The organism is Sideroxydans sp. CL21 (assembly GCF_902459525.1).
Lineage (GTDB): Bacteria > Pseudomonadota > Gammaproteobacteria > Burkholderiales > Gallionellaceae > Sideroxyarcus.
The window spans coordinates 3,602,955-3,660,402 of sequence record NZ_LR699166.1 but is presented as its reverse complement, the minus strand read 5'-3'; the positions used below and the strand labels follow the sequence as shown (position 1 = coordinate 3,660,402).

Annotated in this window: 55 protein-coding genes and 1 pseudogene (2 of these 56 only partly in view); 37 read left to right on the top strand and 19 right to left on the bottom strand. The window is 52.7% G+C overall.

Annotated elements, in window-relative coordinates; translation table 11 throughout:
* From QOY30_RS17510 to kdpE, 10 genes are all read left to right on the top strand, one after another.
* Window positions 1-111 carry the 3' end of a hypothetical protein gene (locus QOY30_RS17510; protein ID WP_283745901.1) on the top strand. It extends 216 nt beyond the left edge of the window, so the window shows 111 of its 327 coding nt (coding positions 217-327); its start codon lies beyond the left edge, outside the window; the stop codon is at window positions 109-111.
* Window positions 112-1,055: 944 nt separating this feature from the next.
* Window positions 1,056-1,148, top strand: a complete 93-nt coding sequence (locus tag QOY30_RS17505) for a potassium-transporting ATPase subunit F (protein WP_283745900.1) — start codon at window positions 1,056-1,058, stop codon at window positions 1,146-1,148.
* Window positions 1,145-2,953, top strand: coding sequence for a potassium-transporting ATPase subunit KdpA (gene kdpA, locus QOY30_RS17500; RefSeq protein ID WP_283745899.1), 1,809 nt, complete (start codon window positions 1,145-1,147; stop codon window positions 2,951-2,953). Before QOY30_RS17505 ends, kdpA begins: the two co-directional genes overlap by 4 nt.
* Before the next feature lie 10 nt (window positions 2,954-2,963).
* On the top strand, window positions 2,964-5,036 hold the full coding sequence (gene kdpB, locus QOY30_RS17495; protein ID WP_283745898.1) for a potassium-transporting ATPase subunit KdpB: 2,073 nt from the start codon (window positions 2,964-2,966) through the stop codon (window positions 5,034-5,036).
* A gap of 13 nt (window positions 5,037-5,049) precedes the next feature.
* Window positions 5,050-5,622 carry a potassium-transporting ATPase subunit KdpC gene (kdpC, locus tag QOY30_RS17490; protein WP_283745897.1) on the top strand — a complete coding sequence of 191 codons (573 nt, stop codon included), beginning with the start codon at window positions 5,050-5,052 and terminating at the stop codon, window positions 5,620-5,622.
* A 47-nt stretch (window positions 5,623-5,669) separates the two neighbouring features.
* On the top strand, window positions 5,670-6,470 hold the full coding sequence (locus tag QOY30_RS17485) for a TorF family putative porin (protein ID WP_283745896.1): 801 nt from the start codon (window positions 5,670-5,672) through the stop codon (window positions 6,468-6,470).
* Window positions 6,471-6,690: 220 nt separating this feature from the next.
* Window positions 6,691-6,990, top strand: coding sequence for a hypothetical protein (locus QOY30_RS17480; protein ID WP_283745895.1), 300 nt, complete (start codon window positions 6,691-6,693; stop codon window positions 6,988-6,990).
* Window positions 6,991-7,568: 578 nt separating this feature from the next.
* A complete protein-coding gene (locus QOY30_RS17475) occupies window positions 7,569-7,700 on the top strand; it encodes a hypothetical protein (RefSeq protein ID WP_283745894.1) in 132 nt (43 codons plus the stop codon).
* A complete protein-coding gene (locus tag QOY30_RS17470) occupies window positions 7,697-10,444 on the top strand; it encodes a DUF4118 domain-containing protein (protein ID WP_283745893.1) in 2,748 nt (915 codons plus the stop codon). The genes QOY30_RS17475 and QOY30_RS17470 overlap by 4 nt, the downstream gene beginning before the upstream one ends.
* Complete coding sequence (kdpE, locus tag QOY30_RS17465) at window positions 10,437-11,132, top strand: two-component system response regulator KdpE (protein WP_283745892.1); 696 nt, start codon at window positions 10,437-10,439, stop codon at window positions 11,130-11,132. The genes QOY30_RS17470 and kdpE overlap by 8 nt, the downstream gene beginning before the upstream one ends.
* Window positions 11,133-11,355: 223 nt before the next feature.
* Here the strand turns inward: kdpE and QOY30_RS17460 are convergent, their stop codons facing one another.
* The 4 genes from QOY30_RS17460 to QOY30_RS17445 all read right to left on the bottom strand — a co-directional run bounded on the left by QOY30_RS17460 (window position 11,356) and on the right by QOY30_RS17445 (window position 15,979).
* Entirely contained in the window at window positions 11,356-11,811 is a 456-nt protein-coding gene (locus tag QOY30_RS17460; RefSeq protein WP_283745891.1) for a PTS sugar transporter subunit IIA, read from the bottom strand.
* 20 nt (window positions 11,812-11,831) lie between these two features.
* On the bottom strand, window positions 11,832-12,029 hold the full coding sequence (locus tag QOY30_RS17455; RefSeq protein WP_283745890.1) for a hypothetical protein: 198 nt from the start codon (window positions 12,027-12,029) through the stop codon (window positions 11,832-11,834).
* Window positions 12,030-12,329: 300 nt separating this feature from the next.
* Entirely contained in the window at window positions 12,330-14,417 is a 2,088-nt protein-coding gene (locus QOY30_RS17450; protein ID WP_283745889.1) for a TonB-dependent receptor, read from the bottom strand.
* Between the two features lie 728 nt (window positions 14,418-15,145).
* Window positions 15,146-15,979, bottom strand: a complete 834-nt coding sequence (locus tag QOY30_RS17445) for a hypothetical protein (RefSeq protein WP_283744755.1) — start codon at window positions 15,977-15,979, stop codon at window positions 15,146-15,148.
* Window positions 15,980-16,465: 486 nt separating this feature from the next.
* On the opposite strand from QOY30_RS17445, the gene QOY30_RS17440 reads away from it, so the two are divergent.
* The 6 genes from QOY30_RS17440 to QOY30_RS17415 all read left to right on the top strand — a co-directional run bounded on the left by QOY30_RS17440 (window position 16,466) and on the right by QOY30_RS17415 (window position 22,329).
* Window positions 16,466-16,786: a hypothetical protein gene (locus QOY30_RS17440; protein WP_283745888.1), complete on the top strand. Its 321-nt coding sequence runs from the start codon at window positions 16,466-16,468 to the stop codon at window positions 16,784-16,786.
* 63 nt (window positions 16,787-16,849) lie between these two features.
* The gene (locus tag QOY30_RS17435; RefSeq protein ID WP_283745887.1) at window positions 16,850-19,252 is read left to right on the top strand and encodes a TonB-dependent receptor; all 2,403 of its coding nucleotides are present in this window, start codon (window positions 16,850-16,852) and stop codon (window positions 19,250-19,252) included.
* A 54-nt stretch (window positions 19,253-19,306) separates the two neighbouring features.
* Window positions 19,307-19,951: a MotA/TolQ/ExbB proton channel family protein gene (locus tag QOY30_RS17430; protein WP_283744758.1), complete on the top strand. Its 645-nt coding sequence runs from the start codon at window positions 19,307-19,309 to the stop codon at window positions 19,949-19,951.
* A complete protein-coding gene (locus QOY30_RS17425) occupies window positions 19,948-20,352 on the top strand; it encodes an ExbD/TolR family protein (protein WP_283745886.1) in 405 nt (134 codons plus the stop codon). The genes QOY30_RS17430 and QOY30_RS17425 overlap by 4 nt, the downstream gene beginning before the upstream one ends.
* Window positions 20,342-20,998, top strand: a complete 657-nt coding sequence (locus tag QOY30_RS17420; RefSeq protein ID WP_283745885.1) for an energy transducer TonB — start codon at window positions 20,342-20,344, stop codon at window positions 20,996-20,998. Before QOY30_RS17425 ends, QOY30_RS17420 begins: the two co-directional genes overlap by 11 nt.
* Before the next feature lie 170 nt (window positions 20,999-21,168).
* A complete protein-coding gene (locus tag QOY30_RS17415; protein WP_283745884.1) occupies window positions 21,169-22,329 on the top strand; it encodes an IS30 family transposase in 1,161 nt (386 codons plus the stop codon).
* Between the two features lie 482 nt (window positions 22,330-22,811).
* Here the strand turns inward: QOY30_RS17415 and QOY30_RS17410 are convergent, their stop codons facing one another.
* The 3 genes from QOY30_RS17410 to QOY30_RS17400 form a co-directional block, all read right to left on the bottom strand.
* Window positions 22,812-23,066 carry an ArsR family transcriptional regulator gene (locus tag QOY30_RS17410; RefSeq protein ID WP_283745883.1) on the bottom strand — a complete coding sequence of 85 codons (255 nt, stop codon included), beginning with the start codon at window positions 23,064-23,066 and terminating at the stop codon, window positions 22,812-22,814.
* A gap of 46 nt (window positions 23,067-23,112) precedes the next feature.
* On the bottom strand, window positions 23,113-23,394 hold the full coding sequence (locus QOY30_RS17405; RefSeq protein ID WP_283745882.1) for an HU family DNA-binding protein: 282 nt from the start codon (window positions 23,392-23,394) through the stop codon (window positions 23,113-23,115).
* Window positions 23,395-23,802: 408 nt separating this feature from the next.
* A complete protein-coding gene (locus QOY30_RS17400) occupies window positions 23,803-24,918 on the bottom strand; it encodes an IS110 family RNA-guided transposase (protein ID WP_283745881.1) in 1,116 nt (371 codons plus the stop codon).
* 481 nt (window positions 24,919-25,399) lie between these two features.
* Between QOY30_RS17400 and QOY30_RS17395 the strand changes: the two genes are divergently transcribed.
* The 13 genes and pseudogenes from QOY30_RS17395 to QOY30_RS17335 form a co-directional block, all read left to right on the top strand.
* Window positions 25,400-26,728, top strand: a complete 1,329-nt coding sequence (locus tag QOY30_RS17395) for an AAA family ATPase (RefSeq protein ID WP_283745880.1) — start codon at window positions 25,400-25,402, stop codon at window positions 26,726-26,728.
* Window positions 26,729-26,742: 14 nt separating this feature from the next.
* A complete protein-coding gene (locus tag QOY30_RS17390; RefSeq protein WP_283745879.1) occupies window positions 26,743-27,495 on the top strand; it encodes a metallophosphoesterase in 753 nt (250 codons plus the stop codon).
* A gap of 12 nt (window positions 27,496-27,507) precedes the next feature.
* On the top strand, window positions 27,508-28,002 hold the full coding sequence (locus QOY30_RS17385) for an HAD domain-containing protein (protein ID WP_283745878.1): 495 nt from the start codon (window positions 27,508-27,510) through the stop codon (window positions 28,000-28,002).
* A 77-nt stretch (window positions 28,003-28,079) separates the two neighbouring features.
* On the top strand, window positions 28,080-28,628 hold the full coding sequence (locus QOY30_RS17380) for a 3'-5' exoribonuclease (RefSeq protein WP_283745877.1): 549 nt from the start codon (window positions 28,080-28,082) through the stop codon (window positions 28,626-28,628).
* Between the two features lie 75 nt (window positions 28,629-28,703).
* Window positions 28,704-29,114 (top strand): hypothetical protein, encoded by a 411-nt coding sequence (locus QOY30_RS17375; protein ID WP_283745876.1) that lies wholly within the window; start codon window positions 28,704-28,706, stop codon window positions 29,112-29,114.
* Window positions 29,111-29,743: a metallophosphoesterase family protein gene (locus QOY30_RS17370; RefSeq protein WP_283742987.1), complete on the top strand. Its 633-nt coding sequence runs from the start codon at window positions 29,111-29,113 to the stop codon at window positions 29,741-29,743. The genes QOY30_RS17375 and QOY30_RS17370 overlap by 4 nt, the downstream gene beginning before the upstream one ends.
* Window positions 29,744-29,746: 3 nt before the next feature.
* Window positions 29,747-30,181, top strand: coding sequence for a hypothetical protein (locus QOY30_RS17365; protein WP_283745875.1), 435 nt, complete (start codon window positions 29,747-29,749; stop codon window positions 30,179-30,181).
* A gap of 10 nt (window positions 30,182-30,191) precedes the next feature.
* Window positions 30,192-30,602, top strand: a complete 411-nt coding sequence (locus QOY30_RS17360) for a hypothetical protein (protein WP_283745874.1) — start codon at window positions 30,192-30,194, stop codon at window positions 30,600-30,602.
* Window positions 30,603-30,830: 228 nt separating this feature from the next.
* Entirely contained in the window at window positions 30,831-31,331 is a 501-nt protein-coding gene (locus tag QOY30_RS17355) for an HAD domain-containing protein (RefSeq protein ID WP_283745873.1), read from the top strand.
* A gap of 1 nt (window position 31,332) precedes the next feature.
* On the top strand, window positions 31,333-31,842 hold the full coding sequence (locus QOY30_RS17350) for a 3'-5' exonuclease family protein (RefSeq protein WP_283745872.1): 510 nt from the start codon (window positions 31,333-31,335) through the stop codon (window positions 31,840-31,842).
* Window positions 31,843-32,055: 213 nt separating this feature from the next.
* Window positions 32,056-33,576, top strand: a complete 1,521-nt coding sequence (gene istA, locus QOY30_RS17345) for an IS21 family transposase (RefSeq protein WP_283742935.1) — start codon at window positions 32,056-32,058, stop codon at window positions 33,574-33,576.
* A gap of 11 nt (window positions 33,577-33,587) precedes the next feature.
* Entirely contained in the window at window positions 33,588-34,376 is a 789-nt protein-coding gene (gene istB, locus QOY30_RS17340) for an IS21-like element helper ATPase IstB (RefSeq protein WP_283742936.1), read from the top strand.
* Window positions 34,377-34,608: 232 nt separating this feature from the next.
* Window positions 34,609-35,082, top strand: a pseudogene (locus QOY30_RS17335) (IS256 family transposase); the annotation flags it as partial.
* Window positions 35,083-35,129: 47 nt separating this feature from the next.
* Here QOY30_RS17335 and QOY30_RS17330 read toward each other — a convergent pair.
* Window positions 35,130-35,552, bottom strand: coding sequence for a hypothetical protein (locus QOY30_RS17330; RefSeq protein WP_283745871.1), 423 nt, complete (start codon window positions 35,550-35,552; stop codon window positions 35,130-35,132).
* Between the two features lie 81 nt (window positions 35,553-35,633).
* Between QOY30_RS17330 and QOY30_RS17325 the strand changes: the two genes are divergently transcribed.
* Complete coding sequence (locus QOY30_RS17325) at window positions 35,634-35,864, top strand: helix-turn-helix domain-containing protein (RefSeq protein WP_349496698.1); 231 nt, start codon at window positions 35,634-35,636, stop codon at window positions 35,862-35,864.
* Between the two features lie 73 nt (window positions 35,865-35,937).
* On the opposite strand, the gene QOY30_RS17320 is transcribed toward QOY30_RS17325, so the two are convergent.
* Genes QOY30_RS17320 through QOY30_RS17310 form a run of 3 tightly spaced genes read right to left on the bottom strand, consistent with a single transcriptional unit; the run spans window position 35,938 to window position 42,092 of the window.
* Complete coding sequence (locus tag QOY30_RS17320; RefSeq protein WP_283745869.1) at window positions 35,938-39,339, bottom strand: DEAD/DEAH box helicase family protein; 3,402 nt, start codon at window positions 39,337-39,339, stop codon at window positions 35,938-35,940.
* Window positions 39,340-40,557, bottom strand: a complete 1,218-nt coding sequence (locus QOY30_RS17315) for a restriction endonuclease subunit S (protein WP_283745868.1) — start codon at window positions 40,555-40,557, stop codon at window positions 39,340-39,342.
* Window positions 40,554-42,092 (bottom strand): class I SAM-dependent DNA methyltransferase, encoded by a 1,539-nt coding sequence (locus QOY30_RS17310; protein ID WP_283745867.1) that lies wholly within the window; start codon window positions 42,090-42,092, stop codon window positions 40,554-40,556. Before QOY30_RS17310 ends, QOY30_RS17315 begins: the two co-directional genes overlap by 4 nt.
* A 452-nt stretch (window positions 42,093-42,544) precedes the next feature.
* Here QOY30_RS17310 and QOY30_RS17305 point away from each other — a divergent pair, with 452 nt between their 5' ends.
* The 5 genes from QOY30_RS17305 to QOY30_RS17285 all read left to right on the top strand — a co-directional run bounded on the left by QOY30_RS17305 (window position 42,545) and on the right by QOY30_RS17285 (window position 46,239).
* Complete coding sequence (locus tag QOY30_RS17305) at window positions 42,545-43,285, top strand: TIGR04255 family protein (protein WP_283745866.1); 741 nt, start codon at window positions 42,545-42,547, stop codon at window positions 43,283-43,285.
* The gene (locus QOY30_RS17300) at window positions 43,285-43,782 is read left to right on the top strand and encodes a hypothetical protein (RefSeq protein ID WP_283745865.1); all 498 of its coding nucleotides are present in this window, start codon (window positions 43,285-43,287) and stop codon (window positions 43,780-43,782) included. Before QOY30_RS17305 ends, QOY30_RS17300 begins: the two co-directional genes overlap by 1 nt.
* A gap of 2 nt (window positions 43,783-43,784) precedes the next feature.
* Window positions 43,785-44,258 (top strand): hypothetical protein, encoded by a 474-nt coding sequence (locus QOY30_RS17295; protein ID WP_283745864.1) that lies wholly within the window; start codon window positions 43,785-43,787, stop codon window positions 44,256-44,258.
* 167 nt (window positions 44,259-44,425) lie between these two features.
* Entirely contained in the window at window positions 44,426-44,911 is a 486-nt protein-coding gene (locus tag QOY30_RS17290; protein ID WP_283745863.1) for a GNAT family N-acetyltransferase, read from the top strand.
* A gap of 98 nt (window positions 44,912-45,009) precedes the next feature.
* On the top strand, window positions 45,010-46,239 hold the full coding sequence (locus tag QOY30_RS17285) for an anion transporter (RefSeq protein ID WP_283745862.1): 1,230 nt from the start codon (window positions 45,010-45,012) through the stop codon (window positions 46,237-46,239).
* A 51-nt stretch (window positions 46,240-46,290) separates the two neighbouring features.
* On the opposite strand, the gene QOY30_RS17280 is transcribed toward QOY30_RS17285, so the two are convergent.
* Entirely contained in the window at window positions 46,291-47,202 is a 912-nt protein-coding gene (locus QOY30_RS17280; protein ID WP_283745861.1) for an abortive infection family protein, read from the bottom strand.
* Window positions 47,203-47,290: 88 nt separating this feature from the next.
* Window positions 47,291-48,106 (bottom strand): TIGR02391 family protein, encoded by an 816-nt coding sequence (locus tag QOY30_RS17275; protein WP_283745860.1) that lies wholly within the window; start codon window positions 48,104-48,106, stop codon window positions 47,291-47,293.
* A 332-nt stretch (window positions 48,107-48,438) separates the two neighbouring features.
* Here QOY30_RS17275 and QOY30_RS17270 point away from each other — a divergent pair, with 332 nt between their 5' ends.
* Window positions 48,439-50,199: a retron Ec67 family RNA-directed DNA polymerase/endonuclease gene (locus tag QOY30_RS17270; protein WP_283745859.1), complete on the top strand. Its 1,761-nt coding sequence runs from the start codon at window positions 48,439-48,441 to the stop codon at window positions 50,197-50,199.
* 297 nt (window positions 50,200-50,496) lie between these two features.
* Here the strand turns inward: QOY30_RS17270 and QOY30_RS17265 are convergent, their stop codons facing one another.
* From QOY30_RS17265 to metH, 6 genes are all read right to left on the bottom strand, one after another.
* A complete protein-coding gene (locus tag QOY30_RS17265) occupies window positions 50,497-50,730 on the bottom strand; it encodes a hypothetical protein (RefSeq protein ID WP_283745858.1) in 234 nt (77 codons plus the stop codon).
* 38 nt (window positions 50,731-50,768) lie between these two features.
* On the bottom strand, window positions 50,769-51,254 hold the full coding sequence (locus QOY30_RS17260) for a hypothetical protein (protein WP_283745857.1): 486 nt from the start codon (window positions 51,252-51,254) through the stop codon (window positions 50,769-50,771).
* Window positions 51,255-51,284: 30 nt separating this feature from the next.
* The gene (locus QOY30_RS17255) at window positions 51,285-51,737 is read right to left on the bottom strand and encodes an FKBP-type peptidyl-prolyl cis-trans isomerase (protein WP_283745856.1); all 453 of its coding nucleotides are present in this window, start codon (window positions 51,735-51,737) and stop codon (window positions 51,285-51,287) included.
* Window positions 51,738-51,794: 57 nt separating this feature from the next.
* Window positions 51,795-52,481, bottom strand: a complete 687-nt coding sequence (locus tag QOY30_RS17250) for an FKBP-type peptidyl-prolyl cis-trans isomerase (protein ID WP_283745855.1) — start codon at window positions 52,479-52,481, stop codon at window positions 51,795-51,797.
* 141 nt (window positions 52,482-52,622) lie between these two features.
* Entirely contained in the window at window positions 52,623-53,267 is a 645-nt protein-coding gene (locus QOY30_RS17245) for an FMN-binding negative transcriptional regulator (RefSeq protein ID WP_283745854.1), read from the bottom strand.
* A gap of 9 nt (window positions 53,268-53,276) precedes the next feature.
* On the bottom strand, window positions 53,277-56,996 hold the full coding sequence (metH, locus tag QOY30_RS17240; RefSeq protein WP_283745853.1) for a methionine synthase: 3,720 nt from the start codon (window positions 56,994-56,996) through the stop codon (window positions 53,277-53,279).
* Between the two features lie 159 nt (window positions 56,997-57,155).
* On the opposite strand from metH, the gene QOY30_RS17235 reads away from it, so the two are divergent.
* Window positions 57,156-57,448 carry the 5' portion of a bacteriohemerythrin gene (locus QOY30_RS17235; protein WP_283745852.1) on the top strand. 163 nt of this gene lie beyond the right edge of the window, so the window shows 293 of its 456 coding nt (coding positions 1-293); its start codon is at window positions 57,156-57,158; its stop codon lies beyond the right edge, outside the window.

Here is a 57,448-nt window from a genome sequence, read left to right as displayed (position 1 = left end):
ATTGTGGCACTGCCGCTTGAACAACGGGCGCAAATCGAAACGGCATTGAAAGAAGTATTGAATGATTATGCGCAACAATTAAGGATCGCTCCAATTCAGCAATTGAACTAGCAGTCAGTCTGAGCTTCATTCGTCATTTCGGACAGTATCCGGCTTCGCACAAGCGATGGATAGCGTACCTTGCAACTGGGAGAGCAGGTCAAATGGCGGCCACAGGCCAAACGATCCAGGATGGGATGAACTTCATGTCCTTTCCCGCAAACTGGACATGTGTGAGACACCATGACGGTTTTAGATGACACATTCAGCATAACGTACCTGCCGATTCACCAAATCGAACATGCTTAGAGTCATATACCAGCTTTTGATATATTCGTTTCATTTCCATTTCAAATCAATTCATCGACAGTGATAATGCCGACTCGGCATGCCCGTACAGTCAAGGTTCTGTTTAAAAAATTCTATTTTTGCCGAACGGTTTGGATTTTAAGAGATTCTCGAACATGACTTGTGCTAACCAGAGTAGGCATATAAAGCCCATCAGTGCTAACACCAGATTGATGAACATTTCTGCAAGATCATTCATTCCATTTTCCTTATCACAATGTCACTCGACACAACTGAGCGATTCGTTAGATTAAGGAAAACTGCGTAAAGATTTTCTAAAACATAGACGGCAAGACGTAAATAATCCGTAAAGCCAGGCAAAGAAGATTTGTTATCGGCTTCCAACAATATTTGTCGGGTATAACGCCTCACTATTCAGTCGTACTGGTTGAATGCCGGGTGGACTTAGGGAAATTTCCCTTCAGACTATCTTGACCTTAGTCAATTTCTCCACTAATCAGCTCGCGCAGCCGAGTGAATCTTTATAACTTCTTTACACACACGAGCCTCTTATTTACACCGTTTTTATTCGCCATTCCCTACCATGCTCCCCGTGTTTTTCCAACAGGAGTAAATGAAATGGACTGGTTCTATCTATTGTTGATTCTGGCCTTCTTTGGCCTGAGCGTGCTGCTGACCTACGGCATCGAAAAACTGGGGAGGCCGTCATGAGCTTCTTCTATATCGTGGCTGCCATCGCGGCATTGTTGTTGATGGTTTATCTCGTCATTGCCTTACTTAAACCGGAGTTGTTCTCATGAGTACCAATGGATTGCTGCAAATTGCCTTGTTCCTCGGTGTGCTTATCGCCCTGGCGAAGCCGCTCGGCTGGTACATGGCACAAGTTTACGAGGGAAAGCTGCCGGCGTTTGTGCGCTGGGTAGCTCCTGCCGAAAATCTTTTTTACCGCCTGTGCGGTGTGGACAGCAAGCAGGAAATGCGCTGGACCCGTTATGCGCTGGCGATGTTGTGGTTTGCGCTGCTCAGCATGCTGGCAGTGTATGCCATGCAGCGCCTGCAAGGTATGCTGCCGCTGAATCCCCAGGGTTTCGGCGCAGTGAGTCCCGATTCGTCTTTCAATACGGCAGTCAGTTTCCTGACCAACACCAACTGGCAAGGTTATAGCGGCGAATCCACCATGAGCTACCTCGTCCAGATGGCAGCCTTGGCGGTGCAGAACTTCCTTTCTGCCGCTGCCGGTATGGCCGTGCTGGTGGCATTGATACGCGGCTTTGCACGCCATACCACGGAAACCATCGGCAACTTTTGGGTGGATATGACGCGTAGCACGATCTATATACTGCTGCCGCTTTCCGTCGTGCTGGCGCTGGTGCTGGTCAGCCAGGGTGTGGTGCAGAACCTGTCTGCCTATCAAACTGTGCCCACAGTGGAAACAATCACCTACGACAATCCGAAAATGGATGCCGCCGGTAATCCGGTGAAAGACGCCGCAGGCAACCCGGTCACTGAAAAGGCAACCACTAAGGAGCAGGTCATTGCGCTGGGTCCGGTCGCATCGCAAGAGGCGATCAAGCAACTCGGCACCAACGGCGGCGGCTTCTTCAACGCCAACTCGGCTCACCCGTACGAGAATCCCACGCCATTCTCCAATTTCCTGGCGATGATTGCGATGTTCTTGATTCCTGCTGCCCTGTGCTACACCTTCGGCAGCATGGTGGGCGATACACGTCAGGGTTGGGCGATCCTCGTAGCCATGACAATTTTGTTCGTCGGTTTCCTTGCAGTGGCTGAATACGCCGAACTGAAGGGCAACCCTGCCTTTACTGCCTTGGGTGTGGATCAAAACGCTTCCATCACACAATCCGGTGGCAATATGGAAGGCAAAGAAACGCGCTTCGGCATCGTCAATTCAGCCTTGTTCGCCACGATTACCACAGGAGCTTCCTGTGGTGCAGTGAATTCCATGCATGACTCCTTCACGCCGCTGGGCGGGCTGGTTCCGCTGGCGCAGATCCAGTTGGGCGAAGTGATCTTCGGCGGTGTTGGTTCTGGCTTGTACGCGATGTTGGTATACGCCGTGATCGCTGTGTTTCTGGCCGGGCTGATGATCGGGCGCACCCCGGAATATCTGGGCAAGAAGATCGAGGCTTTCGACATCAAGATGGCTTCGCTGGTGATTTTGATTCCGCCCATGATTATTCTCGGCGGGGCCGCCTTGGCCGTCATGCTGGCCGCGGGTAAAGCCGGCGTCGCGAATCCCGGTGCACACGGCTTCAGCGAGATCCTGTATGCGTTCTCATCAGCTGTCGGCAACAACGGCAGTGCTTTCGCAGGTCTATCGGCCAATACGCCATTTTATAACACTGCGCTGGGCTTCGAGATGTTCTTCGGCCGCATCTGGCTGATGATTCCGGTGCTGGCGCTGGCCGGTTCGCTGGCGGCCAAAAAACGCATCCCCGCCAGCATAGGCAGTATGGCGACGCATACACAAATGTTCGTCTGGCTGCTGATCGGTACGGTACTACTGGTAGGTGCGCTGAACTTTGTACCAGCATTGGCGCTCGGCCCGGTGATCGAACACCTGAACATGATTAGTGTTCATTAAGGAGATTTGCATGACAACCAAGACTGTTCCGTTTTCCCTGTTTGAGCGCGATATCGTCAAACAGGCCGTGGTGGACTCGTTCAAAAAACTGAGTCCACACCAGCAAATGAAGAACCCCGTGATGTTCGTGGTGTGGGTGGGCAGCTTACTGACCACTGCACTGTTCTTTCAGGCTCTGGGCGGACACGGCGAAGCACCTGCCGGTTTCATTCTGGCCATCACACTATGGCTGTGGTTCACCGTGCTGTTCGCCAATTTCGCTGAAGCTGTGGCGGAAGGCCGCAGCCGCGCCCAGGCCAACGCCATGCGCAGTGCCAAGCGCGACATCGTGGCAAAGAAACTTGTTCGTCCGAACTATGGCGAAAAGTTTGCTGAGGTTCCGGGCTCCAGCTTACGCAAAGATGATGTCGTGCTGGTAGAAACAGGTGATTTCATTCCCGGCGACGGCGAGGTAATCGAGGGCGTTGCCTCGGTGGATGAAAGCGCCATCACCGGTGAAAGCGCACCGGTGATACGCGCTTCCGGCGGCGACTTCAACGCGGTGACCGGCGGTACGCGCGTGCTGTCCGACTGGCTGGTGGTGCGCATCACCACCAATCCGGGCGAGACATTCCTGGATCGTATGATCGCGATGGTGGAAAGCGCAAAGCGCCAAAAGACGCCGAACGAGATCGCGCTCACCATATTACTGGTGGCGATGACGCTGATTTTCCTGTTTGTCATTGTCACCCTGTTGCCGTTCTCCATCTACAGCGTCGAAGTGGCTGGTGCCGGGCAACCGATCAGCATTACTGTGCTGGTGGCGCTGCTGGTATGCCTGATCCCGACAACGATCGGCGGCCTGCTTTCCGCCATCGGTGTAGCCGGTATGGGGCGCATGTTGCAAAAGAACGTGATTGCAACGAGCGGTCGTGCAGTGGAAGCGGCAGGCGATGTGGATGTGTTGCTGCTGGACAAAACCGGCACTATCACGTTGGGCAATCGCCAGGCCAGCAGTTTCCTGCATGCCAGTGGTGTGACCGAGGCCGAACTGGCCGATGTGGCTCAACTCGCCTCGCTGGCCGACGAAACGCCGGAAGGCCGCAGCATTGTTGTGCTGGCCAAGGAGAAATTCGGCCTGCGCGAACGAAACATCCATGAGATGGGTGCGACCTTCGTGCCCTTCAGCGCACATACGCGCATGAGCGGGGTTAATCTGGAAAGTCGCCAGATTCGCAAGGGTGCGACCGATGCTATACGCGACCATGTCGTCGGTCTTGGCGGTATTTTTCCTGCCGATGTCAATACCATTGTGGAGACTGTCGCGCGCCGCGGCAGCACGCCGCTGGTGGTGGCGGACGGAATCAAAGTGCTGGGCGTGATCGAGCTCAAGGACGTCGTCAAGGGCGGCATCAAGGAACGTTTCGCCGAACTGCGTCGCATGGGCATCAAGACCATCATGATCACCGGCGACAACCGCCTCACCGCCGCCGCTATTGCCGCCGAAGCGGGCGTGGATGACTTCCTTGCTGAAGCCACGCCAGAAGCTAAACTGAAACTGATCCGCGAACATCAGGCGCAGGGCAGGCTGGTGGCGATGACCGGCGACGGCACCAACGACGCCCCTGCACTGGCGCAGGCCGATGTGGCGGTGGCTATGAACACCGGTACGCAGGCGGCGAAGGAAGCAGGCAACATGGTGGACCTGGATTCCAACCCAACCAAACTGATCGAGATCGTCGAGACCGGCAAGCAGATGCTGATGACCCGCGGTTCTCTGACTACGTTCAGTATTGCCAACGACGTGGCCAAGTACTTCGCCATCATTCCGGCAGCATTTGTGACCACTTATCCGGCACTCGGCGCGCTCAATGTGATGCATCTGGCGACGCCGTCCAGCGCCATCCTGTCCGCCGTGATATTCAACGCGCTGATCATCATCGCGCTGGTGCCGTTGGCGCTGAAAGGTGTGAAATACCGCGCCATCGGGGCGAATGTGCTGTTGCGTAACAACCTGCTGATCTACGGGCTGGGTGGCGTCATCGTCCCCTTCGTTGGCATCAAGCTGATCGACCTGTTGCTAGTCGCTCTGCATTTAGTTTGAGAAAGGAATAATCATGTTGAAAGAAATTCGTCCCGCTGTAGTCAGTTTCCTGTTGCTGACCCTGCTTACCGGCATCGCATACCCGTTGCTGGTGACAGGAATCTCGCAGGTGGCCATGCCCGCCAAGGCCAACGGCAGCATGATCATGAAAGACGGCAAGCCGGTTGGCTCCAGCCTCATCGGCCAGTCCTTCTCGGATCCGAAGTATTTCTGGAGCCGTCCTTCGGCGATCGGCCCGATGCCCAACAATCCAACTGCTTCTGGCGGCTCGAATCTGGGACCAACCAACCCGGCCTTGATGGATGCGATCAAAGGCAGAGTGCAAGCCCTGCGCGATGCCGATCCGGGTAATACGCAGCCTATCCCTGTCGACTTGGTGACTACATCCGCCAGCGGGCTTGATCCGCACATCAGCCCTGCGGCAGCGGAATACCAGCTTGCGCGAGTGGCACGGGTGCGCAACCTCAACCCGGAAACCTTGCGCAAGCTGGTAGCAGATCACACTGAAGGCCGTCAGTTCGGCATTCTGGGCGAGCCGCGGGTGAATGTGCTGGAACTCAATCTGGCGCTGGACGCAGCGCGCTAAATCCGACCGAAAACATATTTTAATTAACTGAATAGAAAGTACTGGCAATGTTTAAAAGCAAATTATTGAATATTTTGATACTCACCGCACTGAGCGCACCTGGGTTGGCATTGGCTGACACAGCTCCCGCTTCACCGTTCTCTGCTAACGTGGCGTTGACGACCAATTACCTGTATCGCGGCATTTCGCAATCCGGCGCCAAACCAGCCATTCAGGGTGGTTTTGACTATGCAAACGCCAATGGCCTGTATATCGGTACATGGGGTTCAAGCATCAGCTGGTTGGGGGATGAATATACTACCGGTGCAAATCCGGCAGGCGCGCGAGATGCTGGACTGGAACTCGACACCTATGGGGGCTACAAGGGAACAGCAGGTGTAGTTTCTTATGATGTTGGCTTTCTACGCTATAACTATCCCGGCAATTACGCTCCAGGTGCAACCAAGGCTGATACCAACGAAGTCTATGGAGCGGTGACCTACTCCATTGTGACGGCCAAGTTGTCGTATAGCCTGGGTGACCTGTTTGGCGTTTCTAACGCCCAAGGTTCTACTTACCTCGATTTGAGCGCGAACTATCCGATCGGTGACAGCGGCTATACCCTGGGTGCACATTGGGGCAAGCAAGCCTACAAAGGCAGCACTGCTGATCAACTCAAAGCCAATGGCGCTGATCCATCCTACGCTGACTACAAGTTAAGCGTCAGCAAAGACATGGGATCTGGTTACGGTGTGAGCTTGGCTTACAGCAAAACAAACGCTGCAACAGGCGCAGGTACATTCTATACCGTCGCAGGTAACGAACTGGGAAAGGGCATTGCCGTATTGGCTCTGAGCCGTACGTTCTGATAAATGCGTTAGCTTGTATTGTTACGCTAAACCGTTACCAAATGCGCTTGGTGAATTGTTCTTCGCCAAGCGCATCTATTTTGGCGAACGTTGATGGTACGGATCAACCCAGATCGCGGTGCGAATTCTTAATGAGTTTTTTACACCCGAAGACTAACAATTTACCCTATTTTTATACTGTTTCTCATAGCATGCTCCCTATTCAAGGAAGGAGGTTTGTATGAAACGAATCACTACAGTATTAAGAGAATCTGAAGCGATGATTGTGCGCAAAGCTGTCTGCGTCGCAGGAGGTGAGCATGTTGTCATTACCCCGATTCCATATCGGGTGCGCGCGGTTGATATGGCGGAAATACGCGCTAAAAGGACAATTCACGAGTCATGCAAGCAGGTACGGTTCGATGTGACGGCCGAAGACAGTATGGCTGGCAGCGTTATTGAAGTTATCCGTAGAATCGCGCAAGCCGGAAGGATTGATCTTGCCTCTTTTCAACATTGCACACCTAAGCGTGCCGCTTAGCAATGGAGACTGTTCTCATGAGCAATGCTATAGATCCATTTCTGGGCCTTATCGGCATTGCCATTCCAATTGGGGTTGCGTATGTCATCTTGTTGTTGCAATCGCGCAAGCCGTGCAGCGACCACCTGAAAACTTCAGCATCTGCATGCAATGAATTGCTACAGGAAAGGACGGAAGAATCCAGTGCCGAGGAAAATCGCGCTGAACCATAATCTTGCTCTGCCTACCTTGATTTGAGTTATTGCTTTCTCGATTAGGAGTCTTGTAATGAATACGGATGTTCAGCCTATACAAAACGTTCCTTTCTTGTATTTTCTGCCATTCCTATATGGATCACAGAGAACCTGAGAGACTTCTTTCGAGCAAGTCAGTGAAATAGAAATTCGCATCAGTCAGGGATGGAGGTTGCATGGGGATTTGCTACATCGTGATCCACGATGTTAAACATTGCACAACAAACACAATAATTTATATCACGATCTTGATTGACAGGGACTGCGAACAACGTGACCAAGTTGTCAGTAGTCGGTGCACATTAGAGTTGGATAGTCACAACTTGTTATAAACTGGAACCCATAATGACTGCCCCCGACCATACCGTCCGCCATTTCCGCAAAGTCCTTTTCGGGGCGGTGCAATTGATGCCGCTTGCGGACGGCGGTAAAGAGCAGTGCGAATTGCAGGCGCAGTACGACGAAAGAAAGTCATGAACGAACAACGTCCTGATCCCGATTCTTTGTTAGAGCGTGTACAGCGCGCAGAAGCGAAGCGCAGACGCGGCCGCCTGAAGATATTTTTCGGCGCGTCCGCCGGTGTCGGCAAGACCTTCGGCATGTTGCTGGCAGCGCGCGAACGCCGCGCTGAAGGTCTGGACGTGGTGGCGGGCTATGTGGAAACGCACAAACGTGTCGAGACAGAGCAGTTGCTGGAAGGACTGGAAGTTTTGCCGATGCGTATGGTGGATTACCAGAACACGCAACTGCGCGAGTTTGATCTGGATGCTGCGCTCAAGCGTCATCCTGCGCTGATCCTGGTGGACGAACTGGCGCACACCAATGCACCGGGTTCGCGCCATGCCAAGCGCTGGCAGGATGTGGAGGAATTGCTGGATGCGGGGATAGACGTCTATACCGCGATCAATGTCCAGCATATCGAAAGCCTCAACGACGTTATTTCGCAAATCACCGGCATCCCTGTATGGGAGACCGTCCCGGACTCTGTGCTGGAGGAGGCGACTGAAATCGAGCTGATTGATCTTCCGCCGGACGAGTTGCTGCAGCGTCTGAAAGAAGGGAAGGTTTATCTGCCGCAGCAGGCAGAACGTGCCGCTAAGAATTTCTTCCGCAAGGGCAACCTGATCGCCTTGCGCGAGCTTGCATTGCGGCGCACGGCGGACCGGGTGGACGCGCAGATGCGCGACTACCGTGACGATCACGCGATCCAGAACGTATGGCAGGTCAAAGAGCGCCTGCTGGTTTGTATCGGGCCGGGTGGCACGGCTGAAAACCTGGTTCGCGCGGCATACCGACTGGCGCAACTGCTGCGGGCGGAATGGGTCGTGGTCTATATCGAGACTGCGAAGCTACAACATCTTTCCAAAGAGCAACGTGATGACATTTTGCGCACGCTGAAGCTGGCGGAAGAGTTGGGGGCGGAGACTGCGACGCTGAGCGGTTATAAACTGGCCGAGGAAGTGATCACCTATGCCCGCACCCGTAACGCCACCCGTATCGTGCTTGGAAAACCGACACGGTCGGAATGGAAGCGTTGGCTGTTCGGGTCGCTGGTCGACACGATCATCCGGCAAGCCAAGGACATCGATATCCACGTGGTGGGAAAGGAATCCAATTTCCTGTCGCAATCGCGGGAAAACCCTTATTTCGCGCGCAGCCGCTTGTATCTCGGGCTTGCTTCCGAGGAGCAGCAGCCGATGTTCAAGTGGCGCGCAGGCTATTTGTGGGCATTTGTCGCGACGGCCATCAGCACCGGCATATCCTGGGTCATATTCGACCATTTCGACCTGGCCAACCTGATCATGGTTTACCTGTTGGGCGTGGTGATAGTCGCTGCGCGTTACGGACGCGGCCCGTCGGTATTGAGTTCATTCCTGGGCGTGGTGGCATTCGATTTCTTTTTTGTTCCGCCGCGATTCAGTTTTGCGGTTTCGGACAGCCAATACCTGATGACATTTGCTGTCATGTTGATGGTTGCACTGGTGATCAGCAGCATGACCGTGAGTACCCGTCACCAGGCCAGGATCGCGGGTCACCGCGAGCGCCGCATAGCATCGTTATTTGGCTTGAGCCGCGAACTGGCGGCGACGCGCGGCGAGGAAAATATTCTGCGCATTGCGGTCAGGCATGTGGCGGATGTATTTGAAGCACAGGTAGCCGTGTTACTGCCCAACGCAACGGGGCGCATCGTTTATCCTGGAGGTGAGGGCGAACCGCAATCCTGTCATGGCAGCGACCTGAGCGTGGCGCAATGGGTCTTCGACCACGGGCAGATGGCAGGACTGGGAACGGATACCCTGCCGGGCGGGGAGATGGTCTATCTGCCGCTACAGGCATCGTCCGGAATGATAGGCGTATTGGCCTTGTTGCCGCTGAACCCGGCGCGGATCGCTCTGCCCGAGCAACAGCGGCTTCTGGAAACGTTTGTCAGCCAGATCGCGCTGGCCTTGGAGCGGGTCAAGATGGCGGTCGAAGCGCAACGCACCCAGTTAAAAATGGAGACGGAACAGTTGCGCAATACTTTGCTGTCGGCGATCTCGCATGATTTGCGCACCCCGCTGGCGGCGATCATCGGTGCCTCCAGCAGTCTGCTGCGGGATAGCGACAAGCTCGACGATCATGCACGCCGTGAGCTCGGCCAGTCCATTTATGAAGAGGCGATACGCATGGCCGGACTGGCCAACAACCTGCTGGACATGGCACGGCTGGAGGCCGGTGCCGTCGTGCTGAACCGGCAATGGCAACCTTTGGAAGAAGTGGTCGGCGGGGCGCTGGCAGGAATGAGCGCACGCATGGCCAACCATCCGGTCAACGTCAGGTTGCCGCACGATCTACCCTTGGTCGAGATCGACAGCATGATGATGGAGCGGGTATTTGCGAACCTGCTGGAAAATGCCGTGAAATACACCCCACCCGGCACGGCTATTGAAATATCTGCCGGAACTGACCAGAACGAATTGGTGGTGACCATCTCCGATCACGGTCCCGGGATCCCGGCGGGTGAAGAAGAACGCATTTTTGAAAAATTCCACCGTGTCGCCAAGGAGGGTAACCAAGGCGGGGCAGGTCTTGGCCTGACGATCTGCCGTGCCATCGTGGAGGCACATGGCGGAAGGATGTGGGCGGATAATTTGCCTTCCGGGGGCGCCGCATTCCATTTTGCCTTGCCGTTGTCGGAGCCACCTTCTATTGAAAACGAAGAAACCGCCAATCATGAATAATTCCGCCACCATTATTGTTATCGAGGATGAAGCGCAGATACGCCGCTTCCTGCGCACTACGCTGGTATCGGAAGGCTATCAGGTGATCGAAGCTGAAACCGGCAAGCAGGGCTTGACCGAGGCCGCAACACGCAAACCGGACCTGGTCATTCTCGATCTCGGCCTGCCCGATATGGACGGAGTGGAGGTTGTCAGAGGAATACGTACGTGGTCTACCGTTCCCGTCATCATCCTGTCCGCTCGCTCGCAGGAAAGCGACAAGGTTTCCGCGCTGGATGCGGGGGCGGATGATTATCTGGTCAAGCCTTTTGGCGTCGGTGAGTTGCTGGCAAGGATACGCGTGGCATTGCGTCATGTGACTTCGATTTCGACTGGAGTGGAAGAAGGCGTTTTCTCAGTGGACGAGTTAAGGGTGGACATGACGCATCGCAATGTCACAGTCAGCGGTGCGGAAGTGCATCTCACTCCACTCGAGTACCGTCTGCTGACCGTGTTAGTCAAGCACGCGGGCAAGGTGCTGACGCACCAGTTGTTGCTCAGGGAAGTCTGGGGGCCGAACTACGTGGAGCGAGCTCACTATCTGCGTATCTATATGGGTATCCTGCGCCACAAACTGGAGAAAGATCCTGCACGACCGCGTTTCCTGCTGACGGAAAGCGGTGTGGGTTACAGACTGGCTGCGATTTGAATGCCCATCTAGCATTTATTAAGCCCATTCAAAATTACGCCGATGTACTGTAAAACTTTGCTCTTAAATTGAAGTAGGTCCTTTTTGGTGGAGGATGTTGGTCGCTATTGCAGATGTGCCAGGTAACAATGTAGCTACTTCAAATGAGTCATTGTTTGCGACGATGCTAATATAAAAGTCTGGCGCCTTGCTTTTGATGCATGAATTAATACGCCAGCGCTATTCACCAAGCAAATGACTCGATCATTGATTTGACCTCAATCGCATGTTGACACGAATGCAGGTTCTCACGAAACTTACTATCAGCGAATATCTGGGTAGTTTCGGCCAGAATTTGAAGATGTTCTTCAGTAGCTTGTTTGGGGACCAGTATGACGATGATGTCGGATACGGGTTTCCCATCTGGAGCATCGAAAGGAATCGGGGTTTTGAGTCGCAAATAGGCAATATGTATTTGGGAAAGACCTTCGATTCTGGCGTGGGGGATGGCAACCCCCTCTCCCAAACCAGTCGATCCAAGTTGTTCCCTACGGGAAAGACCTGCAATCAGCCACTCATGTGACATGCCATGCTCCCTCTCCATATGTCGACCAATATCATTAAAAAGCTGGGTCTTGTTGGCCACATCGACATCGAGAAGAATGTCTTCGGGCCAAAGGTATTTTGAAATGTGGCTCAATATTTTCTCCGTGGGATCAATCAAATCAAATTATCGTCAGAGTTGATACCTACCCGATCTGCTTTCTCTGTCAGGCTTCTTTTTGCGAAAGTTCTATTCGAGCCATGCGGTTTGGATTCGTTGAACATCCAAGAAGTCACGTGCGCCAATCCGACAATGCCTAAAAAAGCCATCAAGAAGACCACCAGCTTGATAAATATTTCTGCAGGATCATTCATGACATTTCTCCTTCCTATAATGCTACTCGACATAATCGAGCCCTTTATAAGAATAGGGAAAGCCGCATAAAGATTTTCTAAAACATAGGGGGGCGGGCGTAAATATTTCGTAAAGCAGGTAGAGGTCTGAACGTCTGAAGTCGGGTAGCCATGCGCGGTTACCCGACAAGTATAGTCATACAAGTTACCCGATCGCGGGCACTGCAGAACCGTCAATCGAGTTCGTTATCACTACAATTAGTAGTAAGCCCATCTAACTTCTCTGCCTAAATCGAAATATATTCGAATAGGCATTCAATATCAGAACTTGATCCCCAAAGTCACCCGCAATTGACGCGGCTCTCCCGGATGCACCGTGATCCCGCTCGGCACCACTGGACTCGTCGGTGATACCCGGTAATCCTGCTGATAGGCGATATCGTAATACTGGCGGTTGAACAGATTGAGTGCGTCCAGCGAGACTGCCATGCGCGAAGATATCTCGCGCCGCACCCGCACATTGGTCACGATTGCCGAGGGTGCGCTCAGGCTGCCGTCCTGGGAAAGGGGATATTGACCGATATACCGGGTTTCAATCCCCGCCAGCCAGGCACCTTCATCGCGGATCGCGGCCCTGAGCAGCGCAACCTTGCCCACCGCATTGGGGATCAGGTCCCCGGTTGCGCCGTTGTCGTTCATGTTTGCATAGCGCGCATGCGTCCAGGCCAGATCCGCATCGACCAGCAGCCAGCGATTGGCATTCCAGTGATTGTTCCACTCCACCCCGGTGCGCTTGCTTGCGCCGTTCGGTGTCGTGCTGCCGATCGCAGAGTCGGCCGCATAGACGATCTCCGAATCGCTATCCAGACTCCAGAACGCAACCGAACTTTGTATACCCTTGATCATTTCCGTGCGCACCCCGATTTCCTTGCCTGTACTGCCAACCAGAGCCGGCACCGCAGTCGCGGGCACGCCGGTAGTCGGGTCAACCCTGTCGATCACGCCACGCGCATCGTTGCTATGAAATCCCTTGCCAGCATTGAGGAACAATTCCGTCCGCTGCCAGGGGCCAAAGATCGCCGAGAACTTGGGCGAAGGACGGGTGCCCCCGGCTGAGCCCGAATTCTGCGGTTGCACATACGAAGTCATGTCCATGGAAACGGTATCTTCGCGAAATCCAACCAGGGTGCGTATCCAGCTGGCCCAATAGGTCGTGTTTTGCAGATACAGGCCGGTCAGGGTCTCTCCAACCCGGTTGTTGCTTACTGCTGCAAAAGGTATGCGCGCCTGCGTGTTCTGCAGGCTGACGTTTATGTTGTCGTGGCGCAACTGCAGGCCCAGCTCTGTAAACGAATCGTGTTCCAGCAGACCATGGTTCCATCCCCTGACCGCCTGCCCGCCAACGATGTTCCGGTCTTCCGCCTGTTCGAACTGGTCGCCGGTCGCCGGACGCAATTCGAAGAAAGTGAAGTTCGACCAAAGCTGCAGATGGTAATGTTCGATGAAAGTGGACAACTTCGTATACCCCGCGGAATCGCTGCTGCGCCATTCCCCGGAAACGATATCCCGGCTGGAATTTCCGCCGTCGGTGGGATCCAATGCCGAAAAGCGTCCCAGCTGCCCCGAAGCGATCAACTCCAGCGGCACCTGGTCTGTCGAATTCCACTTCGCATCGTAATGGATCGCATCGAGCGACCATCCGTTTGTGGCACCGCCATCGCTGAGACGCAACAGAGCATTGGTCTTGTGCAGATCCTCGTTGACCGCCCACGGACCGTTGTTGCTCATGAGCTCCACTGCGCCGAGCAGGGTCGGGCCGGTTTTGTTGAGTGAAGATGTATTCTGGGAATACTGACCTTGTGGCGCCAACACCGTCGACCCCGCCATAAGCACGCGCCGGTAGCCATAGGCTCCGAGAGTCATGTCCGCAAAATTGTGATCAAGACTGTTCCGGTATTTGATGTCTGCGGAACCGGCTGACGAAAAATCGCTGTTGTCGGCGAAATACGGGCCTTTGCGGTAATCGATGCGTTCCACCAGCTCCGGGATCAGGAAATTCACGTCGGAATAGCCCTGACCATGGGCATTGGTGGGCATGTTCGTCGGCACACCGTCCACGTTGGTGGCGAAATCGGAGCCATGGTCCAGGTTATATCCGCGCAAAAAATACTGATTGGCCTTGCCGTCGCCGGAGTGCTGGGTGACCACCATACCGGGCACGGTCTCCAGCACCTCGCCCGGCCTGAGCAGAGGGATGTCCTGCAATAACTTACCGCGGACGACCCCTTGGGAAGCTGCATCGGAGGTTCCGACTGCATTGTCGTAATGCCCGGTGACCGTCACCTCGGGCAATGTGTTTATCGTTTCAGAATTGGATAACGACTGCTCGTTATCTGACTGCGCATTCACTGCTGTATCAGCCAATGCTACGTTGACATGCAAGCCAGCTGTAAAAATAGTCGCTATTACTGCAACCGAAATTAATTGATATGCTTTAAATTTCATGGACACATTAATGCAAATACCATCACGATTTAGTTTGGCGAATTACAACTATCGAATTAATTAGCAATTCCAGGATGTAAGAAGTTTCCTACATTCCTCTTACAAGAACTGTGCCAGAAGCAAAAAAGCTTACGTCATGACCGAACGTTATGATGGAATATCCAGTAACCTGCTAAATATCAATAGTTAATTTAAGTGCAACGAAGTTTGCTAGTCCATGTCGCCATGACGAAAAAGTAAAAATGGCTCTAATTTAAAGAACATTCAGTGGAAAAGAACTAACCACTTTAAAGAACATTTCCGATCTGCGATACCAGGCATAAGCCAAGTTTGGTGAGTGTTTGTTTTCAACAAATTTATTTAATCTCTGCGGGTACAATTTCCCCTTTCCTAGAGGCATAGGCTGGCCGAGAGCCAGCAGATTAAAGAGCGCAGAATACCCCGCAGCTTGCTGCGGGGTACTTTATTTGAAATGCAACTGTGGGGAACCGCCATTCGAAGTGCCAGATAAAATAAGTACAATCTTCACTCCGCCGCAAAACCATTCCGGTAGGTGACAACGATGCGGGTGTGTATTTACGATAGTGAGATGATGTCATCTTGAGTGAACTTAAATTCGGTCATTACACTCGTCAGAACATGTAGGTAATGCCTGCATTGCCCAGCCACTGAGGCACCAACTGGTTACCGTTAGAAAATCGGTATGCCGGAATATAAATTGAAGCGTTGGCCTGCAAGTGTCTGGTCAAGTTCACCATCACACCGGGTGCAATGTACAAATTCCTGTAGCCGCTATTCACGTTACCATAAATGGCGTCGCCCCCGCCTTGGTCGCTTCCTCGCCACTGGGCGTTCACCTGCAACATGGGAATCACCTTGGTTGTACCCGTCAATCCGTTATAGGTCACTCCTGCAGTAACATTGAGGCTGTCTCCGGGTTTGTATGACTGGTAGGTGTTCAGCGCGTGCCGATAAGTTCCCTGTGAAAACCAGCCAAACTCCTTGCCGATATATCCCATCTTGTAGCCGCCGAGCAGTAAATCAGTGGTCCCGGTTCCCGGCTCTGTATCGCGATCCAGCAAAGGCGATGCGGTAGTGGTACCCGTCGGCAATTTCAAGCCGAAGGTGAGCCCGCTGGACATGTCTGCATCAAACCCGGTGTACATTCCCATCACGCGGATATCGGAAAGTCTGCGGACATTCGCGTTCTCGATGCCGGGGGTCACGCCTGCAGCCGCATCGGTGACGCCCGGCGTGCCATTGGTGTCGGTGGTAAAGGATCTTTGCCAGAAAGGCACCATGGCCATGATTCCCCAATCCCTGTTGAACATATGCTGCCCGTACAGATTGTAGTATTCGGTTTTTATCTGCTGATCCGGGTTAAGTGCGCCTGCCGCATTGCTTGAGCCGCTGTGGTTCTGGTTCTGATTCATGTATGCGTATTGCAAAGAAACCTGGTCGTTCATGCCGGACACCGGCAAGCCTGGCAGGCCGACATCAAAAATTCCGCATCCGCAAGCGCATGCAAAGACTGGAGCGGGTACGAGCGCAGCTCCAAGGAAAGCCATGGAACGAAATTTGGAGAGCCCAAGCGCTATAGACAGTGCCGAACGAAATATTTTATGTAATGATTTTGTTTTTGCGGTCACGCGAAATTGTTGCATTGTTTGGTCCCCTTTTTATTTATTTGAAAATTGTTGCTGCTGTGCCAATTCTTTGAGGCATAGGCATTATAGGGACGCTTGTGTTGCTAGCCCTGCGACATATTGTCGCAGGGGAATTCTCATTTATCGATGGATAGAAGCTATACGACTCTGAATTGAATGATAACTTTAATGATTGTCAGAAATTCTCCGCATAAAAATTCACAAATTAAAGATATTGGCCTTCTTACTGCTTTTTGAAACTCTTTCTTGCGATTACTTCTTCCCTTTGGTAAGGTGATGGCCGCTATGAGGCTCTCCCGATTCTTTCTTCCAGTATTGTTCGCATTCGCCTTGCTGTCCGCACAACAAGTCGGTGCAGAGCATGCATTGAGCCATGCATTCGAAGAACAGTCGCAGAAAGACAAGCAAGCACCGCATTCTAATACCTGTGAAAAATGTGCCACCTACGCACAGCTTGGTAGCGCCCTCAGTGTTGGCAATTATGATTTCTCCTTGCCACAGGCATCGGATGAAGTTGTACGGCATTACACATCCACCTTCCACCACTTCAACAACCTGGTCGCCGATGCGCGCGGCCCGCCTGCTCACCTCCAATATTTCGCCTAAACGCCAGTCTCTCATCCCTTGCGGATGAGGGACTGCTTCTAGCAATATTTTCGGAGAAACACCATGTTGAAGCGCACCCTATTGTGTGCGGCGCTATCCGCGCCGCTATGTGCCTATGCCGCTAATGAACAGGGGCCAAGTTCTACAGCCGGACAAGCTGAACAAACGACTGAAATCAGTAAATTAAATGCCATCAAGGGACAGCTGCGTAATGCCGTTGGGCAGCCTATAGCCGGGGCAAATATCACGCTCAAATCTGCTACCGGAGAAGTCATAGGGAATACCACCAGCAATGCAGAAGGAGATTTCAGCTTTTCTTCCATTGCACCTGGCTCTTATGTTGTTTTATCGGACAAAGCCGGTTACGAATACAACTCGTCAAATGTCACGCTTCAAGCCGGGGTGGTAAACACCACCATTACGCTGGCAGCATCTCAAGCACCGGAGATCAATATCACGGTAGCAAGGCTGAATGAAGCGCGCAACGGGCTGTCGCCCAAAACCGGCGGGAGTGTCTATCGCTTTGAAGAGAAGGATATCGACACTTTGCCACAGGGAGACAGCACGCCGCTAAACCAGGTTCTCCTGCAAGCGCCCGGCGTGGTCAATGATTCATATGGCCAATTACATGTGCGCGGCGATCACGGCAACATGCAGTATCGCATCAACGGCGTGATTCTCCCCGAAGGCATCAGCGGGTTCGGTCAGGCTCTCGATACGCGCTTTGCGCAGAACATCAATTTGCTCACCGGTGCGCTACCCGCGCAATACGGCTATCGAACGGCGGGAGTCGTTGAGATTGATACCAAGACCAAATTCGACAACGGCGGGCGTGTCGATATGTACGGTGGCAGCTTCAATACCTTCAATCCAAGCGTGGAATATGGAGGCACAAAAGATAACCTGTCCTACTTCGTCAGCGGTTCCTATCTGACAGACAATGTAGGTATCGAGAATCCAACGGCGAGCCGAAATCCGATACATGACACCACCCAACAAAGTAAGGAATTTGGTTTCTTATCCTATTTACTGAATCCGGACACCAAGCTGAGCTTAATGTTCGGAAGCTATGATGGGAAATTTCAGATCCCCAATAATCCAGGTCAAACGCCAGATCCCAACAATCTTGGGATACTCGGGCAGTTACCTGCCGGATATACCCCGAACTCCGGCACACTTAACGATCAACAGCGTGAAGTGAACCGATTTGTCGTTTCATCGGTACAAAGCTCGCTGAATGACAATATTGACTACCAGGTGTCGTTGTTTACGCGTTATTCCAGCACCCATTACATGCCGGACATCTTCGGCAATCTGGCATTCAATGGCGTAGCATCGGACGCGTTTCGCAGCAGTTCCAGCACCGGCATTCAGGCCGATGCCAGCAATCGCCTGAACGAGACACACACGCTACGCATGGGCCTGTTCGGGAGCGATGAAAATATCCAGAGCAATAACACGGCAATGGTATTTCCGGTCAATGCTTCAACAGGTTTGGTTTCCGGGGCACCCTATAACATCGTCGACAACAATCCCAAAAACGGCAATACCTTGGTTGGGGTCTATCTACAGGACGAATGGAAAGCCACCGGGAAGCTGACCATAAACTATGGTGCACGCTTTGACCAGGTCAACGCCTTCGTCAATGAGCATCAACTGAGTCCAAGACTGGGGATGGTGTACAAATTCAGTGATCAGACGACTCTGCATGCCGGATATTCACGCTACTTCACGCCGCCGCCGACCGAACTGGTTTCCACCAGCACGCAGGCTTTGTTTCAGAATACAACCAACGCGGCTCCAGGATTGAACTCTTCGGTAAAGTCGGAACGATCCAATTACTATGATGCGGGTGTCATGCATCAGTTGACCTCAACCACCAGCCTTGGACTCGACAGTTTCTACAAGCAGACCCGAAATACCATAGACGAGGGCCAGTTTGGCCCGGCCTTGATCTTGACTCCGTACAACTATGCGCAAGGCAGAATATACGGGGTTGAGTTGACCGGCAATTACAAGTCCGACAATCTTACCGGCTACACCAATCTGGCTCGCACCGTCAGCCAGGCGAAGGACATCATCTCCAGTCAGTATCTGTTCAATCAGGCCACACTCGATTACGCGGCAAACAACTGGGTAAATGTCGATCATGAGCAAGCATTGACCTTCTCGACCGGCGGTTCCTATCTATTGTCGGGCACGCGCCTGAGCAGTGATGTGATATTCCAGAGCGGTTTGCGCAACGGCTTTGCCAATACGACCAATCTGCCTTCCTATACCGTCGTCAATCTCGGTGCAAGCCGCAAGATCAATCTTGACGCAACAGGCCCGGTGGAAATAAGACTGGTCATCAACAATTTGTTTGACAAGGTCTATGAAATACGCGACGGCTCCGGCATAGGCGTGTTCGCTCCGCAGTACGGACCACGGCTCGGCCTGTTTCTCGGCCTGACCAAGCAGCTCTAATTTTTGCAATCAAGCACGGGTTATGCAGGGCATAACCATATAAAGGAGTCTCTCATGCAGGAAATACAAGAAACACTACAAGCCATCAAATTCGGCGGTGTAATCATCTACCCTTTGTTGGCTTTGGCAGTTTTGGCATTGGTGATCATCATTGACAAGTTCTATCTGCATTGGCGCTATATCAGACTGCCGTCATCGCTGTTCAACCTGATCGAAACATTCGGGTTCACTTGGGAAAAGCTGGATCAGGAACTGTCTGCATTGACGCCTGGAAATTACTACTCAAGGTTTTCCCGTATCATCATAGACAACCGCGACAAGCCGATCTGGTGGCTGGAATCGCGCGCCAGCGATGAAGCGCAACTCATCGAAAAAGGGATGGGGCGCGGATTATGGGTACTGGAAACCATAGTCACAGGTGCGCCCCTGCTGGGGCTGCTGGGAACCATCACCGGCATGATGCATTCATTCAATCTGATTGGCGGCGCTGGCCTCGTCGATCCCACCGGGGTCACCGGAGGCGTGGCACAAGCGCTGATTGCCACCGCTTTCGGTATCTTCATCGCCATCTTCGCCCTGTTCGGCTTCAACTTTCTGTCACGCCGCCAAGTGCAGGTACTTGAAGAAATGGAGCGTCTCGGTACGCGCATGATAGACAATATCCGGCTGAGTCAGCACGAAGGCGGGGCCGAAAAATGAAGATCAGGAAATCTCGCGAATACAAGCGTGGACGGATAGAAATCATCCCGATGATTGACGTGATGTTCTTTCTGTTAGCCACTTTCATGCTGGCTTCGCTGTCCATGCAAAATCTCCATTCGCTGCCGGTCAATCTGCCGCAGGGACATGCTTCACCGATACAGGCAAAAACGCCGGTTACTTTGACCATTCGATCCGATAGCCAGATTTTTTTGGATAAAACACAGGTTACACTGGATAACTTGGCAACCACACTGAAGACGATGCTGCCCAACACGGATGCCAGTATTATTGTCGCTGCGGACAGTAGTGCACCCAATGGCGTCACCGTGCAGGCGATGCTCAAGGCCCGCGAAGCCGGAGCGCAACACTTTCTGATTGCGGTCAAGCATGTCGACTGATGCCTCGACATGGTTGGCGCAGGAGGATGTCGGTTCTCCATGGCACCGACTGTACTGGACACTCCCAATTTCGCTGCTGGCCTGCATAATCGCATCCATCTTGTTTGTTTACTCTATGGTGCATTCGGTTAGCCGCACACCGGAACCGGTACCTGTTGATGCCGAATTGATAGAGCTTCCCGCTTCTGTACTTCTGAAGGCCCCATCCCGTCAGAATGCGCCTGCACCTAAACAAGCTTTGCCGCCAAGACAAATTCAGCAGGCCATTTCACCTGCTCAGCAAGATCAGCCAAGCGTGAACCCTGCACCGACTGCACCACCACCTGCAGCAACTCAGGCAACTTCAGCAACTACCAACAATACTGCCGTGCCGGAAACAAATCGCAGTGCACAGCCATCAGCCCAGCCACTGCCGGTCATCCCGGATGACTTGCGGCAAGATGCGATGAATGAAGCGGCTATGGCACGCTTTCATATAGCCGTCGATGGAAGTGTTACGGTGGAGTTGGTAAAGCCGACTCAAAATCCTCGTCTCAATAGACTGCTTTTGCAGTCACTGAAATCATGGAAATTCATTCCGGCCCTTAGTGATGGAAAGCCAGTTGCTTCTGTAGAAGTTATCGTCGTTCGGGTGCAAGTCAAATAGTCGACAAATTGTTAACCTCATTGCTAGGGTGGCTAGATGTCAAAAACTCTATTGCGTGAGCGTCTGTTATCAGGCAACCTATTTCGACAATCGAAGGGCAGTTGTGGGTTGCGATTTCAACCGGTCGACGCAACACTCTAAAATCTGCGTAAGCAGAAGGAGTGTTGAATATGAAGCGGAGAACTCGGATTTATTATACTGAAAGTCAAAAAGCATTGATGTGGGAACGCTGGAAGAAAGGCGACACGCTTCATCAAATTGCCCAGTTGTTCGATAGACATCATCCTTCAATACAACGTATTTTGGCAGAGACAGGAGGAATACGACCCGTACAACGGAAACGTTCTCAATTGTCACTGACTCTAGCTGAGCGTGAAGAGATATCTCGTGCGGTAACTGCAGGTCAATCAGCTCGCTCGATTGCAGCATCCCTCGGGCGGGCGCCATCGACCATCAGTCGCGAACTCAAGCGCAATGGAGGCCAAGAGGACTATCGTGCGAGTCAGGCTGAACAGGCGGCGTGGGATCGGGCGCATCGTCCCAAACCTTGTAAACTAGTCGAGAACCGAGCATTGGCACACATCGTAGCCGATAAGCTCAAATGGCAGTGGTCACCGGAACAGATTGCCGGATGGCTGAAGCAGACTTACCCAAGCGATGAAAGTTACCAAGTGTCACACGAGACCATCTATCGCAGTCTCTATATCCAGGCTAGAGGCGCATTGAAGAAGGAGCTTCTGGATCATTTGCGGCGTACGCGAGTCATGCGTCGTTCACGTCATCATACTTTGAAGACGGGCGATCACGGCAGGATCACAGATGCCGTATCGATTAGTGAACGTCCTGCCACGGCAGAAGACCGCGCAGTACCAGGTCACTGGGAAGGGGATCTGCTATGCGGCAGCGATAACAGTCAGATTGCAACCCTCGTTGAACGCCAGACACGATATGTAATGCTAGTTAAACTCCCCAGTAAGGATACCGAGACTGTCATCAATGCGCTGATTAAACATGCTCATAAGTTACCGCAGGAACTCTATAAATCGCTGACCTGGGATCGAGGCAGTGAGTTAGCCGATCACAAGCGATTCACGTTGGCAACCGACATCAAAGTCTATTTCTGTGATCCTCAGAATCCTTGGCAACGCGGAACGAATGAGAATACCAATGGATTACTGAGACAGTACTTCCCTAAAGGAACAGACTTGTCGGCACACTCTCAGGCGCAACTCAATGCGGTGGCTCGTAGACTAAATGAACGTCCACGAAAGACGTTAAAATTCGAAACACCGGCTGAACGGTTTAACCAATGTGTTGCATCGACCGGTTGAATCCGCAGTTACTTCCTGCCCTTCGAATGTCAATAAAATGTTGGTCTTGAGCGTCTCTTTCCGGGTGTACAACGGACATACACAACAAAGTAAGACAGGACTCCATCCAAGATAGGGGATGACCCCCTCTCGTCTGTTGGCTGCGTTCATTGCCACGCCCCCGCCGCCAGCTCCCCTTCATCCTAGGTAGGGGGCAAGCAAAAACCAGCCGTTTAAGTTCCCCCTGGGCGCGCTCGTCGGCGCTCCCGTTGATGTTACGGTTTTCCGTATCATACGAACTTTCGTAATCACTCTTTGGCCGCTTTCGGAGGTGAAACGGATATCTTTGCGGCCCAAACGGACACCCTTTTCAGTTAACCGCCGCAGCCAACTTAGCGAATATCGGATAATGCCTTTCCGACGAAATCTGGACTACTACAGATTATGTTCGTCCTTCGTGTTCATGAATATGCATTTACTAAATTGGCTTTGCGGGTTTTAAGTTAGGACAACTTCAATTGAACTTTTGATTTTCTGCCTGGAGCAGCTGGAGGAACAAATCCTGATATGCGACAACGCATCCCTTCGATTTTCTTGCCGTTCTCGAATTTTGTGGACTGGTAAGACATGATTTCGCGATTAGCCGTCATCTCAACCAACTCAACTCGAACCTTGGCCAAGGATATTCCTACGGCTTGAGCGATCTCAGCATCGAGTCGTTCACCATGGGTTTTAAGGTACTGGAGGATTTCATTCATGCTGGTGAAACGGCCGACTTACGCCGGCCATCCTGGATAAATCAGATCACTTACCGCCGTTTACAGCCGCCTTCAGTGTTGCACCAGCCTTAAATGCGGGTACTTTCGCTGCTTTGATCTTGATAGCTTCTCCGGTTGCAGGATTACGACCAGCGCGAGCTGCGCGCTTGCGCACTTCAAAGGTGCCGAAGCCAACCAAGGCAACGTTATCACCTTTCTTCAGTGTGGCAGTAACGATTTCAAGCAGAGCTGCAATGCAGCGATCAGCATCTGCCTTGGTGTTTCCTGTCTTGGTTGCGAGCGCTTCGATCAGTTCTTGACGGTTCATGTGAGAGTCCATTTGTTATTGGTGAAGAGGAGGATTGTTGTTTATATTTAGTCGATGCGCAATAGGGCAGTTTACCCATGGACCATTTGTCGGGACAACCAGCGCACATCCGGCATGCTATTTCTTACCCTCAACTAACCTTCTGATATGTATTGACCCGTCAAGTAATTCAATAATAATTCCTTAAGTCATCTTGCAGTGTGTGGGTAGCAGAACGGACGGCATTCCGACGGTTGATCAGTCTGATATGCGCGGGTTGGTTACCGCATGACAACCGATTCGTCGGGGAGCTGCCTCGCTCTAAATTCGAGGATCATTCCGTTACCGGACGCCTCCTAGCTGGATCGAGGATTCTCCCACCGTTGTCCATTCCGCTACCGACACACTGCATTCTCATGATGATTTCCCTTATGCGTTGGCCGTGGGTTGCGGCAGTGCCTGCCCGATCGCCCAGATGAAGCCTGCCAGTTCTCGTGCAATGGCCGTGCACGCCTGCACCTTCAGCTTGCCGCGGGCCTCGAATAACCGGTAACGTCCGCACAAACGCGTTTGTGCCTTCCATGCAATCTCTTGCACCGCCTCCGAGGTCTGTTCGGCACGTTTCTGCAAGACGGTTGTTTTTCTCGCGGGGTGGCGATAGGTCCAGGCCGCTTCCACCAACACCCGGCGTACATGGCCGTTGCCAGTCTTGGTAATGCCACCGCGCGACTTTGTCCCACCGCTGGAGTGTTCACTGGGCACAACACACAGATACGCCATCAGTTGCGGCGCGCTGGCGAAGCGCCTCAAGTCGCCGATCTCGGCCACGATCGTCGTTGCCGTCAGCAGGTTCACCCCGCGCAAGGCCATCAAACCTTCGATCACCGGCCAGAAGACCGATTCGCCTGCCGCGCTCTCGACCTGCTTGTCGAGCGCATCAATGCGCTTGGTCATCGCCTTGACCGTATCGATATATTCCTGGAACACGATTTGCTGCACCGGATGATCGAATTTCACTCCTTCCATCCAGCGATAGTGCGCCAGCGTCCAGTTGCTCTTGCCGTCATAACGTTTTCCATGCCGCAGCAGGAATGCCAACAACCGCTGCTTGGCTTGCCGCTGCAGATGCTTCATGTCTTCGCGCGCCCGCGTCAGGTCGCGCAACGCTTCCTGCGCTCCATCCGGCACCCAGACCGCCGTCAGCTCTCCCGCCCGGTGCAGCCTTGCCAGCATCAGGCTGTCGCGCCGGTCGGTCTTGACCCGGTCACCCGCTTTCTTCGGGATCAGCGAAGGAGCTACAACTTGGCAGTCCCATCCAAGATCCGTCAGTTGCCGATGGATGCCGTAACCGCAGGGGCCGGCTTCATAACAAAATGATAGATTCTCGCCGCCCTTACGAAGCTGTTTTACGAGCTTGTCCAACGCGTCCTCCGTATTGGCGATCTCCCCAACGTAGCGAACCTCTCCACCATTGGCTTCCGCCACCGATACCGCGATCGTTTCTTTGTGTACATCCAATCCAACGAATTTGCTAAACTCTTTCATGACCTATCCCCTCAATATCGGCTCTGAGCCTGTGGTTTAACCAATCTCAAGCTTAACCCGCGTCGCTTGAGGTGCGGTAGGTCAATACATGATGTCTAACAGTATTTTGTGTAAGTCTCGAACATACACTTAACACATTGATATTGCTTAATTAATATGTTGACAAGCTCAATTGTTTCGGGAATTATTCAATCCTCGGGTAGCGATGCCTGAGATAAAGCATGCAGCAAAAACATTGGCTCATCGGAGCGATCTAGTTGAGTCGATTGTCACCTGCGATTAACCAGAGAAAGAAAGGAGTAGGTCATGAAAAACCAAAATACCAACCACCGTCTCCAGGCAAATGCCAATCTGGTGAATCGCGTCACAACCACTTCAGACGTTATGCCAAGTTATTCGACCTCAAAACGATACTTGGCTGATTAACCAGCCCACACCGGGCTAACCGAATTTATTAAATTGAACAGGGCTTGTGCCCTGTATGAGCGTCATCGCGCGTCTTTATCGCAGCGGTGCCTCATATTTTTCAAAGGAAACTGCTGTGAAAAATTTACAACGGAATGCCCGTGCTCTTGCCATTGAGCAGAGAAAGGCCGCGAGGGAAATTATGGTTGATAAGACGATGTCCGAATACGACCTCGTTCATAACTTTGAAACCAGAATCTTCGTGCCGGCCAGTCTGCTGGGAAAAGATGACGAAATCGACGATGAGAAAGACAGGGTTGATTGCGACAAAAACGGAAAAGCGTCCATTGCCACCAGCAATGAAGGTACGTCCGCCGGCATGGCTTCTGCAGAATCGGTTAGTAAGATCGTGCGCAAACCATTGCGTCCGTTCAAGCGTTGCGTGCGCGTTTTCGAGCCCAGTGAAATCGCACGGGTGAAAAACGTCGGAAAAGCGACGTCAGGCGATACAAAGCGGCGGTTTGAGTCAACGATAAAGATCGCAGAGGAGCATGAAGGCTATCGCAAGCTACCTACGTTCAAAAACATTGGGCGAACACTGACGCGCCTGGAGGGGCAGTTCGGCAACTTTCGGTCCGTGCTCGATCATTTCGCAGAAGAAATGACATTGGCCGGAGCAAGCAAGGCAGAGTATTTCCGTATTTCGCCGGTTCTGTTCGATGGAGATCCCGGTGTCGGTAAAACCGCCTTCGCGCAGACGTTCGCGTCAATGCTTGGACTGCCGTTCTGCAAACTGAGTGCGGGAGGCATGCAGCATGCATCAATACTGACTGGAACAGCATCGCATTGGGCCAACGCGCAGGCAGGTGAAGTGTTCAACCTGATCTCGCATAGCCAATGGGCGAGCGGGGTATTGCTGATCGACGAGGCTGACAAGCTGTCTAATCGACAGGAGTACGCAATCTTGCCAGCGTTGCTGGACTTGTTAGAGCCTGAATCTGCCCGGAAATACAGAGATGAGAGTGTCGGCATGCATTTCGACGCATCGCGTCTGATTGTGCTGATGGCATCGAACAAGATGAATGATATGGATCCAGCACTTCTGTCTAGATGCCGTACGTTCATGATCAAGGCGCCTGGGGTTGAGCAGAGAATATCGATTGCCAAGCGCGTGCATATTGAGCTCAAAAGTAAGGCTCGCAGTAAGCGAATTGATTTGGATTGCTATGCAGTTCGAGAACTGTCTGAGGCAGACATCGACATCCGGGCGTTGATTATGGCGGTACGTAGCGCATTTGCGAGGGCGTTGCGCACTGGCAGCAAGATCTCTGTTCCCGAGAAACCGGAACAAAAGGCAATCCAGAGGGGGATCGGATTCATCAGAACTGAAGCGAAAGCTGATTGATAAGGAATATAGATATGAAACTGCAAATCATGAGTGACCTGCATCTGGAGTTCTCGACGTTCGAGCCAATCGTTGCGGGTGCGGACGTTGTCGTGCTGGCTGGCGACATCGGAAAAGCCGCGAACGGGCTCATATGGGCACGTGGTGCATTCCCGGACAAGGAGATCATCTACGTCCCTGGAAATCACGAGCTCTATGGCACACAGCGCCTAGAAACGTTGGCATTGCTGCGAATCGCGGCTAAGGAATGCGACGTCCATTTTCTGGATGACGATGAGGTCGTGATCGGTGGCATTCGCTTTCTAGGCTCGACGCTATGGACGGATTTCCGCCTGTTTGGCGAGAAAGCCAAGATAGCGGCGATGGTGGCAGGTCAGAATGGCTTGAATGACTTCCGCGTGATTCACGAGGGAGCGCTCGGACACTTCAGTCCGGCGCGTTCAATCGAGCTTCACGAAAAGTCCTTGGCTTGGCTCTCCGGAAAGTTGGACGAGGCGTATGCCGGCGAGACCGTGGTTGTCACGCATCACCTGCCATCTGCCAGGTCAGTCGTGGAAAGATTCAAGCACAATCTGCTTTCGGCGTGCTTTGCGTCCGAGTTGGATCATCTGTTTGGCAAAGCCGTTCTTTGGCTACATGGCCATACCCACGACAACTTGGACTATGAAGTGAATGGCACTCGCGTGATTTGTAATCCTCGCGGGTATGTGACTAGTAGAGGCGTAGAAAACTTCGACTTCAACCCATCACTCGTTGTGGAGATATGAGGAAACCCGGATATGGCAATTCTATTTCTTGATTTCGACGGCGTCCTGCATCCGAACGGAGCTTTCAGGCACAGCAATGGAAGAATCGTGCTGGATGCGGACGGGCACGATCTCTTCGAGCATGCAGAACTGCTGGCCGGGATTCTTGATCCTTATCCTCGCGTCGAGATCGTTCTGTCGACGTCGTGGGTGCCGACGCTGGGCTTTGCAACGGCCAAGGAATGTCTTCCCGACGCTTTGCAGAGGCGTTTGGTTGGTACGACATGGCAAGGTGCGCGAATCAAACTGACTTGGGACAGTATGACCAGGTATCAGCAGATCAATGCATACGTGGCACGCCGTCGGCTGACGAACTGGATCGCAGTCGAAGACGACGATATCGGCTGGCCGGCTGATAAGCGCCGTCATCTTGTTCATACCAACGAATGGAACGGGTTAGGGGACACAAAAGCTCAGCAGATGCTATCTGCCTGGCTTGACAGCCTGAAAGCAGGTTGGCCAGCGTGAACCGGGAGATTTGAAACACGCTGCGGAGCAAAATTATCAGCATACAAGAATCGGGTTAGCTCGGTCGGGAATTGAAGATGAAAAAGGAAAGATCAATCAACGTGTTTTTTGATACGGAGTTCACAGATCTGCATCCGCTGAAGGAGCCGAAGCTGATCAGTATCGGCTTGGCGTCCGATGACGGTCGTGAGTTCTACGCGGAGCTGACTGATACGTACCAGGTCGTCGACTGCTCTGACTTCGTGATTACGAACGTCTTGCCGCTGCTGGAATGGAAACGCGGAGATCACTCAGCCAGCATGCTTGAGGCTCAATGCGCATCAAAGCTACAAGAGTTTATTGAGAGTTTGGGCAAGGGCGAGGTTGTGTTGCGCAGTGATGCTCCCGGCTATGACTGGCCGTTGGTTGCTGACATGTTTAATTTTTACGGATGCTGGCCAAAGAACCTGCGCCAAAAATGCGGAGTGATCGGATTTGATAATCCGAACGCGTGGCACCGGTTCAACGCAGGTCTTTATGAATACTGGAAAGCGTATGCAGTCGAGCAACATCATGCCTTGGTGGATGCGCGCAGTCTACGTTTTGCATGGAAGTATGCGATCAAGAGAGGTGGTCGGAATGTTTGATGATGTGACGAATTTGATTGATGCAAAGAAGCATTTGAAGCCTGCAACTAGGGGGCCTATTGCCACGGGGTGGGAATGACTATCAAACACGTAATTTTTACATCTCAGCAAAGCGCCTGCGAGCGCGCGGCATGGAGCAATTGGTCTGTGATTAGCATCACTGACATAAACTTTGCCGACGCACCCCTGCAACATGGCTGGCAGGATGTTCTGCGCCTAAAGTTCGACGACATTTCTGAGATAAATCACGATGGCTACGTTCGGATGGGTGAATTACAGGCTCGCGCAGTCATCGAGTTTGTGCAACGGATGAATGAAGACAAGCGATGCGAAGGCATCCTGGTTCACTGTTGGGCCGGCGTGAGCAGATCGGCTGCGGTGGCGAAGTGGATCTCGGAACGGTATAGGTTGTCATTTCCGAAAGATTACGCATATGCCAATCAGCACGTGTACATGCTGTTGCGGGAGGAGAGTTTGTTGATATGAGCAGATTTTTTACGAGTGACCAGCACTTTGGACATGCCAACATTTTGAAGTATGAGGCCGAGAATCGGGTGAATGAGCACGGTCGCACGTTCAAGAACGTTGACTTGATGGACGATTTCCTTGTTGATCAATGGAACAGCGTCGTCAAGGAAAATGACGAGGTCTTTTGTATTGGTGACATGTGCATGAAGATGATGCTTTTGCGCGAGATCCTGCCATTTTTGAATGGCCGGAAGATTCTGATCGTGGGCAACCATGATCCGTTCTTCAAACGTGCAGTGAACGGCAGGATAGAAGAGGCGCGCGCCATCGCTATTGAAGTTGGCTTCAGCGATCTGCATGCAGAACTCGAACTGACAGTTCCAGGCATTGGTCTTGTTCGGTTGAATCACTTTCCTTATGCGCCTCCGAATCTTGGAGATCTGCAGGAATTTGAGAAGCGGTATCTGGAGCATCGACCAAAAGCTAAAGGCGAGAGCTTACTGATTCACGGCCACGTTCACTCTGAATGGCAAGACGCCAAATATCGAGGCATGCCGCCGATGGTCAATGTCGGCGTTGATCTGTGGAGTTTGAAGCCGGTCTCAGAAGCCGAGATCGTCGCCAAATTCGAATCGTTGAAAGGATAGGACATGAACGGACTTGCCAAAGCTTTCAAGACAGCAGTGCCGGAGTCTATCGATAGCATCATCACTCTTCATCGTGAAAATGCATCGCTTAGCGTGCTGGATGACGCTCATATCGCATTTATTCCGAATGTTGCTATGGATCGCCAGATGTCTGTCAAAGGGATGATTGAGGGTTGGTACGTTGTTAGATTGGACATACCGTCCAAGTTGTTTATTGCTGACATTATGTTTGGTTATAAGAATGGTCGGGTATTTCGTACGTCGCCTGTAGTGGCAATCAGCCCGGAGGCAGGTCTGGTTGTCACCAGAAACAGCTTGTACAAGCTCGGCACAAAGGGCGATGGCGAGCCTGACCTGGATCTGCGATTGCATGTGTGCCACTTCCTGCACTCGATCAACCTGGGCGAGTTCTTCGGCGTGTTGCATGTGTTTTATTGATTTGGGGTGAATGATGGCACTGGAACAGGTGATCTTTATGAGCAGGAAAGACGCCGAAAACTCGGTGAATCCGCGCTGGGCGGTGATCTCGATCTCTGGTCTTGATCCTGCTCGGCTACGTGAAGGTTGGCAGTCGGTGTTGCGGCTGGAGTTCGACGATATCGATCCAGATCCAAAGGCATTATTAGCTGATGATCCGTACATCCTGTTCGGTCATGACCATGCGAAGCAGATCATCGAGTTTGCGCATAAGTGCAACGAGTCCGGAGTGGTCGGCATTGTTGTGCACTGTCACGCCGGCATCAGCCGGAGCGCTGCAGTGTCTAAATGGATCGCCGAGAGGTTCGGCCTCGACTTTCCGGCGGACTATATGTTGTACAACAAACATGTTTACGAGACCTTGTGCAGAGCCAGTTTGTAAGGGGGGGGCGTAAGTAAGATTTTGAGATGCGCATGACTCAGAAAGTTGTTGCCTGGTCCTTTGCTTTAGCAGTCGTCTCAATGAGACACACTCAGCTGGTCTGACAACCGGCAAAAAGTAGTTCGCTCGGTTACAGGCTCAAATTCTACCGATAAATAGCGATCCGACATGGTGCAAGTCCGAACCGGCGTGGCGTTCGAAAAGAGTGTGTCTCACTGAGATTATTGAATGTGGAACCTGAATATGACAATTCTATTTCTTGATTTCGACGGTGTTCTGCACCCGAACGAGGCTTACAGGCACAGCAAGAGAAGAATTGTGCTGCATGCGGACGGACACAATCTATTCGAGCATGCAGAACAACTGGCCGGGATTCTTGCCCCACATCCTCGCGTCAAGATCGTTCTGTCGACGTCATGGGTGCCGACGTTGAGCTTTGTGAAAGCGAAGGGGTACCTTCCAGCCGCATTGCGGACGCGAATATTTGGCTCGACTTGGCATAGTGCAATGGACAAGCAGTGGTGGAACAGCTTGTCCAGGTATCAAGAGATTAATGCCTACGTGAAGCGACATCGACTCAGCGATTGGATCGCTGTCGACGATGACGACATTGGTTGGCCGGAGGAGCAACGTCATCATCTCGTGCATACCGACGAGTGGGGAGGCTTGGGGGATAGGGCTCCACAAGAAAAACTCTCAAAATGGCTTGAAAGCCTGAAAGAAGACTGAAATGGCAATCGGAGTATTTTTTGATACAGAGTTCACGACACTAGACGTGAAAGGTTATCTGGCGTTGATCAGCATTGGTCTGGTAGCTGAAGACGGGCGCGAGTTTTACGCTGAGCTCAGCGATACGTGGAACTCGAACATGTGTTCTTCATTCGTCATCGATATCGTGCTGCCACTATTGGAGGGAGGCAAGTATCGTCTGACCGAGGAGCAGACGGTGATCCGCCTGAAGGAATGGATTGAAGCATTAGGTGGCGATGAGGTGGTGCTAAGGAGTGACGCACCTATATACGACTGGCCGTGGGTAGCTAAGATGTTCAATTTCTATGGTTGCTGGCCAGTGAATCTACGCCGCAAGTGCGGGATGATCTATTTCAGGACTCAACGTCACCAGAATCGATATGACGCTGGCCTGACTGAGTATTGGAATGAATATCGCGCAAGGCGGCATCATGCATTGGTAGATGCAAGAAGCCTGAGGTACGCTTGGAAGTTTGCGATCAGGCTGTGAACTTTCGGCGTTAGGGAGCCATTTCATTTCCGGCATTAAGGAGCCAGTAGATTGTCGGCATAAAGGCGCCACTTTATTTCCGGCGTAATGGCGCCACAGGATTTCCGGCGTTAAGGCGCCACTTTGAACCCTGATCAGGGGCTCGAACTTTCATTAAGCAACTAGACTTCCGGCATTTTGCCGGGAGAGGTTGTGACTAAACGGAGGTTCGAGATGTATCAGTACCGAAATGTTTTGGTGCGCATGCGCCAAGGCGATTCTGATCGGGATATTGCCCGGTCCAAAACGATGGGACGCAAAAAACTCGCACAGGTTCGCGAGATCGCCAGCGAACGTGGCTGGCTTGCCCCCGAGTTTCCTTTGCCCGATGACGGAGTGCTGTCCACGCTGTTTGAGCGCAGGGAGGCATTGCCTGTCAGCTGTATTTCAACGCTGGAACCCTGGCGTGATCAGATCACCAAGTGGCATGCGGCCGGTATTCAGGGCACCACCATCCACGCCACGCTGGTGCGCAATCACGGTTTTACCGGCAGTTATTCCTCGATGTATCGCTTTCTGGGGCAACTCGTTTCCCTGCAGCAGCCGGATGTTCCGCTACGCCTGACGTTCAAGCCTGGCGAAGCGGTTCAGGTTGATTTCGGTGCTGGTCCGCTCATCACCGATGTGTACACCGGCGAGATCTTCAAGACCTGGTTCTTCGTGATGACCTTGTGCTGGTCGCGTCACCAGTATGCCGAGTTTGTCCGCGACCAGACCGTGGCGACATGGCTGGGCTGCCATCGGCGTGCGTTTGAGTCGTTCTCGGGCGTACCCTCACGCGTCATCATCGACAATGCCAAGTGCGCCATCACCAAAGCCTGCGTCTATGAGCCGGATGTGCAACGGGCGTATGCCGAATGTGCGGAAGGATATGCGTTCAAAATCGATCCTTGTCCTCCACGGGATCCACAAAAAAAAGGAATCGTTGAGGCAGGCGTCAAATATATCAAGGGCAGTTTCCTGCCGCTGCGCGAATTCCGCGATCTGGATGACGCCAACCGCCAGTTGCAGGCGTGGGTGATGAACGAGGCGGGCAACCGCATTCACGGCACGACCCGCGAAGCCCCTCTCAAACGCTTCGCCGAGGTGGAGAAAAGCCTGCTCAATGCTTTGCCCAGCGTTCCACCTGAGTTGGCCAGCTGGGCCAAGGTCAAAGTCCACCGTGACGCGCACGTCCAATACGAGACCAACCACTATTCGGTGCCGTTCCGGCTGATCGGATGCGACCTGTGGTTGAAGGCGACCGGCACCATGGTGACGCTGTACCGCGAACACGAAGCGGTTGCCAGCCATGTGCGACTGACGGGGAAAGGGCTGCGCGACACCGTGACCGACCATATGCCGCCCGAAGCGCAGGCGTGGCAAATGCAGGACACACAGTGGTGTTTGAAATCGGCCTTGCAGATTGGTCCGGCCTGCCATGCCATGGTGCATGCCATGTTCGGCGACCATGTCTTGATCAAGATGCGTGCTGTACAGGGCGTGCTGCGGCTCAAACAGAAATACGGCGCAGCCAGATTGGAAGCGGCCTGCCAGCGCGCCAACCATTACGGCACGCCGGGCTACAAGGTGGTCAAGATCATTCTTGAGAAGGGACTGGATCAGCTCGCGCCGCTGGCAGCCTTCGACGCACTGGCCACCACATACACCCAAGGCGGCCGATTCTGCCGCGATACCCAAACCATTCTTCAATGAGGACTACCATCATGCATCCAATTCCCGAACTGACACCCCTGCTCAAACAACTGCGCCTGTCCGGCATTCTGGACTCACTCGAGGCCCGCAACCGCGAAGCCATCGACCGCAAGCTGGCCTACACCGATTTCCTCAGCTTGCTGATTCATGACGAAGTCGCCCGGCGGGAGCAAAAGAAACTGGATATGCGACTACGACGTGCAAGCTTCCGTAACCAAAAAACACTGGAAGGATTCGATTTCGACCGACTTCCCAATCTGAACCGCTCGGCAGTCCATGATCTGGCGACTTGCCGTTTCATTGAAGAGAAAGTCGCCGTATTGATTGTGGGTCCGTGCGGCACCGGCAAAAGTCACCTGGCGCAGTCGCTGGGTCATGCGGCTGCACGCCAGGGCTATGACGTGCTGTTCATCACGCAAACCCAGCTCCTGAGCAGCTTGCGCGCAGCTCAGGCGACTGGCAATTATGCGCGGCGATTTAAATCCCTGGTCAAAGTGCCCCTGCTGATCATTGACGATTTCGGACTCAAACCCTTGCGTTCGCCTGAAGATGAAGACTTCCATGACTTGATCGCCGAACGCTACGAGCGTGCCGCCACCATTCTGACCAGCAATCTCGACTTTGATGAATGGGGTGAAGCATTCGCCGCAAATAAAATGATCGGCGCAGCGACGCTGGACCGATTGCGCCACGGTGCGTATCGCGTGGTGCTGGATGGAGAGAGTTACCGCGACCCGAAGCCAATGCCGGAAAGGTCAAAAACGCCGACAGGGAAAGGAGGCAAACCTACTCAAGCCTGAAACAGCTACACCAGCAGCAAAACAGAGTGAAAATGCGATTGCAAAAACAGCTCATTTCACGCATTCTTTACCCCCAGTTTGAGCCCCTGATTTGGCACTTCAAAGTGGCGCCATTACGGCGGAAATCAGTGGCGCCTTAATGCCGAAAAGTGACACAGGCGCGGTGTGTAAGAAGAAATATAGTGTTCAACCAGGATTTGAGAGAAAGTGTCGCCACCTAGATCGCCTCTCGTATCCGAAAGCGGCGGTGCAACTGTGCATCGTACACATGGTCCGCAACAGCCTGAACTTTGTGCCATGGAAAGTGCAGAAGGAAGTTGCCGCCGATCTGAAGTTGATTTACACCGCGTCGACCGTCGAACTCGCCGAACAAATGCTGACTGAATTCGAGAAGAAATGGGACAAGGATTACCAATCAATCGGGCTAAGCTGGCGGAAAAACTGGGCACGGATCATCCCATTTTTCGACTACCCGCCTGAAATCCGAAAAGTAATCTATACGACAAACGCCATCGAATCGATTAACATGAGCCTGCGCAAAGTCATCAAGACTCGCAGTTCATTCCCGACCGACGAGGCGGTGACCAAGCTGTTTTACCTGGCGCTGAGAAACATCAGCAAGAAGTGGACGATGCCAATCCGGGACTGGAAAGCTGCGCTGAACCGCTTCTCCATCCACTTTGCAGAACGGATTTCATCGAGTTAATCGAAAACCCGTTTACACAAAATTCCGGACACCCCCAAGACCTGCAATTACAAACTAATAACTAACTCCATCTCTTTGTCCGATACGTCGTCATCCTCGTCTGTCGGATGGTAAAGCTTTGCTCCATCTGACATAACGAACATATTCTTGTTATCACTTCGGCGTTCCCATATTTCCCTTACTCGACCGATTTGGTAGAAGCCACTGCCATTCATATTACCGGTTGTCATCAGTCCAACTTCTATATCTTGAAATTCATCTCTTGACGAATTTATTAATCCCAACATATCCCTTAAATGGCAAAAGAAAAACTCGCGTCCACAGGTGGCATTTTCGCCGACCTTCACGTTTACACTAAGGTAGAAAATTGGAATGTGGATGAAAAGCTCAAGCCAACGCCAGCATCGCTCACCATCAGGTGCCAACGGCGGTGGAAGTTTCAACTCCGCTTGTGGATAGGTACGGAACATTATTGGCTATTTTCACTTGTAAAATAGTGCTACTTATAGTCTGTCGCCTTAAAGTCGTCAAGATGTCAATCTTTTGTCATCATGACAAAGAGAACCTCCCAAAAGACAACTGCGCGGCTTAGATTTGCGGCAAATATGAGATTTGCCCGCCAACAGCTCGGGATATCGCAAGAAGAATTGGCGGATTGGTGTGGGCTACACAGAACCTATATAGGTTCTGTCGAGCGGGGAGAGCGAAATATCTCTATAGATAATATGGAGGCAATTGCGGTAGCACTGAGACAAGAACTAACTGTCTTGTTGAGTATGTAGAGTAGTGATTGACTTTGATTGTGAAATTCAATATTCGACATGATTTCATGCTAATTAGGCTGCAAACCGTACCCTACGCCACCGCACTCTTCCGAATCTCAGCCAACACCTGCACCATCAAATCCACCTTCGCCGACGGAAACACCCCCTCCGGCCCCAACGGATTGATATCGGTAAACGGCGACTCATACAGCCGGTCCGGTTCCATCACGCCGTTCTCGGTCAGGTAATCGACGACCAGGTTGATGAACTCAATCTGGTTGGCCGTTACCGCAGTTCCCGAGATGAACTGGCTGAATGCCTGCTTCGCGGTTTCATGGTCCAGCCCCACCAGCGAGCGGATGAACACGCCCAGCCCGTGGCTTTGCTCCTTGGCGCGCTCAATGATTGCCTGTGTACCGCCCGCTTCCACCAGCATGCGCTCCAGCTCATCTAGGTCGGAAGGTGTGAGCGGCTGATTGCGGCGCAGACGTTGCAGTGCCAGGTGGCTTTCATGCGCCTTGAGGAACTGGCGCGCCTTGTCGCGGAAGCGCTCGAAGTTCATACCGATACCCATTTCCGGCAGCTCAATCGTGGTGCCTTCTCCCAGTTCGTCTTCAAAGTCGGTGTAAACGACGATGCGCTTACCTTTCTCGATAAGCTTGATCAACGTGCGCAGCCGTTTGCGTACCGTCTCCAGCATGGCGACGGTGACATCCGCCCACCATTCCTCACCCATCATCGATTGAATCAAAACGATGTGCGCCTTGATGGCCGGGATGCTCTGCTGATCTTCCAGCGCGCTGGCAATGGCGACGATTTTTTCGCGCAGGCTGGCGAAGCCTGGATTGGCCTGCAAAATGGAAAGCTGCGTGCGCAGTACCAGCAAATCAAAACGCTTGGCCTCTTCGTCTTCATCGGACATCTCGGTGGGCAGACCCGACACGTATTGCGCCAGTTCGCCAAACTCCGCCACGCCCAACTTTTGCCACGGCTCAGTCTGGGCATATTTTTCCACCAGCCTGCGTTGTGGCCGCACCACAAAATTGTCGATGTTCATCGCCGCCACCTGCGTATGCAGCATCTCGGCCAACTCGCGGCGCAGTGTCTTGTCGTCACCGGTATCGCCATACGCATCTTCGACCTGGCGCATTGCCTGCTCATCGGTGAACTGGTTGTCCAGCTCGCCGATCAACTGCAAACGCGCCTTGAACAAGCGCGTCCCTAGCGCTTCGCTGGCGGCACCGTCGGTCACATCCGGGTTCTGGGCGAAATATTCCAGATTCTGGCAGTAGTCGAAGATGTAAAAGAATTTCTTGTCCTCATTCGGCCCAAACACATTTGGACACAACCGCGTGCCGCGCCCGACCATCTGCCAGAACTTGGTCTTGGAGCGCACCGCCTTGAAGAACACCAGGTTCAACACTTCCGGCACGTCGATGCCGGTGTCGAGCATATCCACCGAGATGGCGATATGCGGCATCTTGTCTTTTGCGGAGAAATTATCGATCAGGCTCTGCGCGTATTCGGTCTTGAAAGTGATGACCCGCGCGAACTCGCCTTTGTAATGCGGATAGTTGATATTAAAACGCTCAGCGATAAATTCGGCGTGGTCGTTGTTCTTGGCGAAAATGATGGTCTTGCCCAACCGGTCGCCGCCCGCCACCTTCTGCCCGCGCGTCATCACATGTGCCAGCACCTTGTCCACGGTGTCGGCGTTGAACAGCCACTTGTTGAGCGCCTCGGCGCCCACTTCATCGGGCGCAGTGCCGTCCTCGTTCCACTCCAGTGCGTCCCACTGTTCCTGTTCATCTTCCGATAGCTGATCGAATTTGATGCCCTCGCGCTGAAACTTGAGCGGTACGGAAACCGCCTCGGGCGGAACCAGAAACTTATCGGACACCGCATCGTCGAGCGAGTAGGCATCGGTCGGCACGCCGCTTTCAAGGTCGAACAGGCCATAGGTGTTGTGGTCGATTTCGTCCTTGGGTGTCGCAGTCAGCCCCACCAGCAAGCTGTCGAAATACTCGAAGATGGCACGGTATTTTTGATACACCGAGCGATGTGCTTCGTCGATCACAATGAGGTCGAAGTGCCCCACACCAAAGCGGCGCTGGCCGTCCTTCGCGTCATCAATCAACCCCATCATGGTGGGATAAGTGGAGAGGTAAACACGCCCCTCGGTATCTTTTTCAGTAACAAGATTCACCGGCGAAGAATCCGGCAAGTGTGTCTTGAAGGCGTTGACCGCCTGCCGCACCAAGGCCACACGGTCGGCCAAAAACAGCACGCGCTTGGCCCAGTTGCAGCGCATCAACACATCGGCCAGCGCAATCACCGTGCGCGTCTTGCCCGCCCCGGTCGCCATCACCACCAAGGCTTTGCGCTGATAGTCGGTTTCGATGGCTTCGCCGATGCGACGGATCGCGCGAGTCTGGTAATAGCGCTCGACGATGGCCTCGTTGATCGGCGCGGCTGCCAGCGATTTGCGCGTGGTTCTGCGCTGTATCATCAGCTCCAGCTCGGCCATTTTGAAAAAGCCTTGCACCGCACGCGGCGGGTAGCTGGCATCGTCCCACAGCCAATGCTCACAGCCATTGGTGTAGAAAATCACCGGGCGCTGTGCATACTTGGCTTCCAGGCAATCGGCATACAGCTTTGCCTGCTGCTGCCCCACCTTGGCATCGCGCTTGGTGCGCTTGGCTTCAATCACTGCCAACGGTTTGCCGTCATCCGCCCACAGCACATAATCGACAAAGCCGATCCCGGAATCGCTGGGCATGCCGCTCACTTCAAACTCGCGGTCTTGCGGCTTATCCAGCGGCCAGCCCGCTTCTTTCAGCAACAGGTCAATGAAGTAGTCGCGGGTTTGCGCTTCGGAATAATCGTGAGTGTCGGGTTGTGCGGAGTTGGTTTTCTTGGAAGCAGCAATTTCCTCGCGCAGCTTTTTGAGTTCTTCATCCAGTGCCGTCTTGTCGGCCAGCAACGTGGTGAGTTTTGCGTCGCGTTCGTGCAGTTGCGCTTCCAGCTTCTGCAACTGGCCTAGCGACTGCGCCGGTGCGGCGGAAGGCTGCGGCAGCAAGGCAGGCGAAAAACCCAGCGTGGGATCAGGACGCGACTTCTTGCCATAGGTGCGTGCCAGCCAGTAGCACACATGGAGCAGTTCACGTGTCGTCGTCAGCGCATCGGCAGGCAAAATTTTGCGCGTGCTGTGTACCGCCAGATTGCCGAGGTCTTTGATGAGCTTGGTCTTGGTGAATACTGCCTCGCCCGTTGCCTTGCGGAACGTGGGCTCGTGGATGAGCGCACTCAGGTGGTCCTGGTATGGCAGCTTGAGCGTCTTGTCGTAGGTGTAGAGCCACGCCACGGTCAGTTCCAACGCACGGCGGGAATAAAAACAGGATGCGCGGGCATCGGTGTTCGCCGTTCCTTCTGCTTGGGTTGCTGCCTCAAACAGCAACGGCCACTCGGGTTGAAGGAAGGCGAAGTTGCTCATTCAGAGTTCTCCACGAAAAGCGCGGTGTTGGAGGGAGGCGAACAGGTTGTCCAGTTCAGCGAGTGATTGCTGATGTGCAAGCTTAAGAATTTGAATTTGTGAGAATTTCTGTGTGAACGCTCGTTGGTCCTCAAGTGGTGGTTTAACAATCTTCCATCTTTTGAGTGCCGAGAGGTTGAAATATTTCTGAACCGAGGTCGATGCACTCTTGTTGATTTGTTCTTGGAATGCTGGCTGTTGTATCGCCTGATGAAGAAACTCCGGCAGCATTTGCTTACTGTCGGGCATTATCTTGCAGACACCTGTGGTGGAGAGCAACGCGTCGCCAATACCCTCAGGAAATATGCACGTATTTCCAATTGTCCCAACTCGTGACACCAGAACGTCAAACGGCTTAATACTGCTGCGTTTAAGTTTTTCAAATAGCGACTTATCTATATACAGGAGATTTTTCTTGGAAAACTCGCCTCCCTTAGTGATATTCGCAATTCGTATAACGGGTATACCGAACTCTCGGTAGTCATCTGGTTTCATACTTGAACCAAATGGTCCATCCACTATGGAATATTTTTCAGGAGCAGCAATTTCTTCAATATTGCTTAAGGGATAAAGCCCATTTCCTCTAACAGGGTCACCAAACATATCAATAAAAATTGCCTGCGCGAGGCTATCCAGTTGTGCCAAAACTTCCCTGCGCTTAGCCCGTAGTGCGTCGGCATGGTCAAGGATGGCAGCGATTCGGATTTGTTCGGGGAGAGGTAGAAGTGGGATGGAGAGAGATTCAAGAAAGTGCTTCGGTACTCGCCGCTGACCTGCACTACCAGTCATCTTGCGTTCACCATCAAGTCGAATTTTGTCGCGCCTCAGAAAGTGAACAAGGTATCTACCATTAAGCCGCTCGGGGTCAGCCCGAATTACATGGAATTCAGTAGAGCCGAAGCCATATTTGCGCTTGAGGAGAGCTTGTGCAATTTTCCCGTTTTCAAAACAGGGCGTAATTTTCGCTAAAAGAACATCCCCACTGGAAAAGTAGGTGTAACCTTGCCGCACATCGCTGAACTGACGCACTTCATTTGGAGTTGCGATTGAGCACCCTGCTTCCACTCCCGACATGGGCAGAAAATCTACAAGCTCTTCTGCCGATATAGATGCCACAGAATTCAATGTGGGGTTGAGCTTGGCAACTTGACCAAGTTGAACGTAGGAAACGCTACTCACACTAGCATCCCTGCAAGCTTATTCATACCAGCAGCAATCTCCGCTTCCAGCTTGTCCAGCCTCGCCATAATCACCTTGGGTGGCTCGTGCTCCACCACGTCATGCACCACTTCCTTGTAACGGTTAAGCGATAGGTCATAGCCGTTGGCGGCAATCTCGGCGATGGGCACACAGAAGCTCTGCGCAGTGCGTGGGCGTTGCAACTCTTTACCCTCGCGCTGCTCCCAGCGTGCCAACACATCCGGCAGGTTGTTCTTGGCGTGTTCAGTTTCGCTCAATGCTTGTGCAGGGGCAGCACCCAGCTTGTCCTCGGACAGCAGCGGTTGGCGTTTGTCGTCGAGGCTCCAGCCATCTGCCTGCATGTCGTAGAACCAGACGTTATCCGTGCCGCCTGAATTGGTCTTGGTGAAAATCAGTATGCCGGTAGAAACGCCCGCGTAAGGCTTGAATGCGCCGGATGGTAGCGAGATGACGGCTTCCAACTTGTGGTCTTCGACCAGCATCCGGCGCAGTTCTTTGTGCGCGTTGGATGAGCCGAACAGCACGCCGTCCGGCACGATGACGGTGGCACGGCCGCCGGGTTTAAGCAGGCGCAGGAAAAGTGCCAGGAAGAGCAACTCGGTCTTCTTGGTCTTGACGATGGCGAGCAGGTCTTTGGCAGTGTTCTCGTAATCGAGCGAGCCGGCGAACGGCGGGTTGGCGAGGATGAGCGAATATTTGTCTTCGTCCCCGGCGTGGTCTTGCGCCAGCGAATCGCGGTAGCGGATGTCGGGGTTGTCCACGCCGTGTAGCGCCATGTTCATGCTTCCGATGCGCAACATGGTGTTGTCGAAGTCGTAGCCGTGGAACATACCGTGGTGAAAATGCTTGCTGGCTTTGGCATCGCGCAGGATTTCAGGATGATGCTGGCGCAGGTATTCGCCCGCCGCCACCAGAAAACCGCAGGTACCGCTGGCCGGATCGCAGATGACGTCTTTGGGGTTGGGCGCGGACATTTCCACCATGAGCTGGATGATGTGGCGCGGCGTGCGGAACTGGCCGTTCTGCCCGGCGCTGGCGATCTTGCCCAGCATGTATTCGTACAGGTCGCCCTTGGTGTCGCGGTCTTCCATCGGCACGTGATCGAGCAAGTCCACCACTTTGGCGAGCAGCGCCGGGGTGGGGATGGTGAAGCGCGCATCTTTCATGTGGTGCGCGTAGGTGGAGCCATCGCCGCCCATGGTGCGCAGGAAAGGAAACACATGCTCGCCCACCACGATGTACATCTCGCCAGGTGCGAGGTGCTTGAAGCGCGACCAGCGCAGGTCGTTGTAATTCCGACCTTTGGCATCTGCGCCCACAGGGAAAATGCGCCGCTCTATCGGCTTGCCGAGGCGGATGGATTTGTTTTCTTCAAGGGTGTGCAGGTCGTCCAGCCTGCGCAGGAAAAGGAGATAAGTGATTTGTTCCATCACCTCCATCGGGTTGGAGATGCCGCCAGACCAGAAGGCGTTCCAGATTGAGTCTATTTGGCTGCGAAGTTCGCCGGTGAGCATGGGTTTTACCTGGCCATTCTTGTTGCCCTGCAAGTGCACGGGCGTGGATTGGTAATCTATTCTTTACAAAATAAATCGTTCATGAGTCGCTACTAACAAAATCAAAGTAGCGAAGTGCAAAGTATACCTCGTAGCGGTCATCAGTTGATTGGCATGCACTAGGATGGGCGGCTTCTGCCGTTCGGCGTTGTGTAGCGCTCGACATGATCGGCTATTGCAGACGCTTTAGGCCAGCCAAAATTACTTCCGCCCAATACGCCAAAGCAGACTCAGCACTAGAGTTGTGGGGAGATAATGGGCACAGCGGAGGTGTCGAGAATTTTGTGCAAAATAGCTGTCATAATGGTTTGTGAATACTGCGTGACTATCGACCACAGTGGGTACGACGCATGCATTGCGTCGAACCACTTTGCGTCATACAATCTACTTATGCACAGAGCAAACCGCTCCATATGAGCAATTTGCATTACTCAAAAGCCCCAATTATTGAGGCCGTTATTGATATTCAGATTGCTCCTCAATCTGAGGCTCCACTTGCACGCCTTAAGGAACTTGCTGATACGCTCAAAGACAGGTTCCCATCTCAAAACAAATTAAATTCTGTGCGGATGCAGGTAGAACACAATGCTGAGGACGCGGCAAAAAACAAATCAACCACGACGCTTGATGAAATGGGGATCAGGTTGGTGGATGAACCGAACACCCGAATACTTCAGCTAAAAAAAACGGGGCTAACCTACAGCCATTTACCCCCTTATTCTGACTGGGCTTCCTATAGCAGAGAGGCAAAAGAATATTGGGAGTTATTTGTTAAATATTGCGAGCCTAAAGTTGCAACAAGAACTGCGGTGCGATACATCAATCGAATTGACATCCCGCTTGCAACGGTTGCAATCGAGGATTATTTGAGTCTATACCCGCAAATTCCCGATGGTATTTCGCAAGATGTTCAAGGAATGCACTTGCAACTACAAATGCCACAAACTGACATAGCAAGTATGGCTGTGATTAATGAGGCTGTAGTTGAGCCAGCGACACTTAAAGGGTTTTCCGTAATTGTCGATATTGACGTATTTAATAGCTCAACTACTGCACTGCCAGATATCTGGAATTTATTAGAGCAGCTTCGCAACAGAAAGAATAAGATTTTTGAAAGCATTATTTCCAACAAAACTCGGGAGCTAATTCGATAATGAACTATGCCATACCAGCACGAGAGTTTTATATGTACTCACCTTCCCAGCGTGAAACTCAAACAGCCACAGATGCTCTGCGGAACATTATGGCTTCCATGTTTTCGCCGAACACAGCTTCGGTTGTTAACGAAATCCCAGTCACCAGCACAATTCAAAAAATCAGGAGCATGCAAAGCTGGGGAACAAACTGGGATGGAGTTGAGGTAACGGCAGTAAGCGCAAAGGCAGTTGCAAATGCGATGGCGCTCATTGATCAGCTATATTCAATCGCGACACAACTGAACATAGACTGGAATGCTCCCAATGTGACCGCTAGCTCCCTTGGTGAAGTTGTTTTGGAGTGGTGGAATCACGAAAAGAAACTAACACTCTATGTTGATAATGAACAAGCTCAATATGTAAAGGTTTGGGGTGACGACATCGATACGGAAATGGCTGATGGCCCCCTCGATGAAACTGCCATTGCGCCTACACTTGAGTGGCTAGGGGCATAGCATTGTCTTTCGTTGAAGACGAAGAAATCTTGTATCGGAGTATTTCCTTTAAACGGAATCAATGCGCCCGCGATGCAAATGGTAACTTGAGATTAAGTTCTCAGTCGTTTACTGATCCATCGCTTCAACCATCAGTGGACAGGGCCCGTCTTTTCGATAACGACCCATGTCGCGCCCAGAAATCTCCTGAAGATGGAATTGTCAGCTTAGTTACTATTGATGTGCGCAACATCAAAGACTTCAGGCAAACCACCGATAAGGGCAAGCCTAAAACGGATGAGAATGGGCAAGAGCTCATGCATGCATTTGATGTAATTCCTGACCCTGTAACCACTCACCCAGTAAATCCTGCGCACGCCCTAATTACATCCTCACCAGGCTACACAGGCAAAAGTGCATTTAAGCGCCTCATTGAAAGGCTGGCGCGCCTTGCCGAAAATAGAGGCTGGATAATTACTCCGCAAGAACAGCAATAAAACTAGCATCAACTGACTATGTCAGCATTGCGAATGCTGAATCGCCCCCAAAGTAGTAAACACCTGTTAGCCTGATCGTCTGGAGTGCGGTTCCAAACCGGCTGTTGGCTCATCTAACCCCTCACTTTTACGTTATGTGTAAAAAAACAGGTCCATCCGAGTCCAATATGAAAATCGAGTTCGAGGTTATTTCGAAGAGTCAGATCACGGATGCGATCCGAAATACCTTCGCTGAGGCTTTAAAGCGGCAAGGAAAGGTTCAAGGCAATCTTCAGGAAAAGGCCGACAGATGCAAGTTACTTTGCATTGCAAAAATTGATTCAGAAGTGGCTGGCATAGGGGCGATAAAAGTCAAAACAGGGTCCGATTTTTCGGCACAGAAAGCCTGTTTGCCTGATCTATGCAATGATTTTGAGTGGGAGCTGGGTTATTTGTTTACGGAGCCTGCGCATACTGGCAAGGGCATTGGAAAGAACATTGCAAGAGTTCTAATCGAAGCATATGGCGCAGGAAATCTAATGGCCTCAACAGAGATAGCTGCTAATCCGGCCATGCTTCGAATACTTGAAAATTTTGGGTTTCGGCAATACGGCAAGCCTTGGAAAAGCGCTATCCATGAGAACTATCTTGGCTTGTTCCTCCGGTTTCAGTGACTGGCTATGGCTGCGAGCAAACACATGACAAGTCGGTCAAGCCGTTCGCTTAAGTGGGCGATACCATATCAACAGCAGCTCAATGTGGTCGGTATATCATGAATTTGTCGCTTTGGACGCTTGCTATCGTTCTCCTGCTCATTGCATTTCGGCTTGTTGTTGGATTGCGCCTAGCCATCTGGCAGATTATGCTAGGCGGCGCACTAACCGTTCTTGTATGTCGTGCGATCACATTGACCCAGGCATGGCGAGCAATCGATTGGGAAGTCATCGGTTTTCTGTTCGGCGTATTTACACTAGGGCAGGCACTTGTTTCCAGCGGGTTGTTGTATCGATCCAGTACCCGTTTGTTAGGAAAAGTAGGGAACGCAGAGCTATTGGTTCTGACCGTGTTGCTAGGTAGCGGTCTGGCATCTGCGCTGCTCATGAACGATACTGTGGCGGTAATCGGAACGCCGCTCATGCTGACCTTGGCTCGTGTTCATAGATTGCCGTCAGTCCTTCTCCTGCTCGCCCTTGCCTTTGGCGTGACCATCGGCTCCGTCATGAGCCCGATTGGTAACCCGCAAAACCTGCTCATCGCCATCCATGGCGGGGTGTCTAATCCATTTTGGACATTTTTCAAATGCCTGACTCTGCCGACTCTTCTCAACTTGTTTCTCGCATGGGGTACGCTGCGCATTGCATTTTGGCGTGACTTTCACGGGCAGGCATTGCTTCATTCGGTGCCAGAACTTGATGACAAGCACCTCGCACGTCTTGCTGCACAAGGTGTGATATGTATGACGGCAATCATCTGCCTCAAGATTGTCCTGGCAATCCTGCCTACACCAATGGAATTGCCGCTGTGGATCGTGGCGGTCGGGGCCTGTGCGCCCATACTGATACGCAGCCCGCGCCGGATGGAGGTGGTGCGGCACATTGATTGGCACACCCTTATCTTCTTCGTTGCATTGTTTGTGCTGATGCAGTCTGTCTGGGATAGCGGCGCAATCCAGTCATGGCTACCACCAATCAACTCGTCGTTTGCCAGCGTACCTCACCTATTGGTAGGTAGTGTGTTATTGAGCCAGCTGGTTTCCAACGTTCCGTTAGTGGCATTGGCTTTGCCGCTCGTCCAGTCAGCAAGTTCGCATTCCGAGGCTATGCTTGCCTTAGCTGCGGGTAGCACTATCGCTGGCAACCTGACCTTAATTGGTGCAGCGAGCAACATAATTATCGCCCAAGCCGCCGAGCGAAAAGGTGAACATTTGGGCTTCTGGATTTTCCTGGCGGTTGGTGCACCGTTGACGCTAGTTAATCTATTGGTCTACTGGCTATTTCTCTAATATTCGCTGCTTAGTCCAGATTGCGGGCATGCTGCAACGGAGGATTCGCTCTCATTTACTGCCCCTCACCTTGTGCGTTTCAGCCAAAAACACCGCGAGCGTCGATGCAGCACCAACTGCCAACTTCGCATGCCGCGGTTGCAGCCCCCTATCGGAGCCGCTTTTTCCGTGGCCTGTTCCATATTGATTTCTCAACTCAGCAACGCCGTGAGTAATTGATGCCAAATTACTCAATAGCCGTCTTATAGTATTAGCCGCTTTTGCCTCTTCTGGTATGTCCTCGGGAGTCAATTGCAATATATTGACGGTACTCTTAACGAGCTTCGGCAGATCGTCCCCTTTTGTAAAAACTACGCCGGCATCCGTCAGGATACTCTTGCAGCAAGTTTCGACTAACTCCTTGGCTGTGCCAATGGCAAGCTCTGGGTCTTGATTCACGGCCGCTTCCATACGAGTGATTTGCTGCGAAACGTAGGCGACGTCTGTTCCAGAAAGAGTTTCTCGCGCCGCACGAATCCCTGGTGAAACGTGGATACCTACATACCTGCCAACAAATATCGGCTTACCTGAAAGACGCGCCTTTTCAACTAGCTGGAATCCGTCGTTACTCAAACAATTGTTGAAGAGCTGGCAAAGCCGCTCGCACTCGGTCACATCAGACCGAACTACTGGGTGGATAGATTCGCAAAGGACTCTAAGAAAGGTCTCGTCATCGCCACGCATCAGATTGAAGCGAGGGTCAGAGAACACCCAACCGGCATCCCAGTCATCGTTGTTCACTGTGTGTTGCCATATATCCCCGATAGCATCTTTGAATCGGCTATCTGTCGAAGGCATTGCTTCAAGATCCCATATTCTTGAAAGAAACTCGACTTCTTCCAGTCGACCGTAGAGGTTTATCTTCTCAAGAAAGACAAGGTCGAAGATGTCTCTTCTCGTTAGCTCGGATATTTTGGTAGCCATGGTGTCCTGTGATGAAGGCTAAAGTGCGAAATCAACGGATGGAAAAAGCGTTGTTTTTAGACGATCCAATAACACCTGGAATAACTCGCTAGGTCTCATGTGATTGCACTTTCGTTGCATTGTCGAGTTTCCGGTGGACGAATGATAAAAGAGCAAAAACATCGGCGGCGTCTTGCTCAGGCATTGCCCACATGACTTTAGGTGCGTGGGCAGTTGGATTTCGAATTGCGCCAAAAACGCCCACAAGCAGATGGGCGATCCCCTTTTGCTCGCTTATCTCGGTTTCAGTTTCAAGAGAGTTAAAGGCAAGAATTGGTGCCTTGGTTGAAAAGACTAGATTGACCAACTCTGCGCCGTCCATGCCTTGACCGGATAACTGGCGGATACGCTCTGCCATACCTTTGACTGCCTCGAGGACAGCATGAAAATAGTTTTCCTGAAGCAACTCGGCACGACAGTACTTGAGCACCTCAGAATGAGTTCCTCGCGACTCCAAAAGGGAATGCAATTGGCTAGCTCGCGCGAGTGCGCCAGAAAGAGTAGTCTCACGAGTAGCGTGAACCACCTTTCCGTCATCCCTGACAGAGTATCCTGCAAATGCAAGAGAGACGTTCAAACCATCCCGCCGCCATTCAAATAGCTCAGGCGTTGAGATGTAGCGGGCTGGCGCCATTGCACGATTGACGAACATGATGAGGTGGTTGCCGACCTGACTCTTGTTTTGGGCTTGCGCCAGGGCGTTAAACAAGCGCTTCCATTTGGTGAGCCCAACATCCGGGTCAACCAACCCCATGTCAGCAAGTATGTGGCCAATTTCGCCGCCACTGAGACCGTTCGTCGTGTCAGCCAAAACCTTGCATGCAGCTTGCAGCTGAGCAACATCAAAGCAGGGAATGCGTGCCATGGTTCCTAAGCGCCCTCACCGTTATTCATAGGACAGATATATTCGAGCATGTTTTGACATGATAGTCCGATCTTACCTGACCTTTCACTGGCGAAACTCATCTGTGCACAGCGTCAGGCATTATAGTGTTCGCTGGCGAATGTCTCCATATTTTGACTGCATGAGAGCATGCTAAAATCCAGACGAGTCTACAGACAGACCTTTTGCTACGATTCGTGGCATGTGAAACAAACGGCAAGGGCTTTGCTCTCCGCCATCCTTCTCGCGACGTGACTGTGTGAACGTTGCCTCGCATAAGAGTGTCTGTAGACTCACCCGTTCTTGGACGCTGAATGACACAACTAATCAAACTGAAGTCAGCGAAAAATCTTCACGATGTGGCAGCCCTAATAGGGTTTAAGGCGTCTGCGCTTTCGTTCATCTTGTATAAGAAGAATGACGCTACCAAGTACAAACAGTTTGATATTCCAAAACGACACGGCGGCACTCGAAACATCAGTGCACCGGTACCGGAGTTAAAGCTAATTCAGCGACGACTGTCTGATCTTCTTCAAAATTGCGTAGAAGAGATAAACAAGGCCAACGGCTCGCGTGACAGGATTTCGCATGGGTTCAAGCGAAAGCGGTCAATTATCACGAATGCCAAGGAGCATCGAAACCGCAAGTATGTATTCAATGTGGATTTGACGGATTTCTTTGGCAGCATCAACTTTGGTCGCGTTCGTGGATTTTTCATGAAGGACAAGAATTTCTTGTTACATGCGGATGTGGCAACAGTGCTAGCTCAAATCGTTTGCCATAAAAACGCCTTGCCACAAGGCAGTCCGTGTTCGCCGGTTATATCCAACGTAATCGGCCATGTGCTTGATATCCACCTTGTTCGGCTGGCTGCACGTCACGGGTGTACTTATTCGCGGTACGCAGACGACCTGACGTTCTCCACAAACAAACCAGAATTTCCGGCATGTATTGCCCAGTGTGATTCGGGCGATAAACACAAGTGGAGCCCGGGCAGTGAGCTTGCAACTCTGATTAAGAAAAGTGGTTTTGCTATAAATCCCATCAAGACACGAATGCAGTATCGTGATTCACGACAAGAGGTGACAGGGTTAATCGTTAATAAGAAGGTGAACGTTCGTAGTGAATACAGGCGCACAGTGCGTGCAATGGTTCATCACTTGTTTACCAAAGGCAGTTTTGATTTCGTACATAAGGTGGTCGACGAAAAAGGCGCGATGATCATAAACAAGGTGGCAGGCTCAGCAAATCAACTTCACGGCATGCTTGGTTTCATTGATGGAGTTGATCTCTATAACGAAAAACTGAACCCGCAAAACAAAGACTCAAAAGATCAATTCAGCGCCACAACCAAGGAGTCAATGTATCGAAGATTCCTGTTATTCAAGGAATTCTATACCGCGCAAACCCCGGTCATTATTTGCGAAGGCAAGACGGACAACGTCTACATCCTGCATGCGATTAGGAGCCTAGCTGCAACACATCCGCGACTTGCAACAACGAACGCAGATGGAGTTATCAAACTGGCAGTCAGAATCTTTAAGTATTCTGGAACAAGTACGGGTCGAATTCTTGGTGTCAACGGAGGAGTATCGGGCCTTTCACATTTCATGCGGCTATACGATCGAGAACACAAAAAATTTAAAGTTCCAGGAGCGCAACAACCCGTAATTTTGCTGGCCGACAATGACGCGGGAGCGAAAGGGAAAGGCGGTATATTTAACACGGTAAAAGGAATAACAAAAGCGGTGGTAGCTGGCACAGAACCATTCGTGCATATCACAGGCAACCTATATTTAGTTGCTACACCACTGAAATCTGGGGAAAAAGAGTCAGTGATTGAGGATTTTTTTGACGATGCAATCAAATCAACAATCGTTGGCAAAAAAACATTCAGTCTCAAGGATGATTTCGATTCAGATGCGCACTATGGAAAGCACGTGTTTGCGCAGAAGGTTGTACGAGTGCACGCAGACAAGATTAATTTCAGCGGCTTCAATCCAATCTTGTTCAACATCGAAATGGTGATTAATGCGCATACCAAGAATCATCTTGTCATAAGCCAGACGCCATAGCACCTTACTCGCATATTTCGTGCGCAACTAAACTAAGCAGTCCTCTCTGGGCAATGACTGCGAAAAATTGACCTGGTTATTGATGCAGATGAGGTTTTGATGTACTTGACGGAAGATGCTAGTATTTGTTTCCGTCAAGTCTCATAGACACTTGATTAGCGTAAAGCGGCGTAACCTAGCCGTTTTGGGATACTCGGCAAGTGTTGCGCTCCATATAACGGGGGAAGGTCATGAACAAGTTGGACACCGCGAGCATCAGTGCCGTCACCAGCAGCGGGTTGGAGATCAGGTTCATCGTTAACCTCTTGAGGATTTCTGTTTGCCGGCTTTGGCCAAGCGCAGGAAATTCGCCAATTCCTCAACCCAGCCCAGGCGCTGCTCCGGTGTAAGCGCCTTGAATGCGCGTAATCGTTCGTCGCTCACATGGTACGTGCGGTCGCCGGGGTTGAAAGGTTGCTTCATAACGACCTTGATCGTAGTTCCGGCAATCTTGTGGCGGTCCAGCGCGGCGAAGAGTTCGAGGTAAAACATAGAGGCGAATGGTAAAGGGATCTGGTTGGCTGCACCAGCTACATGGCGTGGTCAATTTTTTGCAGACCGATTCCCCATGCAGATCCGATGGCATGGACGGCCTTCTCGACCTGCCCGGCCATGTCGTGAGCGCCGGAAGAGCCAGCCGTGCGCACGGGTTGTTCGACAGGCCTGGCCTCGAAGTGCAACAGGCCGTCGTATTGGTTTATCTGCAGCAGATAAGAGGGCCGCTTGCGTGTGGCGACATGTTTGTCGCGCACTTCAAAGCACAACAACGCGCCATCCTCGCAGGCCTCCCCAAGTGAAACTTGCCTGGCGATGGCCTCTATGAATGGCTGGGCAAGATTAAGGCCCGGCGCCAGTACCATGCGGTATTGCCCCTTGCGTTCGATAACGAGCCGCTTTTCGGACGGCAACAGCTTGCCTTTGCCGAAGATAACCAGAACAGTGATCAGCAAAACCCAGAATATCGCCTCGGCGGAAGCGAAAACGACCGGCAAGATAAATTCCATTATCTTGTGCATGCTGCTGCCCTCAGGAAGGGGGTGTGTCTTCTAGTGGACGCCAAGCAACTCGACATCGAACACCAGCGTCGCGTTCGGCGGAATCACACCGCCCGCACCTCGTGCGCCATAACCCATGTTCGCGGGAATGATCAACGTGCGTTGTCCACCCACTTTCATCCCTTCAACGCCCACATCCCAGCCCTTGATGACCTGACCCGCCCCGAGCTGAAATACAAAAGGATCGTTGCGATCGCGCGAACTGTCGAACTTGGTGCCTTTATGCCCGGGAGCAGCTTCGTCGTACAGCCAGCCCGTGTAATGCACGGTTACCTGCTGTCCTGCCTTGGCTTCTGCGCCTTTGCCCAATTTGACGTCGGTTTTGATGAGTTCGGTCACTTTATTAGTTCCTGCGGCTGGTGAGACCTGCTCAGAGCAGGCGCTGGTTGAAATAGTGCCGATTGCCAACAACAGGGCCAGTGGTAAAAAGCTAAAGTGATTCATTTAATGTCTCCTCCGGATTTTGCAGGGTTGGCACAATGTGCCTGACCCTGGCCAACTCTAGTTAATTTCAAGCAACTCCACCTCAAACACCAGCGTCGCATTCGGGGGGATCACGCCACCCGCGCCGCGCTTGCCGTAGCCCATTTCCGGCGGGATCACCAGCGTGCGCTGACCGCCCACCTTCATGCCTTGCACGCCCATGTCCCAACCCTGGATGACTTGGCCCGCCCCGAGAGGGAAGTCGAACGGCTCATCGCGGTCGCGCGAACTGTCGAACTTGGTGCCCTTGTTCTCCGGTGCGTTCTTGTCGAACAGCCAGCCGGTGTAGTGCACGGTGACGTGCTGACCTTCATTGGCTTCCTCGCCTTCGCCGAGTTTGGTGTCGACAATATCGGTCCTGATCACCTTAAGCAGCTTCACGTCGAACACCAGCGTCGCATTCGGCGGAATCACGCCGCCTGCGCCGCGCGGGCCATAGCCCATCTCCGGAGGAATGACCAGTGTTCGCTGTCCACCTTCCTTCATGCCTTGCACGCCCTCATCCCAACCCTTGATGACTCGGCCACCACCCAGCGGGAAGTCGAACGGATCGTTACGATCGAGTGAGCTGTCGAATTTCGTGCCCTTGTTCCCGGGTGCGCTCTCGTCGAAGAGCCAGCCGGTGTAATGCACGATCACGGTTTGTCCGGCTTGCGCTTCTGCGCCTTCGCCCAGTGTGGTGTCGGTTTTGATGAGGGTGGTCATGGTGCGTGTTCCTTAGTGGTTGGTTATTGTAGGGTGCAATAAGCGTAACGTATTGCACCATTGATTTGTGACATCCGGGGCAATGCCCGTTTGTTATTGCACTCTACGCGTTGCAGTAACCCGGGTGCCTCGATTGTTTCGTTAAGTCGGCATATTTGCATTCGCCTTGACCAGTGATGCCATTGAAACCGAATCCGGGCACTGTACTTTATCAAGTCCGTCAATGACCCCGGCCTGATTTTGCGGGGGCTGATTCTGACTGACCTTCCATTTTCCGGACAGACTGGAAATAACGATCTCGACGCCAATAACAGCCGCGATCAACTTCTCGGTGAAATCCCGAGGTGCATCCGAGACTGCCCATGGCTCGGTGAAACGCCGTTCATTATGAGCCGTTAGCACTTCAAGCTGGCTGCGCACCCAGGATGCATCGTCTATCACCTGCAAAGTGCCATACGCATGGACAACGGCATAGTTCCAGGTCGGAACGACTTTGCCGGACTCCTGCTTGGTTGCGTACCAGGAAGGTGAGATGTACGCATCCGGACCGTGAAATATGACCAGCGTTTCAAGGCCGGCTTGCAGATCGCGCCACATCGGATTCGCACGGGCCACATGACCGCGCAATGTGCCAAAGGGAGCGGGCTCCGTAGAGAGATACAACGGGATGTGGTTTGCATTGAGTCCCTGCGAGGACATCGTGACCACCGTCGCGAGAGGCCGCTCACGCATCAATTCGTGCATGACCTCGACCCTCGGCTCGTCAAAATGCTGGGGAACGTACATGGCTTTCCGCTAGTAACTCAGTACCGGTGCGAGCCAGCGTTCCGCCTCATCCACCGTCCAGCCCTTGCGTTGCGCGTAATCTGCCACCTGATCCTTGTCTATCTTGCCGGTGGCAAAGTATTGGGCCTGCGGGTGCGAAAAATAGAAGCCACTCACGGCAGCGGTGGGCAGCATCGCAAAGCTTTCGGTGATGGTGATGCCCGCGTTCTGCGGTGCCTGCAGCAGATCGAACAAGGGTCCCTTCTCGGTGTGCTCGGGGCATGCCGGATAGCCGGGCGCAGGACGGATGCCGCGATATTTTTCGGCGATGATGTCTTCGTTGCTCAAGCCTTCATCTGACGCATAGCCCCAGAACTCGCGGCGCACACGTAAATGCAGATGCTCTGCAAACGCCTCTGCAAGGCGATCTGCGAGGGATTTCAGCATGATCGCATTGTAGTCGTCGTTCTGCTTTTCGAACTCGGCCACGCGCGCATCGATGCCGATACCGGTGGTGACGGCGAAGGCGCCGATGTAATCCTTGACCTTGCTTTCTTTCGGCGCGATGTAATCGGCCAGGCAGTAGTTCGGGATGTCGTCCGGCTTCTTGGTCTGTTGGCGCAGATTGTGCCAGGTCATGGCCACTTTCTTGCGCGTTTCGTCGGTGTAGATCTCGACGTCGTCGCTATTTACAGCATTGGCCGGGAACAGGCCGAACACCGCATTGGCGGTGAGCCATTTCTCCTCGACGATCCTCTTCAGCATCGCTTGCGCGTCGGCGAACAGCTTGCGTGCCTCTTCGCCAACCAGCTCGTCCTGCAAGATCTTCGGATAGCGTCCGGCAAGTTCCCATGCCTGGAAGAACGGCGTCCAGTCAATAAACTCTACGAGTATCTCCAATGGATAGCCTTCCAGCTTTTGTACGCCAAGCAACTTGGGTTTGGGCGGTGCGTACTTCTTCCAGTCCGTCTTTACGCCGTGCGCCCGTGCTTCTCCCAGCGTGACGTAACTGGCTTTGCCTTTTTTGCCTTCGTGCTGTGCCCGTGCCGCTTCATAGTCAGCCTTGATTTCCGCCACATAACTGTCGCGCAAAGTACTGCTCAGCAGATTGCTGCACACGCCCACCGCACGCGAGGCATCGTTGACATACACGGTGGGGCCGCTCGGGTAATTCGGCTCGATCTTCACGGCAGTATGCACGCGCGAAGTGGTCGCGCCGCCGATCAGCAGCGGTATCTTGAAGCCCTGGCGTTCCATCTCCTTCGCCACATGCGCCATCTCTTCCAGCGAAGGGGTAATCAGGCCGGAGAGGCCGATGACGTCGGCGTTGTGTTCGCGCGCGGTGTCGAGGATCTGCTGGCACGGCACCATCACGCCCATGTTCACCACTTCGAAGTTGTTGCACTGCAACACCACGGTGACGATGTTCTTGCCGATGTCGTGCACATCGCCCTTCACGGTAGCCATCACGATCTTGCCTTTGGTGCTGGTGTCGCCGGAACGCAGTTTTTCCGCCTCGATGTAGGGGATAAGGTGCGCCACGGCCTGCTTCATCACGCGTGCCGATTTCACCACTTGCGGCAGGAACATCTTGCCTGCGCCGAACAGGTCGCCGACCACGTTCATGCCGGTCATCAGCGGGCCTTCGATCACCTCGACCGGGAATTTGGCCAGCAGGCGCGCTTCTTCGGTGTCCTCGACGATATAGGTAGTGATGCCGCGCACCAGCGCGTGCGTCAGGCGTTCCTGCACCGTACCCTTGCGCCACTCGATATCTTCGACTTGTTCCTTGCCGCCGCCTTTGACCGACTCGGCCAGCTTGACCAGCTTCTCGCCCGCTTCTGGATTGCGGTTGAGTACAACGTCTTCAACCGCGTTGCGCAAATCTTTGGGAATCTCTTCGTACACGCCGAGCTGTCCGGCGTTGACGATGCCCATGCCCATGCCCGCCTTGATCGCGTGATACAGGAATACGGTATGAATGGCTTCGCGCACCGGATCGTTGCCGCGGAAGCTGAACGACACGTTCGACACACCGCCGGAGATCTTGGCGTAGGGCAGGTTCTTCCTGATCCAGGCCGTTGCCTCGATGAAATCCACCGCGTAATTGTTGTGTTCTTCGATGCCGGTCGCAATGGCGAAGATGTTCGGGTCGAAGATGATGTCTTCGGGCGGGAAGCCGACCTTGTTCACCAGGATGTCGTAGCTCCGTTTGCAGATCTCGGTCTTGCGTTTATAGGTATCGGCCTGGCCCTGCTCGTCGAATGCCATCACGACGGCGGCGGCGCCATAGCGGCGCACCAGCGTGGCGTGCTTGACGAAATTTTCCTCGCCTTCCTTGAGCGAGATGGAATTGACGATGGACTTGCCCTGCACGCACTTCAGCCCCGCCTCGATGATGCTCCACTTGGAGGAGTCGATCATCAGCGGCACTTTGGAAATGTCCGGCTCGGACGCGATCAGGTTGAGAAATTTCACCATCGCGGCTTCGCCGTCCAGCATCGCCTCGTCCATGTTGACGTCGATCACCTGCGCGCCGGTTTCGACCTGCTGCTTGGCGACTTCCAACGCCTCGTCATATTTGCCTTCGAGGATCAGGCGCTTGAATTTGGCGGAACCGGTGACGTTGGCGCGCTCGCCCACGTTGACGAACAGCGAATCGTCGCCGATGTTGAACGGTTCCAGCCCGGACAAGCGGCACTTCTTCTCGATGTCCGGTAGCTTGCGCGGCGGCACATCCTTCAACGCTTCGGCAATGGCCTTGATGTGCGCAGGCGACGTGCCGCAACAGCCGCCCGCGATATTGAGGAAGCCGCTGGTGGCAAACTCTTTCACTAGTCTGGCAGTCGTCTCCGGCGCTTCGTCATAGCCGGTCTCGGACAATGGATTGGGCAGGCCCGCGTTGGGGTGTGCGCTCACGTAGCAACTCGCCACGCGCGACATCTCTTCCACATAGGGCCGCATCAGTTCCGCACCCAGCGCGCAGTTGAGGCCGATGGAAAGCGGGCGGGCATGCAGCAAGGAATTGCAGAAGGCTTCAGTGGTCTGGCCGGAAAGCGTGCGTCCGGAGGCATCGGTGATCGTGCCGGAGATCATGATCGGCACGCTCATATTGTGTTGCTCGAAATGGCGTTCGATTGCGAACAGCGCGGCCTTGGCATTCAGCGTGTCAAAGATGGTCTCGACCATTAGCATGTCCGCACCCCCATCGAGCAGGCCGCGTATCGCTTCGGCATAGCTCTCTACCAGTTCGTCGAAAGTGACGTTGCGCGCACCGGGGTCGTTCACATCCGGCGAGATGGAGGCGGTGCGACCGGTTGGGCCGAGCACGCCTGCGACGAAGCGCGGCTTTTCCGGTGTGGAAAATTCGTCGCACAACCCGCGCGCCAGTTTGGCTCCCGCCACGTTTAGTTCATACACAAGATGCTGCAACTCGTAGTCCGCCATCGAGATTGAAGTGGAGTTGAAAGTGCTGGTCTCGAGGATGTCTGCACCCGCTTCCAGATATTCTCGATGGATGCCGCCGATGATGTGCGGCTGGGTCAGCAGCAGCAGGTCGTTGCAGCCTTTTACATCGATCGGATGGTCGGCGAAGGTCTTGCGCTCACCCTTGTAGTCAGCGAAGAGTTCCGTGCCGCGGTAGTGCGCCTCGGTCAGCTTGTAGCGCTGGATCATGGTTCCCATCGCACCGTCCAGGATCAGGATGCGTTGCTGCAGGAGTTTTTCGATAGGGTGCGAAGCGTGGTTCATGGTGCGTAAGTCGATAAAAGGACGCGGATTTTAGCATGCTGAAGAGCGTGGCTTGATCCGGTTCTGAATAATCAATACCATTGGTAAGGTTATTGTGCGCCTTTCCGGCAATAATTTTTGGATGAGATATACGGTATGTAATTACGTTTAGGAGCGTCAATGGGTAAATTGATATGGACGGAACAGTTCAACGTTGGTATCGAAGTTATCGATCAGCAACATCGCAAGATTGTCGAATACCTCAATCAACTGGATGACATAAATTCCAGGGTTCACTCGAACATGGAGATCGGTAACTTGATCAATGCACTGATTGATCACACGATCCATCACTTCAACTTTGAAGAAAAGATACAGCAAGAAGTGGGGTACCCGTATATCAAAGCCCACCAGAGACTGCATGTTCAGTTTGCCAAGCGTCTGGCCAACTTTCAAACAAGATTCGCTGAAGG

Excerpts from the sequence above, each read along its gene's own strand:
- kdpC (WP_283745897.1), top strand. The coding sequence starts at position 5,050 with ATGTTGAAAGAAATTCGTCCCGCTGTAGTCAGTTTCCTGTTGCTGACC.
- kdpE (WP_283745892.1), top strand. The coding sequence starts at position 10,437 with ATGAATAATTCCGCCACCATTATTGTTATCGAGGATGAAGCGCAGATA.
- QOY30_RS17470 (WP_283745893.1), top strand. The coding sequence starts at position 7,697 with ATGAACGAACAACGTCCTGATCCCGATTCTTTGTTAGAGCGTGTACAG.
- QOY30_RS17360 (WP_283745874.1), top strand. The coding sequence starts at position 30,192 with ATGATGGCACTGGAACAGGTGATCTTTATGAGCAGGAAAGACGCCGAA.
- kdpA (WP_283745899.1), top strand. The coding sequence starts at position 1,145 with ATGAGTACCAATGGATTGCTGCAAATTGCCTTGTTCCTCGGTGTGCTT.
- QOY30_RS17425 (WP_283745886.1), top strand. The coding sequence starts at position 19,948 with ATGAAGATCAGGAAATCTCGCGAATACAAGCGTGGACGGATAGAAATC.
- QOY30_RS17440 (WP_283745888.1), top strand. The coding sequence starts at position 16,466 with ATGAGGCTCTCCCGATTCTTTCTTCCAGTATTGTTCGCATTCGCCTTG.
- QOY30_RS17475 (WP_283745894.1), top strand. The coding sequence starts at position 7,569 with ATGACTGCCCCCGACCATACCGTCCGCCATTTCCGCAAAGTCCTTTTC.
- QOY30_RS17270 (WP_283745859.1), top strand. The coding sequence starts at position 48,439 with ATGACACAACTAATCAAACTGAAGTCAGCGAAAAATCTTCACGATGTG.
- QOY30_RS17280 (WP_283745861.1), bottom strand. The coding sequence starts at position 47,202 with ATGGCTACCAAAATATCCGAGCTAACGAGAAGAGACATCTTCGACCTT.
- QOY30_RS17285 (WP_283745862.1), top strand. The coding sequence starts at position 45,010 with ATGAATTTGTCGCTTTGGACGCTTGCTATCGTTCTCCTGCTCATTGCA.
- QOY30_RS17250 (WP_283745855.1), bottom strand. The coding sequence starts at position 52,481 with ATGACCACCCTCATCAAAACCGACACCACACTGGGCGAAGGCGCAGAA.
- QOY30_RS17380 (WP_283745877.1), top strand. The coding sequence starts at position 28,080 with ATGAAAAAGGAAAGATCAATCAACGTGTTTTTTGATACGGAGTTCACA.
- QOY30_RS17275 (WP_283745860.1), bottom strand. The coding sequence starts at position 48,106 with ATGGCACGCATTCCCTGCTTTGATGTTGCTCAGCTGCAAGCTGCATGC.
- QOY30_RS17305 (WP_283745866.1), top strand. The coding sequence starts at position 42,545 with ATGAGCAATTTGCATTACTCAAAAGCCCCAATTATTGAGGCCGTTATT.
- QOY30_RS17455 (WP_283745890.1), bottom strand. The coding sequence starts at position 12,029 with ATGAATGATCCTGCAGAAATATTTATCAAGCTGGTGGTCTTCTTGATG.
- istA (WP_283742935.1), top strand. The coding sequence starts at position 32,056 with ATGTATCAGTACCGAAATGTTTTGGTGCGCATGCGCCAAGGCGATTCT.
- QOY30_RS17370 (WP_283742987.1), top strand. The coding sequence starts at position 29,111 with ATGAGCAGATTTTTTACGAGTGACCAGCACTTTGGACATGCCAACATT.
- QOY30_RS17505 (WP_283745900.1), top strand. The coding sequence starts at position 1,056 with ATGAGCTTCTTCTATATCGTGGCTGCCATCGCGGCATTGTTGTTGATG.
- istB (WP_283742936.1), top strand. The coding sequence starts at position 33,588 with ATGCATCCAATTCCCGAACTGACACCCCTGCTCAAACAACTGCGCCTG.
- QOY30_RS17355 (WP_283745873.1), top strand. The coding sequence starts at position 30,831 with ATGTGGAACCTGAATATGACAATTCTATTTCTTGATTTCGACGGTGTT.
- QOY30_RS17375 (WP_283745876.1), top strand. The coding sequence starts at position 28,704 with ATGACTATCAAACACGTAATTTTTACATCTCAGCAAAGCGCCTGCGAG.
- QOY30_RS17365 (WP_283745875.1), top strand. The coding sequence starts at position 29,747 with ATGAACGGACTTGCCAAAGCTTTCAAGACAGCAGTGCCGGAGTCTATC.
- kdpB (WP_283745898.1), top strand. The coding sequence starts at position 2,964 with ATGACAACCAAGACTGTTCCGTTTTCCCTGTTTGAGCGCGATATCGTC.
- QOY30_RS17385 (WP_283745878.1), top strand. The coding sequence starts at position 27,508 with ATGGCAATTCTATTTCTTGATTTCGACGGCGTCCTGCATCCGAACGGA.
- QOY30_RS17445 (WP_283744755.1), bottom strand. The coding sequence starts at position 15,979 with ATGAACGACCAGGTTTCTTTGCAATACGCATACATGAATCAGAACCAG.
- metH (WP_283745853.1), bottom strand. The coding sequence starts at position 56,996 with ATGAACCACGCTTCGCACCCTATCGAAAAACTCCTGCAGCAACGCATC.
- QOY30_RS17260 (WP_283745857.1), bottom strand. The coding sequence starts at position 51,254 with ATGCACAAGATAATGGAATTTATCTTGCCGGTCGTTTTCGCTTCCGCC.
- QOY30_RS17485 (WP_283745896.1), top strand. The coding sequence starts at position 5,670 with ATGTTTAAAAGCAAATTATTGAATATTTTGATACTCACCGCACTGAGC.
- QOY30_RS17265 (WP_283745858.1), bottom strand. The coding sequence starts at position 50,730 with ATGTTTTACCTCGAACTCTTCGCCGCGCTGGACCGCCACAAGATTGCC.
- QOY30_RS17480 (WP_283745895.1), top strand. The coding sequence starts at position 6,691 with ATGAAACGAATCACTACAGTATTAAGAGAATCTGAAGCGATGATTGTG.
- QOY30_RS17325 (WP_349496698.1), top strand. The coding sequence starts at position 35,634 with ATGACAAAGAGAACCTCCCAAAAGACAACTGCGCGGCTTAGATTTGCG.
- QOY30_RS17415 (WP_283745884.1), top strand. The coding sequence starts at position 21,169 with ATGAAGCGGAGAACTCGGATTTATTATACTGAAAGTCAAAAAGCATTG.
- QOY30_RS17245 (WP_283745854.1), bottom strand. The coding sequence starts at position 53,267 with ATGTACGTTCCCCAGCATTTTGACGAGCCGAGGGTCGAGGTCATGCAC.
- QOY30_RS17390 (WP_283745879.1), top strand. The coding sequence starts at position 26,743 with ATGAAACTGCAAATCATGAGTGACCTGCATCTGGAGTTCTCGACGTTC.
- QOY30_RS17350 (WP_283745872.1), top strand. The coding sequence starts at position 31,333 with ATGGCAATCGGAGTATTTTTTGATACAGAGTTCACGACACTAGACGTG.
- QOY30_RS17310 (WP_283745867.1), bottom strand. The coding sequence starts at position 42,092 with ATGCTCACCGGCGAACTTCGCAGCCAAATAGACTCAATCTGGAACGCC.
- QOY30_RS17400 (WP_283745881.1), bottom strand. The coding sequence starts at position 24,918 with ATGAAAGAGTTTAGCAAATTCGTTGGATTGGATGTACACAAAGAAACG.
- QOY30_RS17405 (WP_283745882.1), bottom strand. The coding sequence starts at position 23,394 with ATGAACCGTCAAGAACTGATCGAAGCGCTCGCAACCAAGACAGGAAAC.
- QOY30_RS17300 (WP_283745865.1), top strand. The coding sequence starts at position 43,285 with ATGAACTATGCCATACCAGCACGAGAGTTTTATATGTACTCACCTTCC.
- QOY30_RS17420 (WP_283745885.1), top strand. The coding sequence starts at position 20,342 with ATGTCGACTGATGCCTCGACATGGTTGGCGCAGGAGGATGTCGGTTCT.
- QOY30_RS17290 (WP_283745863.1), top strand. The coding sequence starts at position 44,426 with ATGAAAATCGAGTTCGAGGTTATTTCGAAGAGTCAGATCACGGATGCG.
- QOY30_RS17395 (WP_283745880.1), top strand. The coding sequence starts at position 25,400 with ATGAGCGTCATCGCGCGTCTTTATCGCAGCGGTGCCTCATATTTTTCA.
- QOY30_RS17330 (WP_283745871.1), bottom strand. The coding sequence starts at position 35,552 with ATGTTCCGTACCTATCCACAAGCGGAGTTGAAACTTCCACCGCCGTTG.
- QOY30_RS17430 (WP_283744758.1), top strand. The coding sequence starts at position 19,307 with ATGCAGGAAATACAAGAAACACTACAAGCCATCAAATTCGGCGGTGTA.
- QOY30_RS17255 (WP_283745856.1), bottom strand. The coding sequence starts at position 51,737 with ATGAATCACTTTAGCTTTTTACCACTGGCCCTGTTGTTGGCAATCGGC.
- QOY30_RS17410 (WP_283745883.1), bottom strand. The coding sequence starts at position 23,066 with ATGAATGAAATCCTCCAGTACCTTAAAACCCATGGTGAACGACTCGAT.
- QOY30_RS17320 (WP_283745869.1), bottom strand. The coding sequence starts at position 39,339 with ATGAGCAACTTCGCCTTCCTTCAACCCGAGTGGCCGTTGCTGTTTGAG.
- QOY30_RS17435 (WP_283745887.1), top strand. The coding sequence starts at position 16,850 with ATGTTGAAGCGCACCCTATTGTGTGCGGCGCTATCCGCGCCGCTATGT.